The sequence below is a fragment of the Lysinibacillus sp. K60 genome, from assembly GCF_019731275.1.
Lineage (GTDB): Bacteria > Bacillota > Bacilli > Bacillales_A > Planococcaceae > Lysinibacillus > Lysinibacillus capsici.
In genome coordinates this window covers 600906-658576 of sequence record NZ_JAASJR010000001.1, presented here as the reverse complement: position 1 = coordinate 658576, position 57671 = coordinate 600906, and the positions used below count along the sequence as shown (strand labels likewise).

Genomic DNA, 57671 nt, shown 5'->3' with positions numbered 1-57671 from the left:
AAGGAGGAGTACGTCTAACAAGCTCCCCTTGATAGCTCATTTCATATGGCTGATGAAGGACAAGTGTTTCACTGTCTGTATATCGAATCCCTTGCAACTCACTTGTCTCCCTATCTATGTAAAGCTGTGCGTAAAGACCATCAAATTTGATAAGCAGCCTTGTTTGCATATCTTCTTCACTCATCGAAAAAATGAAAATATTTTCGCCTACAGTGGCGGCTACCTCATAATCAATGATCGTCATTCTGTATATTTCATCACGTTTTTGGCCTACTTTAAAAGGAAATGCATCAATTTCTTGTCCTGCTATGTAAATTTGTGTCACAATATTATTATCAATGCCAATCATAAAAAAAGTTGAAACATCTTCATTGTAGACCCACCATTGATAACCAAATGAAGACGGCTCTTTTCTTGCAGGCTCCCCATATTGTTCTAAAACAGTTTGTGTGCCTTTTCCTATCAATGTGGATATACCTGTTTGTGGACGTGTCATTGCGCCTATTGCAGGTTCCTGCTTTAGCTGTGTTTGAGGTATGATATTCGAATTGGTATTTGGGCCTTCTAGTGGCTCATTTTCCTTAGGGGTATTAAAAAACATAAAGCCAATTAATGCAACTGCACCACAAACCATTAAAATGCGGAATAAAGCTTTCATACAGGACTCCTTTTCATCACCATTATTGTAAGTTATTATATCAATTGTAATTGGGTTGACACAATGTTGTCATTGCAACAATGTCGAATATGCTCTATTATAAAAATGAGCGTATACTTTGTACGAGAACCTAAAGGAGGACTATACATGTATTTTGAAAATACTAACCTTGAAAATTTAACAGCTGATCAAGAGCTACTTGTCAGCATTATGAAAAAACATGGTTTAGAATGTGATGGCGGCTGGGATTACGAGCGTATGACATTCGATAAACGATTCGATACTCGTGAAGGTCGTTATTACCTACGCGTATTCGCATATGCTATTTCTGGTGACGTAGGTGCACACGATGCCATCCTTACATTAATGAAACCAGTCCTTGGTAAATATTATTATCCACATGGTGTTGAATATGGCGATGACGAGGTTTATCCAGCACACCTTGTAAAAAAATGTGAAGAAATCTTAAAAAAGGTTAAATTAGAGTTAGATCAATTCTCAATCGAGCCTACAAATAAAAATAACTTTGAACCTGTTAACGCACGCTAATCTTTCGTACATTGAAGTGACGGTAAGTAAGCATAAATAGCTTCATGGTTGTAAAAAGACTGGTGGTCCAGTCTTTTTTTATTTTGAGTAAAAAAAAATTTTTTTCTCATACTACCTATATCTATTACAAGATGTAGGTGAGAAAAATGTTATCATTTTTTAATCGTCCTTTTTTTCGTCATCCCATTATTGTTATCGCAATGGGTATACTGATCCTTTGGTCCATCTCCATATCATTACCAATTTTACTTGCCTACTTAACCGCGTTATTGTTAGAACCAATCATCGTTCGAATGAGTAAACGGTTTAGAAAAAAACGAAAAATCGTTGTCTTCTTCTTTTTTTTGTTTTTTCTAAGTATATCTTTATTATTATGTGCACTTATCCTCTATATAAGCTGGAAACAATTTTCTTCCTTTATTATTGATATACCTGATTATCTTAATCAATTGTCCGCCCTATGGATTCAAATGCAATCTAAGCTCAGCAATTACACCTATCATTTACCTGTAGAGTTAGTTTCACAAATTCAATTTATGATTGCAAAAGCTTTAGCATCCATCGAAAAATTTTCTTTATCCTTAACGAACGTCAATGTTTGGTCAACGTTACTAACATATATTCCCACACGTCTTTTTGATATATTTGTTTATTGGATTGTGTTGTATATGTTGCTTTTAGAATTACCAACAATTAATCGTAAATTATTAACGCCCGTTCCTTTTCATTACCATCAAAAAATAATCTTTATTGGCCAACGTGTTAAGCTAGCATTATTTGGATTTCTGAAAGCTCAATTACTTGTAGGGATAGGGATCTTTGCTATATCATTCGCTGCATTTTATTTTTTAAAAACACCCTTTCCTATACTGTTAGCACTTCTACTTGTTGTTTTAGACTTTATCCCTTTTCTTGATTCATTTATTTTATTAGTCCCATGGGCAATCTATCAGGTCTTTGCTGGCGATTATTTATATGCAGCTGTCTTAATTTTACTAACCATTGGACAATTTCTAGTCCGACGAATGATTGAGCCAAAAATTATTGGTGATAAAATTGGACTTTCTTCCTTGAATACCTTTATTGCCATGTTTATCGGTTTTAAAATCTTTGGATTTATTGGAATATTAATTGGTCCATTACTGGTTGTCGTAGTCCTTTCACTATTCCAACCAACTATAAAAAATCTCCCTCCTGCACAGAAATAAGGAGGGAGATTTTTTTAAAATCCTAAAATGGCTTTAATTACTGATGTTGTTTCACCAGGCTCAAATAAAATATACAATAATAAATAAACTAATACACCAGTTATAGCAACAAAGAACCAAATAATACTTGTAATTGGCCCAATTCGTCTGTGTAATTTAATGTTCATTTTCAAACCTGAAATAATACTAACGATACCGAACACAGCTCCAGATGTCGCTAAAATAATATGGAAAATCAAGAAGAACGTATAATATGGTTTTAAATCTTCTCCACCGCCAAAAGCTGTATTTCCAATAAAGATTGTACGGGACGCATAGATGATAAAGAAAATAAGTGCCGCAACACCTGCAGCAAGCATCACTTTCTTATGTCCCTCTACATTTCGCTTTATAATTAAGCCCCACCCTATCGCTACTAGTACCGCACTAATAACGATAAACGATGTACTAATAGTAGGCAAAATTTGCAATTCCATTGTCAAAACCCCTTACACAAAGTAAATTTCTATTCTTCAATTAATGTTGCTGTTGACTTTCCCACTTCTTTTGGTGGGCAGCTAAAGCGTCAGCAGTGATTTTATCCGGATCTTTTTGCTCAGATCGATACCATCTTGTGAAGATTGTACCAATTAGTACACCAAAAATAAGCTCTTGTAGGATTTTCATTAACACGCCACCTAATTGCTGATCTGCAACTGGTTTCATGTCTGTAAATAGCTCAGGTCCAGATAAAGATAATCCTGACAATGTAGAGGCTGGTACACAAAGCTCCATCGCCTTTAACCATGCATCACCATTTGTGTATGTCTCATACATTGCATTTGGGGCAAAGATGATTAATCCACAAGCAGGTGTAATTAAAACAGCATTAGCAATAATATACGCCAATTTATGCAAAGGCTTCATTTGATTACTATTTGGCATATTTTGAATTAAAGGCCAGTACATAAACACCGCAGATAGAAATAATACAAATGTATAGGTACCATGTAATGTTTCATTTAATTTAATGTAATCCAATATGGACGGTAAATGATAGAAAGAAAATAGACCAATAAATACAAAGACAGCAACAACTGGTAATGTTAGCACTTTAAACAATGTTCTAACTACTGGTGCCTCAATAGCCACCTTCCAAACCCACCAAGGAATCCCTTTAATTAAGAAAATAGGGACCAGCAATAACAGAATAGCCATTTGCACCATATGCATGGTAAACATAATATGAGCCATTAAATCGATAGGAGATCCTTTGATAATATAGATGGTAATCATAGCTAAAACAAAGTAAATAGCTTCACTTTTTTTCAAAGGTTCGCTTACTTTAAAATCCTTACGCCACTTTGTTGTGACTAAAAAATAGATGATTGTTATAAAAACAAGAACCCCTATTAAATACGGGCTCCACAATGCTTGGAAACCAAATATACTAAGTGGCATATAGAACGCACTCCTTTAAACTTCAGTACTCCTATTATAAAACGCTTACAGCTATACTGCAATGAACGAAAGGTGAACAAATGTTAAGTTTAACAGTGTTTGCCTCTTTTGATACCTAAATAACCTCAAAACATAAGAAAAGCACGTTCGTACAAAATAACGAACGTGCTTTTTTGGTGATTACCACCAAATGATTGTTAAAAATGCTAAGAAGAATGTAAATGCGATTAAAATTCCCATCCACATGAAGAAACCAATAACGCCACCAAAGTGAGTTTTTTTATCTTCTAAGTGCATGAAAGAATACAGTTGAAGTACAACTTGAACGCCAGCCAATAATAATACGAATGGCATAATTAAGTATTTAGAAAAATCAGCTGCAACTACTGCGAATGCGATAAAAGTGAAGAAAATCATAATCGCAAAGTTGATTACTTGTTTACGCATATGAACGGCATTATGATGACGATCATACTCATACTGTGCTTGTGACTTAGCAACTATAGGTGTATCGTGTGAAGACATTATCCGATCACTCCCATCAAGTATACTACTGTGAAGATAAATACCCAAACCACGTCGATAAAGTGCCAATATAAAGCAGCAACGAAGAATTTAGGTGCATTGTACAGGTTTAATCCACGTTTAGCATTACGGATCATTAAAGTACCAATCCATACAAGACCTAAAGTTACGTGGAAACCGTGTGTACCAACTAAAGAATAAAACGCTGTTGCAAATGCAGATTGATTAAATGTAAAACCAAGGTGCACATAGTGGTTGAACTCATAGATTTCAAGTGCTAAGAATCCAAGACCTAAAGCTAATGTAATCGCTAACCAAGTTTGCATACCTTTAAAGTTAAAGTTACGCATATGGTAAATTGCATAAACAGATGTTAGTGATGATGTTAATAATAACATTGTCATAGCAAATGCTAATGGTAATTCAAATAAACCTTGAGTTGTGAACTCCATGCCAGCTGGCCCTTTGTTCTTAAGCGCTAAATAAGTAGCGAATAAACTTGCGAAAAGTACAACTTCACAGGCAAGGAAAATCCAGAAACCAACGACTTTATTTTTACCTTCCATCGTAGCTTGTTCAGGATGATCTGGCCAAGTATGAGGAGTAAATTTAGTATTGAAATCCATTATTTATTTCCTCCTTTGCCGTAAAGTTGTTCTTCAATTTCAAGAATTTCTTCTTTGTGTAAATGGAAACCATGATCGTCTTTAACAGAACGAGCAATCATTGCACCAAATGTAATAGCTAAACCAATGATTAATACATAGATAGACCACGGCTTATCTGCGTCTGGATTGTAAAGTGCACCAAATGCTGCAATAAACATACCTAATGAAATAACGAATGGAATCGCTGAGTTATTTGGCATATGGATATCACCTAGCGGCTCAGCAAATGTTACCTCTTTATTACCTTCTTGTTTTTCAATCCACCATGGATCTAAACCACGAACAAGTGGAGTTTGACGGAAATTATAGAATGGAATTGGTTGTGGAATTGACCATTCTAAAGTACGTCCATCGCCCCATGGGTCGCGTCCTGCTGGTTTGCCCTTAATAGACATTAAGCAGTTGATTACCATTAAGATAACCCCTACACCCATCATTAATGCACCGATTGTAGAGATATAGTTGAATTGATCCCAACCTTGCCCTTCCATGTAAGTGAATACGCGACGTGGCATACCCATCAAACCTAAGAAATGTTGAAGGAAGAATGTTAAATGGAATCCGATAAAGAATACCCAGAAAGTAATTTTACCAAGCGTTTCGTTTAACATACGGTTGAAGAAAATTGGCCAGTAGAAGTGCGCTGAACCAAATAATGCTGTAACGATACCACCAACGATTACGTAGTGGAAGTGAGCAACGATAAAGTAAGAATCATGTAATTGATAGTCAAGAGGTGCAGATGCTTGCATGACCCCTGTAACACCACCCGCAACGAATGACGGGATGAATCCAAGTGCATAAAGCATTGGTGTTGTAACTTTAATAGATCCGCCCCAAATAGTTAGGATCCAGTTGAATACTTTCATACCTGTTGGAACCGCAATTGCCATTGTTGCAACAGCGAAGATTGCGTTTGCTGTTGGCCCAAGACCAACTGTAAACATATGGTGAGCCCAAACCATGAACCCTAAGAAACCAATTAAAATTGTAGCGAATACCATTGAAGAGTATCCGAATAGACGTTTACGAGAGAACGCTGGAATAATCTCAGAGAATAAACCGAATGCTGGTAATACTAAGATATAAACCTCTGGGTGTCCGAAGATCCAGAATAAGTGTTCCCAAATTACTGTGTTACCACCCATTGTATGGTCAAAGAAGTTACCACCGAACATACGGTCAAATAACATCATTAATAAACCAATTGTTAATGGGGGGAATGCGAATAAAATTAAGGCACTTGATACAAGAGCAGTCCAAGTGAATAATGGCATACGCATAAATGTCATACCTGGAGCACGCATTGTAATAATCGTAACGATAAAGTTAAGACCTGAAATTAATGTACCTGCCCCTGAAATTTGTAAACCAAGAACATAGAAATCAATACCATGTCCTGGAGAATATAAAGATAATGATGCATAAGAAGTCCAGCCCGCATCAGGAGCGCCACCCATAAAGAATGACAGGTGAAGGAATACTGCACCTAGGAAGAATAACCAGAACCCTAATGAGTTAAGGAACGGGAATGCAACGTCACGCGCACCAATTTGTAATGGTACAAGCATGTTCATAAATGCGAATAGTAGTGGCGTAGCAGCTAGGAATAACATTGTTGTTCCGTGCATTGTTAATAATTCATTGAAAAAACCAGCTGATACGAAATCATTATTTGGTTTCATTAATTGAATACGCATTAATAATGCTTCAAAACCAGCGATAGCGAAGAACAATGTACCGGCTAATAAATACATCACTGCTAACTTTTTATGGTCAACAGTAGTGATGTAATCCCAGACAGCTGCTCCAAAGCCCTTTTTCTGTGTGTATGAGCTCACAACTTTTACCTCCCTCAAAATTTGTTACATAGAACGAAAATTATTTTTCTACTGATAAGCCCATGATGTAAGTTGCAAGAGCTTCAATTTCTTCATCAGATAAATCACCGTAGATAGGCGCAGTGCCTTCAGCATTCATCATTAAGTTACCTGGTTTAAATTCCTCAGGGTTTTTAATCCAAGCTTTTAAGCTTTCTTCATTATGCTCTAAGAAACCAGCAACACGGTTACGGTCACCAAACGTAGTTAAGTTTGGACCTGGTGTACCGCCTGCTCCTGAACCAGAGATAGCATGACAGCCTAAGCAGCTATTAGCAAAAGTTGCTTCACCAAGATCAGTGGAAGCTTTGTCAGCAGTTTGTCCTTCAGTTGCTTTCATTGCATCAACCCATGCATCAAATGCATCAGGGCTTAATGTTTTTACTTTAAAGTCCATTAATGCATGTGAAGGTCCACATAATTCAGCACATTTTCCATAAAATACGCCATCTTTAAGATCTTTTGATTCTTTATCGAATACTAAGTAGAATTTGTTTAAGTTTTCCACGTTTGTATCCATTTTACCGCCTACAGCAGGAATCCAGAATGAGTGCTTAACATCGGCAGCTTTTAAATTAAAGTAAACTTTTTCACCTGTTGGTACCACTAGCTCTTGAGCCGTTACGATACCTTGGTTAGGATATTCGAATTCCCACCAGTATAATTTTGCCGTTACATTGATCGTTAGGGCTGTTTTGTTCCCTTCTTCATCTACCTCATCCATTGCAGCAACATCTGCAAATTTATAAGTAGTTGTAACAACTGGTACAGCGATAATTAATAATAAAATAATCGGAATAACTGTCCAAATCACTTCTAAAGTATGACTACCTTCTACTTGCTTAGGTATAACATTTTCACCTACGCGTGCACGACGGTATTTTAGGAATGCAAGTAAATAGATAACGGATACTATTACTACTACTAGCGTCATAATTACAGTAGTTAACAGTAATAAATTTAATTGTTGTTTACCTACTTCTCCAGATGGTTTTAGTGTAGAAAGATAATCTTCACCACAACCTGAAAGGAAAACCATCATCACTGCTAGAAGTGAAAAAAGACGCCATTTTTTAAGCCCTTTCATCATAGCTTAATTAAACCCCTCTTTCTTTGTTGTATTTTCATGTGTACCTAGGACATCAGTTCTGTCTATATGAATTCTTATAAAAAGAAAGAATCCCTAACTTTAGCTAAACACCGCAAATATTATGATGGCTACAAATAGTATGGTCATATGATTCAACGAATAAATAAACATTTTATTTGCCCATTTCATATCATCTTTTGTTGTAAAGCCTTTCAGAGCTAGTATTAACCAACCCAAGTTCAATGCAGTAGCAAGAGTTAAAAAGCCAATTCCAAGCTCTGTTAAAAGGAAAGGTAACGGTAATAATAAAAGAATCCAGAATAACATTGAGTACTTTGTACGTTTAAATCCCTTTATAACAGGTAGCATTGGTATTTTAGCTGCACGATATTCCTCAGTCCGTTTCATAGCAAGCGCATAGAAATGTGGTGGTTGCCATGCAAACATGATAAGGAATAAAGCTAGTGCTCCTGGACCTAAGGCAGGCTCAATCGCCGCGAATCCAATAACAGGAGGAATAGCCCCCGAAATACTACCTACAACCGTGTTACTAACATGCTTCCTCTTTGACCACATTGAATACAGAACGACATAAGCAAATATTCCTACTAGTCCCCACATGCCGGCTGCAAACGATGCCGCAAATAACAAAATTTCACCTACAATTAAAAATGAGAGGGCAATGGTCAACACAAAGTTTGGCTTAAATCTGCCTGTCACTGTCGGTCTTGCCTTTGTTCTTTTCATGATAGGATCTATATCCTGATCAATGAAGTTATTCATTGCACCTGAGCCACCAATGATTAATGCCGCACCCAGCATGGTGTAAAATATGACATCAAGCTCTTGCAAGAAATGTCTACTAGTAAACTGAAAAGCCAGCCACATCCCTGTAAACGTTGTGACAAGATTCGAGTTAACGATTCCAATTTTTATTAGTGCTAAGAAATCTTTTACAACAGATGTTGTTTCAGGACCAGTATTTCTAGTAGCCGCCAGTGTACGACCGTTTGACATAATACCTCTCCTTTCATTTTTGTAAGCATATTCCGCTAACAATAACTATAGCGAAATTTGCGATTGATTTCTAGACATTAAGTGAAATTTAGATGAAGTTGTAAAAATTAGTTTTGTCTAGAAATATAATTAAAAACAACATATCTATAGTAAAACATTTTCTAAAATGAATTGTGAAGGTTAAAGCACGAAATTATGAACAATTTGTGAAATGGAATCGACATCTAGTAGTCCCTTCTCTTTACAAGTTGTTTTTTATACGTATTTTCGATATTATCTAGTAGCAGAAACATTACGTGCTTGTAATGTTGATAGATAAAGTAGGTGACTCATTTTATGCAACACAACAGGTATTTGAAGTGGTTTGCTGTTGCCGCTACAGTAGGGATGCTCCTTATATTACTAGGTGGGGCTCTCGTTACCAAAACAGATAGTGGCCTAGGCTGTGGTCGAAACTGGCCTGATTGTAATGGATCTCTTATTCCAAAAGAGATTACACCAGAAGTCCTTATTGAATTCTCACATCGTCTCGTAACAGGAGTTGTATCTATTTCAATTCTTGTGTTAACCGTTTGGACATGGCGTAAGCTCGGACATATTCGCGAAGTAAAACTATTAGGTTTCCTAGCAATGTTTTTCTTAATCGCGCAAGCTCTTATTGGAGCAGCTCAAGTATTATGGGGGCAAGGTGATTTCATCTTAGCACTTCATTTTGGGATATCTCTGATTTCCTTTGCCGCGGTTCTTCTTCTCTCTATGATTGTATTTGAAGTCGATCGGAAATTTGATGCCGATAACGTATTTATTGGTAAAAAGTTACGTTGGCATACAATTGCTGTCACAATTTATTCTTATTTAGTCGTTTATACAGGGGCGCTAGTTCGTCATACAGATTCGAGCTTAATTTGTCCTGATTGGCCATTTTGCTATAATGAAACACCTTTCGCACCCCCGAATAATATGTATGAATGGGTGCAAATGGGACATCGATTAGCTGTTCTTATTATTTTCATTTGGATTGCATACATAACTTGGCACGCTGTAAAGGAATATAAACATCAACGTGTTATATACTATGGATGGATAATTGCTTTTTCTATAGTAGTTTTACAAGTTATTGCAGGTATGTTAGTAGTCCTTACTAAACTGAATTTAACGGTAGCTTTACTGCATTCATTATTTATTTCCCTTTTATTCGGTTTATTATGCTATATGATCATGCTAGTTGCTAGAAGTAATTATAATGAGAAAAAGAAATAGCCTATTAAAAAGATTCGCCACCAAAGATGTGTCGAATCTTTTTTCTATGACTATTTTTGTTTCTTCATAGCTTCAGTTCCTATAATTCCAACAATTAAGATAATCATGGATACTAGTGCATAATCTTTAAAAAATGTTGTAAAGGGAATGTCGAAATATCGACAAATTAGTGTTACGAGACGGCCTCCTAATAAAATTAAACCAATGACTAACATCCAGTTGAATAGCGCTCTAAGCATTTTTTTGCCCCTCTACTTTCATTGCTGTCCATATAATATTTGTTACTTCGAGACTGTAATCCTCTGCCGCAATAACAAGCGGTCCCCCTATAAGCATGTATTCACCAATCGCTCCTTGAATTACTTTTGCCATTACATTGACAGAGCGAACACTAAATGTCCCCTGTTTTTTCCATCTCCTAAAATATTTCATAATGCCGTCAAAAGTGGGTCTTCCTCTTCATCCGGCAGTTTATAGTAAGGGATGTCTTGTACAGTCCGAGCGTTGAAGTCAATTTCTAATAATGCTGCATTTTCTTTTGGGTGTGTCGTTTGATAAGCAATGCTTGCCTCTATGAAGTTTGCTAATTGTGTGACAGGGTCACTGGCAGAATATGTTTTTGTCAAAATAAAAGTTGTGGATTGCTCAATTAGTGTCTGCGTACTTTGGTTGATTAAATCTTGTCGATCTACAAAGTGATAAGAAATTATTGCCTGTGCTGATAGAAGCAGGTTTAGCGATTTGTGCTAAACTCGCCTTTACATAGCCTATATCATCAAGTGGCGTTATCGTAGCTTCAATAATTTGCTGCTTTCTTGCTTCCTGAATAAAGGTATTTTTATTGCTATCCATAGAACCCTCCTGATTGATTAGCCTAACATTTTTTTGATTAAGTAATCAAATTGTATATGATTTATCGCTTAACACAATAAAAAAGGTTATATAGATGCAATAAAAAGCATCTAATAACCTTTTTTCACGACTATCTATTCAATTTCAATTAATAGATCCCCTGTAGAAATCGCATCTCCTGCACTCGCATATACTTCTTTTACAATGCCGTCTTTAGGTGCTTGGACAGTTGTTTCCATTTTCATGGCTTCTGTAATTAACAGATGATCCCCACGTTTAACAGGACTACCTTTAGAAACAACAACTTTTAACACAGTACCTGGCATTGTAGCACCAATTTGGTTTGGATTGCTTGGATCGGCTTTTAACGCTAAATTGCCATCAACCTCAACAGTCATATCTTGAATCACCAATTCACGCGATTGTCCATTGAGCTCAAAGTAAAGGACACGTGTTCCATTGTGTTGTGGTTCCCCGATTGAAACGAGTTTAATAATCAATGTTTTACCTTTTTCAATTTCGACCTCAATAATTTCTCCAAGCTTTAAGCCATATAAGAATGTCGGTGTGTCAAGAACTGAAATATTGCCAAAGGATTCTGCTGTTTTCGCATATTCCTCAAAGACTTTTGGATAAAGTGCATAAGCCAGTACATCTTTTTTCGTAACTGGACGATTTAACTTTTCCTCTAGTACAGCCTCTAATTGATCAAACTGAATAGGCTCTAATAATTCTCCTGGACGAACTGTAATTGCTTCACGATCTTTTAATACTACTTGTTGTAATGTCTCTGGGAACCCGCCATGCGGCTGCCCAAGATAACCTTGGAAGAATTCAATCACAGAATCTGGGAAGTCAATCGTTTTTCCTCTTGTTAAGACCGTATTTTCGTCTAGATCATTTTGCACCATAAATAAAGCCATATCACCTACCACCTTGGAGGATGGTGTCACTTTAACAATATCACCAAATAGTAGATTTACACGGGAATACATGCGTTTCACTTCTTCCCATCGATCACCAAGCCCTACAGCTTTTGCTTGTTGCTGTAAGTTACTATACTGACCACCAGGCATCTCATGTACGTAAATCTCAGAATGTGGGCTGATCATGCCACTTTCAAAATCTTTATAGTATTTACGAACATCTTCCCAGTAGTACGATAATTTTTCTAATGCATCGATATCTGCTCGTACCTCACGTTTGCCGCCCTTCATTGCATAGTACAAGGAGTTTGCACTCGGTTGAGATGTTAGGCCTGCCATAGATCCAAGCGCTGTATCTATGATATCAACACCTGCTTCTATCGCTTTAGCATATAAATAAATTCCATTGCCACTAGTATCATGTGTATGCAAGTGGATTGGCAGACTTGTCGTCTCTTTTAACTCGGAAATTAAACGGTACGCCGCTTCTGGTTTCAATAAACCAGCCATATCTTTAATTGCTAAAATATGGGCTCCAGCTGCTTCAAGCTCTTTGGCCATATCCTTATAGTATTGCACTGAATATTTCGCACGGCTGTCATCGAGGATATCCCCTGTATAACAGATTGCCGCTTCAGCAATTTTTCCAGATTGACGCACAGCATCTATTGCTACTTCCATGCCTTTAATCCAATTCAAGCTATCGAAAATACGGAATACATCAATTCCTGATGAAGCTGATTCAGCGATAAATTCTCGGATTAGATTGTCAGGATAGTTTGTATAACCAACAGCATTAGCTCCACGCAGTAACATCTGGAATAGCACGTTCGGCACTTGCTCACGGAGTTTCGCTAGTCGCTCCCATGGATCTTCTTTTAAGAAGCGATACGCTACATCGAATGTTGCCCCGCCCCACATTTCCAGTGAGAATAACTGATGCATCATGCGAGCTGTTGCATCCGCAATTTGATACATATCCTGTGAACGAACACGTGTTGCAAGTAGAGATTGGTGTGCATCACGGAATGTAGTGTCTGTTAGTAGTACGTCTTCCTGTGCTAAAATCCACTGGACTAAGCCATCTGCTCCCTGTGTATCTAAAATCTGCTTCGTACCTGCTGGTGGTAAAATTAAAGGATCAATTTTAGGTTGGTTTGGCTGAACAAAGATAGGTTTTGATTTCTTCTCTACACCAGGGAAGCCATTTAAGGTCACATTCCCTATATAGCTTAACAGCTTTGTTCCACGGTCTTTACGGACAGGGAACTCAAAAAGCTCTGGTGTTGTATCAATAAAGCTAGTATCAAAGGCTCCTGATAAAAACTTCTCATGTGTCACCACATTATTTAAAAACGGAATATTTGTTTTAACGCCACGAATACGGAATTCTTTTAAATTACGATCCATTTTCGCAGCAGCTTCTTTAAAGTTCATACCCGAAGTGGAAATTTTAACTAATAAAGAGTCATAGTATGGTGTTACGACAGCACCTTGGAATCCATTCCCGGCATCTAATCGCACGCCAAAACCACCACTTGAGCGGTAAACCATTAACTTTCCTGTATCTGGCATAAAGTCATTTGCAGGGTCTTCTGTTGTCACACGGGCTTGAATGGCATAGCCAATCATTGGCATGTCTTCTTGCTTTGGCATATGAATTTCTTCACTGTGAAGTCCATAGCCTGCCGCTACCTTGATTTGGGCATGGACGATATCAACACCTGTAATCATTTCTGTAATTGTATGTTCTACTTGAATGCGAGGGTTTACCTCGATGAAATAAAAATCGTCTCCTGCGACTAAAAATTCCACTGTCCCTGCATTTATGTACGAGACATTCTTCATTAATTTCACAGCTGCATCGCAAATACGATTTCTTAACTCTTGTGAAATCGAATGAGATGGCGCAATTTCTACCACTTTTTGATGTCGACGCTGAATTGAGCAATCACGCTCATATAAATGCACAATATTGCCGTGTTTATCGCCAATAATTTGTACTTCAATGTGTTTTGGTTTTATGATTGCTTTTTCTACATATACTTCATCGGAACCAAAAGCAGCCTTTGCCTCAGATTTTGCTCTTTCATAGGAGGAAGCAAGATCCTCTGGCCTATGGACTAGACGCATCCCACGACCACCACCGCCAAGTGCTGCCTTAATCATAACTGGATAACCATAATTGCTAGCAAACGTCTCTACCTCTGCTAGATCGGCTACTGGGCCATCTGTACCAGGAATAACAGGAATCTCAGCCGCAATGGCTTGAGAACGTGCTTTGACCTTATCTCCAAACATATCTAAATGCTGAGAAGTTGGTCCGATAAAGACAATGCCCTCTTCCTCACAGCGACGTGCAAATTCCACGTTTTCTGATAAAAAACCATACCCTGGATGAATCGCATCAACATCTGCATCTTTTGCGATGGCAATAATACCTTCAATATCTAAATAAGCATCGATTGGTTTCTTGCCAGCTCCCACTAAATAAGCTTCATCTGCTTTAAAGCGATGAAAAGCACCACTATCTTCTCTTGAATAGATGGCAACAGTTTGGATATTCAGCTCCGTACAAGCACGGAAAATACGAATTGCAATTTCTCCTCGATTGGCTACGAGAATTTTGTTGATTGATTCCATAGGTATCCCCCTTTATGATTGTGTTTTTTTCCTCTCTACCTTTTCAAACATAGAAACATTGATTAATATTCCCATCGCTAAAGATAGAATGATTATAGATGTACCGCCATAGCTTATAAAAGGTAACGTTACACCGGTTAACGGGATTAACCCGGTTACACCCCCAAGATTAATAAATGATTGCCAGCCTATCCAGCTCGCAATACCAGCCGCAATCATGCGTGCTAATGGATCTTTAGTTCGCAATGCAATAGAAAAACCTTTATATACAATAAATCCTAAACCACCTAGGACAATTAAAACTCCCCATATTCCTAATTCCTCCATAATAATTGCCATAATAAAATCTGTTTGTGGTTCAGGTAAGTAACCTAATTTTTGAATGGATTGACCTAGACCACGTCCCTCTAAGCCGCCTCCGCCAATGGCATAATAACTATTCACCACTTGGTGACCACTACCATCCTCATATTCAAACGGATTTAAGTAAGACAATATCCGTCCTTTTCGATTTCCTGTTAGTAGCTCTCCCTTAAATAGCCATAGAATACCAAGAATAGCTGTACCAAATGCACCTAATACACCAAAAAATTTCCAAAATGTTTTAAATGGAATACCACTTGAAGCTACAACTGAAACAGCAATACCACATAGAATAATCACTGCTCCTAAGTCTGTTTCAAAGGCTACCCCAGCAACCACTAAAATCCATAGAAAAATTGGATAAAAAATTTCAGTAGGTTGTAGCTTTTCAAACGTATATTTTTGTGCTTTTCGATAAAAAGCAGCTGCAAAATATAAAATTATAAATAGTTTCGCATACTCCGAAGGCTGAAAATTCCCTAATCCTGGAATAGCAATCCAACTTTGAGAGCCTACTTCATCTGCCCCATGACCAAATAATTTTAACCATGTGAATAACACCGCCAATACGACCGTTAGTAACAACATAATATTCTTATTCGCATAATGTTTATATGGAAAAAATGCTGTAATGATAAAGCCAAGAAATGCCACCATTAAATTGGTCACTTGCTTTTGATAAAAATAATCAGGTGCCTGTTTTTTCTGTGCAATAGCAACCATCATACTTGAACTGTAAATCATTATTAACCCAAATAAACTTAATAATAGGACCGTAAAAAATAAGGGGTAATCAAAATTTTGTGCATAGCGTTTTAAGTATTGTCTCATCGGAAAACCTCGTTCTAGTAAAAAAACTCAAAGCGCAAAGAAGCGTTTGAGTTTTTCTTTTTATTTGTCTGTATACGCGTCGTGTAGTACAGAAAGTTCCTTCTCGAGTGAATCGAGAATTTCTTTGCCTTTTTCACGTTCAATCAATCCAAGCTTCACAGCAAAGTCAATTTCACGTGATAGACCGAACATTTGTGTATCTAATACTTCCTCATATAAAGGGCATTGTGGCATTGTTAAATGATCCATTTGTACTCGAATAAGGCGAGCAATCTTATCTGCATCAGCAACTAATAGCTCCAAAGCCTTCTCTTGAAAAGAAGTTTGTGATTTCGTATCCATGAGGACGCCCCCATTATCTGATATTTCTTCGATTCTATCTTAATAAAGTTTATCTTTTAGTCGATAAAAATGCAAGTGTCTTCATTGGAAAATAGAGAATTCGAATTATATTTCTTTATTATCTCTAGGCATTAGCGTTATACTATGTCATGGATATACAAGATTTGAGGAGGATTTCTATTATGGAAACAATAATTCCTATCACAGGTGCAGTCACATACCAACTAACATTAGATCCTACTGTGTGGATTTTCGATGATCGTAAATTAGATTTAAACTCTTACTTCACTACTCAAAATGTTGAGGAAGATGCTGACGTCAAATATATGCGTGAAGTAGGAGCACACTGGTCACGTGAAATTATGGAAGGAGCAACATTCCCGCCTACATTAAAATCAGAAAGGAAATTTGACCGTAAAGGAATGGAGACAGGTACATTTGGTATCGAATTAAGTCATTTCTTGAAGAATGCTGAAATTAAACCAGAAGCGACAAAAATCGTCTTAACTTGCAAAGATGGTCAAGAATATCCTTTTACAATTGAAGAAGCTTATACACTTATTTTAAAATATAGCCAAGACGGTAAGCCTCTTTTAGAAGACGGTCCAATCCATGTATTACTAAGAGACGGTTCAAATATTGACAATCCTATTAAAAACGTATCAGCCATTCGCGCTGAATAGGAGGGAATGCAATGCGCGTTAAATGCGTTATTTGCGATACGATTCATAATTTAGATGATAATCTACCTTTAGCAAAAAAATTGCGTAATCGACCAATTCATACTTATATGTGCGATATTTGTCATGATCGCATTTCAGAAAATACTGTAGCACGAATGGAAACGGGCAATTTCCGTTTTTATCGTACTTCACCCCAGATGGATAAAGAATTTTAACTAAAGAACAGATTAAAAAGAGGTGCCTCTATTTTGAGACACCTCTTTTTTCTACTATCCATTATTTTTAATAATCGCTTTTTCAACTAATTCTACAACTTGATACATTATCGTAGCAAAAAAGGCAATGATCAGAAGTGACATAAGGACCAGGTTAAAATTAAATACTTGGAAGCCATAGATAATTAAATAACCAAGTCCTTTTGAAGCTACTAAAAATTCCCCTACAATAACCCCTACCCATGATAAACCAACATTCACTTTCAAGGTCGAAATGATCGTAGGAAATGAGGCTGGCAAAATGACCTCACGAAAGATTTGCCATCTTGTCGCTCCAAAGGTTTGTAAAACCTTACTATAATTTGGATCGACACCTTTAAATGCAGTATATACAACAATCGTTGTTATAATGATGGATATTAATGCACCCATAGCTATGATAGAAAAGTAACCTGGGCCGAGTGCAACAATCAAAATCGGACCAAGTGCAACTTTTGGCATCGCGTTTAAAATTACTAGATAGGGATCGAGTACTTTTGATAGTAACGGGGACCACCACAAGACAACAGCTATCAATGTTCCTAATAGAGTCCCTGCTAAAAAGCCAATTACGGTCTCCATTAATGTAACACTCACATGCAATGTTAAAGAACCGTCAATGACTTTCTCAATAAATGTATGCCATACATGAGTTGGCGAGCTAAAAATTAACCGATCAATCCATTCTAATCTTGAAAGCAGCTCCCATCCACCAAAGAATAGCAGTAAAATAATAAGCTGATATACTCGAACATAGCGTTTTTCTTTTTTTAACAATTGCTGATATTGCTTAAATAATGTATTATCCAAGGCTCTCCAGCTCCTTCCAAATAGTTTGGAAAATATCTGCATAGGCTGGATGCTGTCTTACATCAAAAGGTGATAGTTCATTAAGGGCTTTAGGTATTTCAAACACCTTGTGAACTGTCCCTGGGTTTGCAGAAAATAGAACTACACGCTCACTCATCGCGATTGCTTCACCAATATCATGTGTCACAAGAATAGCAGTCTTTTTATAAGTTTTTAATGTTTCCACCACTAAATCCTCAAGCTTTAATTTCGACTGATAATCTAATGCAGAAAATGGTTCATCTAATAATAAAATTTTAGGATTCACAGCTAAGGTACGAGCAAGGGCGACACGTTGCCTCATACCTCCTGATAACTCTCGAGGGTAATTGTTCCCCACTTGTGGTAATCCTACTTCCTGTAATAACGCATTGGCCGTTACTTTATGTGTTTTATGACTTTTCTCCATTATTTTCAAGCCAATTGTGACGTTTTCTTCAATGGTCTTCCAAGGAAATAAATAATCCTGCTGAAGCATATAGCCAATGCTTGATTGATTACTTGCTGATAGCTTTTCACCATCTATATAAACATTGCCTTCAGTGGCAGGGAATAATCCTGCAATAATTGATAATAATGTGGTTTTACCGCAGCCACTCGGCCCAATAAACGAAACAAACTCTCCTTCATGAATGGCTAAACTGATATCACGTAATACTTCCTTTGCCTGTGTACTTGAAAAATAACTATGGTGAATATTCTCCAGCTGTAAAAATTCCATATTACTCAGCAGCCTTTTTGGCAAAAGTAGTGTTCACAAGTTTTTCATACTCCACACGTTGAGGAAGTTCACCTGCTTCCTCCATAATTGTTTGCAAGTTATCCCACTCTCCTTCATCAAGGATTGGGTCAGTAGCATAAGAGCCCTGTGCTTTATATCGCTCAATTACCGTTTCAATTATCTCTATATCCACATTTTCAAAATACGGTTGAATAATCTTTGCTACTTCAGCAGCACTCTCATTTTGCACAAAATCCTGTGCTCGTTTCAAAGCATTTGTAAAAGCTTGAACAGTTGAAGCTTCATCCTTTAAATAACTACTTTTGGCCATAAAGGACGTGTAAGGAAGATTACCAGATTCCGTTCCAAACGAAGCTACAATATAACCTTTTCCTTCTTTCTCGAAGACACTCGCAGTAGGTTCAAATAATTGAACATAGTCACCAGTACCTGATGCAAAAGCAGTAGCAATGTTGGCGAAATCAATATTTTGAATGAGCGTTAAATCATTTACAGGGTCGATGCCATGTTTTTTCAGCACGAATTCACCTGCCATTTGTGGCATTCCACCTTTACGTTGCCCCAAAAACGTTGAGCCCTTCAATTGATCCCACGAAAAATTATCTATCTTATCTCTTGCCACTAAAAAGGTACCATCCGTTTGTGTTAACTGTGCAAAATTTTGAATAGGATCATTTGCACCTTGTAATGTGACATAAATAGACGTCTCCGACCCAACTAAAGCTATATCAATTCCATCTGACAGTAACGCCGTCATCGTTTTATCGCCACCTGCAATCGTTTGTAGCTCAACAGAAAGACCTTCCTCCTCGAAGAAACCTTTCTCAAGTGCTACATATTGAGGCGCATAGAAAATTGAACGAGTTACTTCTCCTACTTTGACTTTTTCTAGCTCTGCTTTATTACATGCCGTCAAAGAAAGGAGTAACAAAGCAATGACACCTAATAATAAACCTTTTGTAAGCCAACGCATTCCCTTTCCTCCTTGATGTGTTGAAAATAAGCCTATCGACATTAACTTATTCACATAAGAAGATTTCGGTGCCTATCATTTTTTAATTTGTGTAGAGTGTGGGTGTTTTCTTCAGCTTGACTACAGGTGAAACATACAAAAAAACAGCCTTAGCTTTAAAACCGCTAAGACTGTTACTAACAGATAAAAAGTTCTTATTATAAAGTACGTAATTGTTATTGATTGGTAGCTTGTTGCTCTTCTCTTTTTTCACGCCATAGTCTTGTTTTATAGACAATTAGAATTAAGGCCGCTACAATCAGACCTTCAATCATTGGTAAGAATAGGGCGAAGAATGTAAGCATGATACAACCTAAAAATAGGAACGCATAAATAATAATATTTTGAGATAACTTTAATTTCTTGGCAAAGCCTAGCTTATAGACAATGGCAGAAAGTACAAATACAAGAAGAAATACAACATAACCTGCTATTTCATAGCTTGGTAAATTTTCATATAAAAATCTAGTGATACCAGCCATTCTCCCATAAACTCGTGTTGTTTCATCTGTACCTGTCTGTGCAGCAACTTGAATAACATTTAGTTCACCCAATAAAGCGGACTTCAGATCCAAGACTCCTCTTCCTTTCGTGGAAGCAAAAAATTATTGTTCAGCGTTTTTTAGTTTTTTCGCTATTCTTTCACGTTCATTTTTATCTAGAATTTGTTTACGAAGGCGAATAGATTCTGGTGTGATTTCTAAATACTCATCATCATTTAAGAACTCTAATGCTTCTTCTAGTGTTAATAGACGTGGCTTTTTAATAACGTTTGTTGCATCTTTTGTCGCAGAACGAACATTCGTTTTTTGCTTCATTTTTGTTATGTTTACAGTGATATCATTATCACGTGTATTTTCACCAACGATCATACCTTCATAAATTTCAGTACCTGGCTCAACAAATAGTGTACCACGGTCCTCTACTTGCATCATACCATAAGTTGTCGATTTACCAGTTTCCATTGATACAAGAACACCTTGGTGACGTCCACCAATACGGCCTGGAATATATGGTTGGTAACAATCGAATGTATGGTTAATGATACCAAAACCTTTCGTCATAGACATGAATTCTGTTGTATATCCAATTAAACCACGTGCAGGAACAAGGAATGTTAAACGTACTTGGCCATTGCCATTGTTCACCATATCCAACATTTCACCTTTACGCGTACCAATCGATTCAATAACCGAACCTACATTTTCTTCTGGAACATCAATTTGTACACGTTCAAATGGTTCACATTTTACACCATCAATTTCACGAATGATAACTTGAGGTTTTGATACTTGTAGTTCAAAGCCTTCACGGCGCATATTTTCAATAAGAATTGATAAATGTAGCTCACCACGACCAGAAACTGTCCATGCATCTGGTGAATCTGTATCTTCTACACGAAGAGATACGTCCGTTTGAAGTTGTGAACGTAAACGCTCTTCTACTTTACGAGCAGTTACCCATTTCCCTTCACGACCTGCAAACGGTGAATTATTCACTAAGAAAGTCATTTGTAATGTTGGTTCGTCAATACGTAATGGTGTTAAAGCTTCTTGATGTTCCACCGGACATACTGTTTCCCCAACATTGATGTCTTCCATCCCTGAAACAGCAATTAAGTCACCAGCTTTTGCTGATTGGATTTCTTCACGTTTTAAACCAAAGAAACCAAATAGTTTCGTAACACGGAATTGTTTCACAGTCCCATCTAACTTCATTAAAGCAACTTGTTGTCCTACTTCAATTGTTCCGCGGAATACGCGTCCAATCCCGATACGACCAACATAATCATTGTAGTCAAGTAATGCCACTTGGAATTGTAATGGATCTACTGAGTTGTCTACTGGTGCAGGAATTGCTTCAATTACCTTTTCAAATAGACATTGCATATTTTCTTCTTGTTTTGTTGGATCAGCATCAAGAGAAGCTGTACCGTTTACACCTGATGCATACACAACAGGGAAATCTAATTGATCATCATCAGCGCCTAGCTCGATGAATAATTCTAATACTTCATCTACTACTTCTAATGGACGAGCTGAGTCTTTATCAACTTTGTTTACAACTACAATCGGTGTTAACTTTTGTTCCAACGCTTTTTTCAGTACAAAGCGTGTTTGCGGCATACAACCCTCATACGCATCGACAACTAGTAAAACGCCATCTACCATTTTTAAAATACGTTCTACCTCACCACCGAAGTCGGCGTGTCCAGGCGTATCAAGGATGTTAATACGTGTTCCGTTATAGTTTACTGCAGTATTTTTTGCTAAAATTGTAATACCACGTTCGCGTTCAATATCATTAGAGTCCATTGCACGTTCTTCAACATGTTCGTTTGAACGGAATGTACCTGATTGTTTTAATAGTTGGTCGACTAAAGTAGTTTTACCATGGTCAACGTGGGCGATAATTGCGATATTGCGAAGATCTTGACGTAAGTTTGTCATTATTCCACTCCATATTCTTTTTTCGAATGTTTAACTGTGATATTATAGCACAAGAAGGATAGAAATGTCCTTATTAGAATTTCCATCATTCTAAAAAATATATTTGATTGACAAATTTTTTATATAGGAGGCTAGGCTATGAATCGTGCAAAAATCGTAATGGCCATCTATGCATTGGCAGCTGTATTAGCAATGTGCTCTATTGGCTACTCTGTTGCAGCTAGTAATGTATTTGGTGTAATAGCTGGTATTGTGGCTACTTGTGTCATTTTCATGACAGCCTTTAAAATGAAGCGTAAACTACGTGCGCAAGGATTACTTTAAAGAACATAAAAAGGAGCTGTCTAATAAATAGACGGCTCTTTTTTATTCATATGGCACTATATATTTTTTTAATAATTCTTTATGAATAGCGGGATTAGCAATAATAAATGTATCCTGATGAAGGAAATCAAAGCCTTCACCATGTAGATTTGTAGCAACTGCTCCAACTTCCTGAGCAATGATGGTCCCTCCTGCAATATCCCATGGTGCTAAACGCATAGAGACATAGGCATCTAATTTGCCACTTACAACAAATGCAATTTCCATTGCTGCGGAGCCATAGGAGCGTGTACCGCGAACTTTACGAACCATATCAATCACTTTTTCATGGTGAATATGTCGGTTAGGTGCGACCCAATGTGCATTTATGCCAATGACTGACTCCTCCATTGTAACAGACTGTAGTTTACGCAATGGTGAATCATTATACCATGCCCCTTGCCCCTCGATGGCACTAAATAAATCCTCCCGCATAACATCAAATATGTAACCTAGCTTTCCTACGCCATTGACAAAAATACCGATAGAAATCATAAAATGACGATGCTGTTTAACAAAATTCATCGTTCCATCAATTGGATCAATAATCCAAACTACACCGTCTAGTGATTTAACCTGTTCGCCCATTCCTTCTTCCCCTAGAATTTTGTGGGTTGGATCAAAAGCTTTAATTTGCTCAATAAAGAATAACTCCGTCTCTCGATCAATATTGGTAACGAGGTCATTTGCACCTGATTTTGTCTCAATTACTAGATTATACGAAAAAGCCTCCCGAATACGTCGCCCAGCTTCAAAAATAATATCTTTTGCAAATTTATCAATTTGTTGTAAATCCACTCATAACCCACCCTTCGAATATAAGAAAAGGCCTTCTATATTAATCGCTCCCGTATGTTTATGATACCTTTTCCCACTACTTCACAACTTTTGCTATATAAAACCTAGTACTACCTTATGATATAATTTCTATTTTACCCTTTGTCACAATAAAAATCACCTGCTGTCGGAATATTCAGCAAGTGATTTTTTAAATGGGTATTAGATTTTGATTACGCATAGGCGTGCAAACTTTCAAGTTCCATCTGAATTTCTGCCAGACGTTTTTTACTTTTTTCAATTTCGATATCATTTTTTTCATTCATTGCTGCAAAAAGTGAAGCTAATTCATAATCTAATTCTAATTGTAAAATATGCTCATATTGCTTTTCAATGTCAACTTTACGTATAATTTTTACGAACGGTTTCATAAAAAACACTTCCTTTTTTTAATTTTTTTACAAAAACTTTGCTCATTTGATAAAGTTCTTGTTATAAGATTTTTTCCCAAATTCAGCGTAAAATAAACCTTATAAAACGAAAGGAGTAAAATAAAATTGCCAAAAATAAAGTGGACAAACAAAGACTTTAAGGTTTTTACAATAGACGGTTTAGAACAGAGAATGGATGCTTTAAATTTACATGTACGTCCAAAATTCAATCAGCTAGGTGAAGATTTTTCTGCATATTTCTCTAGTCAATTAGGTGAAGAATTCTTCCCGCATGTGGCTAAACATGCTCGAAGAACTGTTAACCCTCCAAAAGATAGCTGGGTTGCCTTCGCACCTTATAAAAGAGGTTATAAATCATTGCCTCACTTTCAGATTGGTCTATGGCACACACATTTATTCATCGTCTTAGCTATTATTTATGAAGCGCCTCAAAAAAATGTTATGGCTGAGCGTTTACTAGCTCATAAATCTTTAATTGAACAGCTTCCAGATGATTTTATCGTGTCAGGAGATCATATGTCCCCTGAGGCAGTTTCTCTCGAAGTGGCAAAAGAAGACAAGCTTGAAGAACTTCTTATTCGCCTACGAGATGTCAAAAAGGGTGAATTCTTAATTGGCCGTCATATTGCAAAAGAACAAGCAACCAAATTAACAGCAAGCGAATTACATCAATTAACAGAGGACACATTTAACAGCTTACTTCCTCTTTACAACATTATTGTTGGAAAATAGGCTAACCTTATAAAGTTTTTTATTGATGTAGTTTATGCATTATGTCGTTTTTTAACACAAAAAATAAAGAGTGGATGTGAGTTGATCTCACATCCACTTTTTTTAACGGCCATTTCTTGGGGAAACTTTTATAATCATTCCATCTTCGGCTTCCTTTGTTTGTTTTACAACTGGATAGCTAATGTAGCCACTCGCCTCTTCAAATTCACGAAAAATTGATTTTTCCTCTGCTTGGGAAGGAACAATCTCTTTAAAGCGTCGATATTTAGCTAGCATAACTTCACGCTTGATGCCCTTTTCATAAGCTTTCTCAATTCCCTCAAAGAATTGAATAACATCCACAATCTCCTCTGTGGACCAATCAGTTGAAAACGGATAAGAGTATTCCATTCGACAAAACCACCTTTACGTTATTGCCCCCATTTTAACCGTATACTTTCAGCTTCTGCAACCATTCGCTTAATAAGGTCATCAACGGTTGGAATATCGTGAATCATTCCAGTCACTTGTCCAGCCCAGCCAAAGCCCTGATTCTTATCACCATCGTAAATAAAGCGTTTATTTGCTGAACCACTTATATATTCTTTCAACGCTTCATATGTTGGTGTTTTTTCCTCAATTTCCAAAATCTTTGCAGTAAAGTCATTGCGTAATGCACGAGCTGGTGCACCAATTGAGCGCTTAATAATGGTTGTATCTGCCTCAGTACTTGCAACTAGGGCCTCTTTATAAGCCTGTGAAGCATCAACACACTCTCGTGTTGCTATAAAACGAGTGCCCATTTCAATGCCTTCAGCTCCCAATGCTTGAGCAGCCATCCAGCCGCGCCCATCGCCAATTCCGCCAGAAGCAATGACAGGAATACTTACACTATCAACCACTTGGGGAACAAGAACCATTGTACCGACATCATCACGCCCCAGATGACCGCCACCCTCTTGACCCACAACCATTACAGCATCTGCTCCAAGCTGTTCAGCCTTTTGTGCTTGTCTACGAGCAGCTACAAGTACTAATTTTTTTATAGCTGTGCCTGCCAGCAAATTAAATATAGGCGCTGGATTTCCCCCCGTCATTGTAACAACTGGAACTTCTTCTTCGATTGCAACGCGCACCATATCCTCATAGCCTGTACCATGCATGCCAATCGCAAAATTTACGCCAAATGGTTTATCTGTTAATGTTCGTACCTTATGGATCTCTGCTCGTAATAATTCAGGATCTCGTAAACTCATAGCCGTTATTTGCCCTAAACCACCAGCATTCGACACAGCTGCGGCTAAATCAGCATATGCTAAATAGGCTAATCCCCCTTGAATAATTGGGTATTTAACCTGTAAAAGATCCGTCACACGTGTATTCCAATTCATAGTACCTCCCCTTTCGTTCAATACTATTTTCTCGGTACCCTGAAAAAAATCCTTTTATTTTTTAGGAAAAGCCTATTTTTTCGTGTCGTTAGGTGCTATAATTCATTTGTTTTCTTAGATATTATAAAGTGAGGTGGTACCTGCGTTGTCACAATTAGAGACTCCATTGTTCGACGTATTACTAAAACATCGGAACAGACATCCCATTCAGTTCCATATTCCAGGCCATAAGAAAGGGCAAGGGATGGATCCTGCGTTCCGTGAATTCGTCGGCGACAACGTTTTATCAATTGATTTAATTAATATTGCTCCACTAGACGATTTACATTCACCAAAGGGTGCTATAAAAGAAGCGCAAAACTTAGCAGCTGAAGCCTTTGGTGCTGATCATACATTCTTTTCCGTTCAAGGTACTAGTGGCGCCATCATGACGATGATTCTGACCGTCGTCGGTCCAGGTGATAAAATTCTAGTGCCACGGAATGTTCATAAATCTATTATGTCGGCGATTGTATTCGCTGGTGCCATTCCAATTTTTATTCATCCTGAAGTTGACAGCGAATATGGGATTTCTCATGGCATATCCCCTGAAGCTGTTGAAAAAGCATTAAATGCTTACCCAGATACAAAGGCAGTACTTGTTATTAATCCAACATATTTTGGCTTTACAGCTGATTTAAAGCGTATTGTGGAGATTGCTCATGACCGTAATATTCCTGTAGTAGTAGATGAAGCGCATGGTGTACACATAAAATTCCATGATGACCTTCCATATTCAGCTATGGAAGCAGGTGCTGATATGGCAGCAACAAGCGTTCATAAGCTTGGTGGCTCCATGACACAAACATCTATTTTAAATGTACGTGAGGGTCTTGTTTCTGCAAAACGTGTACAAGCTGTATTTTCTATGTTAACAACTACATCGACATCCTATCCATTACTTGCTTCACTTGACACAGCTCGACGTCAGCTAGCCATTCATGGATACGATTTAATTGACGATGCATTACGTTTAGCAAAGGACGCTCGTAAACGCATCAATCAAATACCACATTTAAAGTGTGCTGGCAAGGAAAAGTTACATTCTTCTGCAACTTATGATATGGATCCATTAAAACTTCTGATTAGTGTGAAAGATTTAGGTATTTCTGGTCATCGAGCTGAGGAATGGTTGCGTTATAATGCCAATATTGAAGTAGAATTGTCTGACCTTTATAATATCTTATGTTTAGTGACTTTAGGAGATACAAAAAAGGAAATCAATCTTTTAATAAATGCTTTAACTCGTATGTCAAAAGCATTTGATTCTGAAGCGGCTATAACAGAGGCTTTAGTAAATGTGCCGGAAATTCCAGCTCTTGCCATGTCTCCGCGTGATGCTTTTTATGCAGATACAGAAGTCGTTCCCCTTGCAGAAGCAGATAACTGTATTTGTGCAGAATTTATTATGGTGTATCCTCCTGGGATTCCTATTTTTATTCCCGGGGAAATAATTACTCAAGAAAATATTCATTATATTCAAATGAATATTGAAGCAGGTTTACCCGTTCAAGGACCAGAGGATACAACATTAAAAACAATTCGTGTTATCAAAGAACGTAAGCCAATTTTCTAAAAAATATAAGCTAGCTCTTCAATAAGAAGGGCTAGCTTTTATATTTAAAATGTGAGTATATTCTTTTTGTTGAACACAACCAGAAAACATTCTCTTCATTTACAAAATAGCTATAATAGAATACTATCTGAAGTGTTTTTAAATTCATTTCATAATGAATAATTGCTTCTAGAAATAACTATTTTTTTCACAACAAAGAATTTGTTTCCATTCGTTTTGAGACAGCTCCTTTTTCCACGATTCTATTATAAAAATAAATACACAAATAAAGGGCAGAAGAAGGCTCCGATAACAGCCGTTAAGCCCATTGATAATGAACCAACTGATAATTCCTGTTCCCCATATTCTCTTAATTTCACAAGACCTACCCCATGTGAGGCACTTCCTACTGCCACTCCCCTACTCACAGCAGAGTCGATTTTGCCATACTTAATGACTAACGGTCCGATAATGGCCCCTACAAACCCTGCAATCATAACGAAAACAGCAGTTAAAGGAGGAATGCCTCCAATCGTTTCGCTCACCTGCATCCCAACAGGCGTTGTTAACGATTTAGGTAAGGCTGTCAGCATCCAGCTAGGTTCTACACCGATCCATTTTAGTAACACAAAAATTGTCACTAAGCCTGTTATCATGCCGATTAGAAGCCCTGATAAAATTGAATACTTATATTTCATAATAATTGCTCGTTGATTATAGAGAGGATATGCAAGTGCCACAACAGCTGGCCCAAGCATTTTCTGAAGCCACTCCCCACCTTGCATATAAGTTGAATATGGAATATCAAACACAAGTAAAACCACTGCACTGACAATCGTAGTCGTGACCAAGGGAATCATGATAGGATGGGGAAATCGTTGATAGAGCTTTGTAAATAAAATAAACATAATGATGGTGCTAAGGACAACTGTTAATTCAATCAACAGTTAATTCCCCCTTTCCTTCTTCCACAGGAGTCTTCGAGCTTTCTTTTTTGGCCAATTCTCTTTTCTCGATGAGCTGTGTCAGCAGTCCTGTTACATAAATAGAGATTAATGTACTAGCAATAATTGCTAAAATAATGAGCAGACCAGTGATTGACATGAGCTCTGGATAATCAATAACACCTACCGTTGCTGGAATGAAAAACAACGTTAAGATGCCAATTAAAAAACCTGCTCCATCTTGTATATATTCGACCTTAATAATTTTAAAATTGAGTGAAAGTGCTAATAAAAGTAAGCCTATGACGCTTCCTGGAAGAGGTATGTGCAAATAAGAAACAATGCCAACCCCCATGTAATAGAAAATAGTAAGTATACCAATTTGCACAATAATCCGAACAACTCGTAACAATAACGCAGCTAAATTTTCGTTCAACATTTCGCCACTTTTCACCCCCTATATCGTTCATTCTACATCTGTAGGAATTTTCTGTCTATTGTAATTTTAGAAAAATAATAATCAAATACAGAAATATCCAAACAATTCTATGAAACAGTATTAAAAGTCCTATTCTACAAGAACTTCATGATTTTACTTTTTATGATTATGACTTTTCAACATTTTTATATTGTGTCTATCCACTTCAAATCACTTTTTTAATGATCATCTAGCAAATTTCGAAATTTTTTTATATAATCGAAAATTACAAAAGATTACTAGTATTATCAATGACCAAAATTTCCAAAATAAACACAAAGGTGGGATTCACTATTTTCTTTAAAACATTAACACTCCAAGCCCGCTTTGCCTATTACAGTAGTTTTTTAATTTTTATTATTGTTATTTTAGCAGGCATCCTCTTTTATATGACCATATCTGATGCATTGCAAACACAAATTGGGAACCGGGCACTATATTTGGCGGAAACAACGGCTAGCAGGGGGGATGTAATTGAAGCGTTTCATACAAATAATCCTTCCGAAAGTCTGCAAAAAATTAGCAAAGAGATTTTGCTTGCTGCAAAAGCTACTTATGTTGTAATAGGAGATAAAAATGGCATACGCTACACCCATCCTATCGCTGACCGTATTGGTAAATCAATGGTCGGAGATGATAATGACCGAGCATTAATCAACGGTGAGTCTTATATTTCCATTGCAAATGGTTCAATGGGACAATCCATTCGTGGGAAGGCACCTATCTTAGACTCAAATGGATCGATTATTGGTGTTGTTTCAATTGGTTACTTAACAAGTGAATTAGATCGCTTATATTTTTTATACCTTGATAATATTTTTTATACGATGGTTATTGCACTAGGCATTGGTATTATCGGCTCTATTTTTTTATCCCGAAACATTAAAAAGCAAATTTTTAATCTAGAGCCAAGTGAAATTGCCAGTCTATTAACAGAAAAAAATACTTTAATTGAATCAGTTCGTGAAGCTATTATTACGGTAAATCAGAAAGGTGAAATTACGACCCTAAACAATGCTGCCGCAAAAATCTTACATTTAACGGATTCAGCTTCTATTATTGGCGATAATATCGAGCAGCATATACCAAACACACATCTGCTTAACGTATTAATGAAGGGTGAAAAACAACTTGATAAATTGATGATTGTTAACGGTCATGAAATTATTGTTAACCGTGTACCTATGAAGGTGAATGGTCAAGTTGTCGGCGCAGTTGCAAGTTTCCGATTACAATCAGAAATAGAGCAAATGGCTATCGAATTATCACAAGTAAAACAATATACAGAGGCTTTACGTGCCCAAACACATGAGTTTAATAATGTCCTTTACACAATATCCGGCCTTATTCAATTAAATGCATCTGATGAAGCACTGTCTATTATTCATAAAGAGGCACAAGGACATTCTTCTCTAACCCAATTTATAACAAAGCGTGTAAAAGACCCTTTTTTGAATGGTTTAATTATCGGATTTTTTAATCGTGCACGTGAATTAAAGATCAAGTTGGTTTTTGATGAGGATAGTTATTTAGAAACATTTCCTGAAAGCATCGAAAAAAGCTTAATTATTTCTATAATGGGAAATTTATTAACCAATGCTTTTGAAGAGGTCGAAAAAAACAAAGAGCGACAACCAATTATTAGGCTTTTTATATTTGATAATGGAGAGGAAATTATCTTTGAGGTCGAGGACTCTGGACAAGGTTTAGCACAAGAAAAACTAGACGTGCTATTTTCAGAAAATATTTCTACGAAAGATAGTAAACATCGAGGCTATGGATTAAGGAAAGTCATTTCCAGTATCCATGATTTAAACGGTACTCTTGCTCTTGAAGAAGGAGATTTAGGAGGTGCCCTATTTATCGTATCTATTAGCAAAAGGGGGACTATGATCCATGAACAATATTGAAGTGCTGGTAATTGAAGATGATGTACGTGTAGCAGATGTACATTGTCGTTTTTTAGAAAAAATTGAAGGCTTTACAGTAATTGCACGGGCAAGCACGGGAGAAGAAGCTTTAGATTGGCTTCAATCATTTTCACCACACCTTATATTACTCGATGTCTTTTTGCCAGATATACTGGGAGTAGATTTAATTGATAAAATCCAAGAAGTGAGCCCAACAAGTAGTATTATTTTGATTACCGCAGCTACAGAGGCACATATAGTACAGAAAGCTTATCGGAAAAATGTTACTGATTACATTTTAAAGCCATTTACATTCGAACAGCTAAAAGAGAGTATAGAAAAATTCCGTTACAAGTATCTATTGCTGAAAAATAATGAAAAATTTACACAAGAAAAAATTCAATATCTTTGGCCAAAAGCAGGTTCATCCACCCCTCTAGAAACACCGTTATTATTACCAAAAGGGATAGATCCAACAACTATGAATCATGTTATCAACCATTTAAGTATAATGGAGAATGGTAGTACAGCTGAGCTATTGGGAAAGAATATCGGTGTCAGCCGTTCCACTGCTCGTCGTTATTTAGAATTTTTAGTTACACAAAAGCAGGTCTATACCGAACTGACTTATGGCACAGTTGGGCGTCCTGAGCGACGATACTTTATTTCCACATAAACTTTATGAACAAAATGCTGTTAATTCACATTATTATCACAATATTCCTAAAATTAAGAAGTAAGTTATAGTATGGGTAGCGCTAAATTGATAGCGCTACCATTTTATTTTTAAGGGGGATTTTTATGTGGAGGAACATTTCTAAAATAATGGCAGCAGGCTTATTATTTACTAGTTTAGTTGGCTGTTCAGCATCAACTGGAGAAAAAACAGAGGGAAAGAAGGCCAATGATTATCCGAAAAGTAATATTACCATTGTTGCTCCATCAGGTGCTGGTGGTGGCTGGGATTTAACAGCTCGTGCAGTGGCAAAAACAATGAGTGATACTGGGTTGATTGATAAGGCGATTCAAGTTGAGAATAAGCCAGGTGGTGGTGGTGCTGCCTTCATGGCAACATTTGCTACAAAGGAAGCCAATAATGATTATATGTTAATGGTTAAATCACCACCAATCCTTATAAATCATGAAAAGGCTGAAGGAAATAGTAAATTTGGCTATAAGGATACTACACTTTTAGCTCAATTAACACGGGACTATGGCGCAATCGTTGTTAAAAAGGATTCTCCTTTCCAAACGCTTGAAGATGTTTTAAATGCTATGAAAACTTCACCAAAAGATGTCACATTAGCAGGTGGTTCTGCACCGGGCTCGATGGATCACCTAGTAGGAATTATTCCGGCTTATAAAGTGGGGATTGACTTAAAAACAATTAAATATGTTTCTTATGATGGTGGTGGTGAGGCGGTTACAGCATTATTAGGTGGCAATGCTGATGTTATTGCAACAGATGCCTCCACAATTGCTACTTATGTTAAATCAGGAGATGTTCGTGTATTAGCTGTCAGTTCCTCTGAACGCTTAGAAGGTGAGCTAGCAGAAGTTCCTACATTTAAAGAGGCTGGTATTGATGAGGAATTTACAATTTGGCGTGGTATCTTTGGTCCAAAAAATATGAGTAAAGATGCGATTGCCTATTGGTCTGAAAAATTACATGCAATGTCTGAATCAAAAGAATGGCAAGCTGAGGTGACCCGTAATGGTTGGCAAGCAGAATATCGTAATGCACAAGATTTTACAGCTTATCTAGACAATCAAAATAAAATAATCATTGAACTACTAACAGCTCTTGGTATGCAAAAATAAAGAATCGTTTTAAAAAAAGACACAAGTATTTCCCTTAAATATAGAACTACTTGTGTAACTTTATTCTATTTTCAATGGAGGTGTAAAACGGTTGAGCTATACATTTGATAAAACATTTAGCATTATCCTCTTAACACTTAGCATTCTGTTTATTTTTCAAGCAACTCAGATTTCTGATAGTGCATATGGATCTACAGTTGGGCCCAAAATTTTCCCATTAGGTTTAGGTATTATTTTAGGTTTATTAAGTCTTCAATTATTTTATGAATCATGGAAAAAAGCTGTGAGAGAGCGAGTCACAGGAGGACCAACTACTTCTTCTAAATTAGCTTCAACAGAGCTCAAAAAGTTCTTAATTATTTTAGGTAGCGCTCTTGCGTATGTATTTTTCCTTGAAAAAATTGGCTATATGATAACAACATTTTTATTTTTGTGTATTAGTTTCCAAACAATGGAACGTACTAAACTTATTTATTCAATTATTATTGCAGCTGGATTTTCACTAGGTGTCTATTATTTATTTACAAGTTTACTAGGAGGATCATTGCCTAGTTTCCCAATTTTTTAGTACAGGAGTGAACATATGTCGACATTGCAATTTTTAGCTGATGGATTTGCAGTTGCCCTTCAATGGCAAAACCTTTTATTCGCTCTTGTGGGCGTCATAATTGGTACAGCAGTTGGTGTACTTCCAGGTATAGGTCCAATGAGTGGAGTTGCTTTATTAATCCCCGTTACAGCAACTATTACAGCTGGACTACCTACTGAGGCTGCCGCTACCAGCTCAATTATTTTACTTGCAGGTGTATACTATGGGGCTATGTATGGTGGATCAACAACATCCATTCTATTAAACACGCCTGGTGAATCATCATCAGTTGTGACAACATTGGATGGCTATCAAATGGCTAAACAAGGTCGTGCTGGAAGTGCTCTTTCTATCGCGGCCATAGGCTCATTTTGTGCGGGCGTTGTAGCGCTATTAGGTCTGATATTATTAGCCAATCCATTGTCAAAAGTAGCACTTAAATTTGGACCCGCAGAATACTTTTCTTTGATGTTATTAGGACTTGCAGCAGTTAGTGGCCTAGCAGGACGTTCTATTACCAAAGCTTTAATTATGACTGTTTTAGGGCTTATGCTCGGGACAGTTGGTATTGATGCCGTATCAGGTATCGAACGTTTTACATTTGGTCAGCCAATGCTGTTCTCTGGCATTGAATTTTTAACCATCGCTGTTGGTTTATTTGCATTAGGCGAAGTATTTAAAACCATTCTTGAAAAAGAAGAAGAGGATGGTCAATTAGCAAAAATTAATCGCGTATTACCAACAAAGGAAGATTTAAAGGATAGTGCTGTTCCTATTGCTCGCGGCTCATTATTAGGCTTTTTTATTGGCGTATTACCCGGTGCTGGTGCAACACTTGCCTCATTCTTTTCTTATATTACTGAGAAAAAATTTAGTAAAACACCCGAGCAATTCGGAAAAGGTCATATTGCGGGTGTAGCTGGGCCAGAATCGGCTAACAATGCTGCATCAGGCGGTGCAATGATCCCATTACTAACTTTAGGAATTCCTGGCTCAGGTACTACTGCAATTTTAATGGGCGCACTTATTATGTATAATATTCAGCCAGGTCCATTATTATTTGATGAGCACCCTCAAGTTGCTTGGGGATTAATTGCCAGTATGTTTATTGGAAATTTAATGTTATTAGCATTAAATATGCCTTTGGTCCGTATTTTTGCCAAAATCATCGAAACGCCTAAAAAATATTTATTGCCTATTATTATTGCCATTTCAATTTTTGGCGTTTATGCTGTACAATTTGCCACGTTTGATTTATTTTTATTAGTAGCTTGTGGGGTACTTGGTTATCTATTTGCTAAATATGATTATCCAGTAGCTCCATTAGTACTTGCCTTAGTACTAGGGCCGATGATTGAAAATAATATGCGCCGTGCATTAACCATTTCGAATGGAGACTTTTCTATTTTTATAACAAAGCCTTTATCATTACTATTTTTAGTGATTGCCATTTCCTGGTTACTTATACCACTGATTATGAAGATACGTGGTAAAAATGTGGTTATTAATGAAGAAGGATAAATATTCTTAAAAATCCACTATACTTCTATTAGTATAGTGGATTTATACTAGTCTATAATGCGTGACCAGAGCCACCATCAATATTAACAGCTGTTCCTGTAACATAGCTCGCCGCATCAGATACTAGGAAAGTGATAACGTTTGCTGCTTCTTGCGTATCACCTACACGACCAAGCGGAATTACTTGCCCCACTTTACGAGAATATTCTTCCCACGATAAATTAGGTTCTTCCTTTTTCCATTTCTTTTCGATTTGATCACTACGAATAAGTCCTATACAGACAGAATTTACTCGAATATTATCCTTCCCTAAATCCTTGCTCATCGCTTTTGTCAAGGCAAGCCCCGCAGCACGGCTTACAGTAGTTGGAAGTGAGCTTGCAGGTGGCGTTTTAGCCATCACGGCAGTCACATTAACGATTGCACCGCCCCCAGCCTTTCGCATATATGGAGCAGCATATTTAGAACAATGAATAGCTCCAAATACCTTTAAATCTAAATCTGCCTGCCACAGCTCACTACTCACCGATTCAAAGGGATTCGCTGAAGCTGTACCTGCATTATTAATAAGAATATCAACACGTCCATAATGTTCGACAGTACGCTCGATTAGATACTTACAATCTTTTTCTTTTGTAATATCAGTTGGAACAATTAAAACATCTACGCCTGTTTCATTTTTTATGCATCCAGCAGCCACTTGCAGTTGTTTTTCACCACGAGCGCAAAGTACAACCTCTGCACCCTCTTTAACAAGCTGCATGGCTGTATAATAGCCAATTCCTTTACTTGACCCTGTTATAATTGCTACTTTCCCCGTTAAATTAAGCTCCATTAATAAATCCTCCCTTACTTTCTACAATGCTATCATTATAGCATTTATCGACTATTCAGAATAATCAAAGGAGCTTGTAAATGATAGAAATACGATTTGAAAGCTATAATGACGGAATATTTTCTATGAGAAGCTACTTATCATTGTCATTAAAGCCTGTTAGGGGAAAAGATTATATAAAAATTTAATTGTTCATATAAAATAAAACATTGGCTAAAAAAAGAGTGTAGATAAGCGAATGATCCCGCTTTATCTACACTCTTTTATTCAAATTATTTTTTCGCTACAATGTGGATTGGGTTGCCAAGTAATACTTCAGCAGTTTCCATTGTAATTTCACCTAACGTTGGGTGAGCGTGAATTGTTAATGCGATATCCTCAGCAGTCATGCCGCCTTCAATCGCTAAGCCCATTTCAGCGATCATATCAGATGCACCAGCACCTACGATTTGAGCACCAATTAATAAGCCATCCTCTTTACGAGCAACAAGTTTCACGAAACCTTCTGATTGGTTTAATGCAAGTGCACGACCATTTGCTGCGAATGGGAATTTCGCTGCAGTATATTCGATGCCTTCAGCTTTTGCTTGTTCTTCGTTGTAACCAACTGTCGCCATTTCTGGATCTGTGAAACATACAGCTGGAACAGCAAGATAATCAACTACTGATTTTTCACCCGCAATTGCTTCAGCAGCAACTTTACCTTCGTAAGATGCTTTATGTGCAAGTTGTGGACCTGCTACGATATCACCGATTGCATAGATGTTTGGAATATTTGTGCGACATTGTTTGTCAACATTGATTAGACCACGTTCACCGAATTCAACTCCGATTTCAGCAAGTCCCATTTCATCTGTATTTGGACGACGTCCTACAGTAACTAACACGTAATCAGCTTCAACTTTTTTCTCTTCTCCGCCAACTTCATAAGTTACTACTACGCCGTTTTCAGTTTCTTCTACGCCTTTTGCAGATGCGTTAACTTCAATTTCAACGCCTTTCTTTTTAAGGCCTTTTTTCACGATTTGCGTCATTTGTTTTTCGAAGCCAGCTAAAATATCTTTTCCGCCTTCGATAATTGTTACTTGAGAGCCAAGGTTTGCATAAGCGGATCCTAGCTCAGTACCAATATAACCGCCACCGATAACAACTAATTTACTAGGTACTTCTTGTAAAGAAAGTGCACCAGTAGAATTTAATACGCGATCAGTGAATTTGAATGTTGGAATTTCAACTGGACGAGAACCTGTTGCAATAATGACATTGTTAAATGTGTAAGTTTGAGCAGATTCACCATTGATGATACGCACTGAATGAGCGTCAACGAAATAAGCTTCACCTTGTACAATTTCAACTTTGTTACCTTTAAGTAAGCCTTCAACACCGCCAGTTAATTTCTTAACAACGCTGTCTTTAAATGCTTGTGCTTTTGAGAAGTCTAATTTCACATCAGAAGCGATGATTCCCATGTCATCTGAATGTTTAGCTTGCTCAAAACGGTGACCTACTGAAATTAATGCTTTTGATGGGATACAACCTACGTTTAAGCACACTCCACCAAGTACATTTTTTTCAACGATTGTTACTTTTTGGCCAGTTTGAGCTGCACGAATTGCTGCTACATATCCTCCAGGACCTGAACCAATGACAAGAGTATCTGTTTCGATTGGGAAATCTCCTACTACCATTTTTGTTACGCCTCCATTAATAATAATTCTGGCTCACTTAACAAACGCTTTAAGTGATTTAAAGCATTTTGCGCAGTGGCTCCATCGATCATACGATGATCAAAGCTCAATGATAATGCTAACACAGGTGCGGCTACAATTTCACCATTTTTTATTACAGGTTTTTCTGAAATTCGACCAATACCTAGAATTGCTACTTCAGGATGGTTAATAACTGGTGTAAACCATTGTCCTCCTGCAGAACCAATATTCGTAATGGACATGGAAGCACCTTTCATTTCATGTGGTGCTAGCTTTCCTTCACGGGCTTTTGTCGCTAATTCATTAATTTCATTAGAGACTGCAAATACAGATTTACGATCTGCATGCTTAATAACTGGTACTAGTAAGCCTCTTTCAGTATCTGCTGCAATACCAATGTTATAGTAATGCTTTTGGATAATTTCTTGTGTTGCATCATCTAAAGAGCGATTAAATTCTGGGAACTCGCGTAAAGTTGAAATAAGTGCTTTCACTACATATGGTAAGTATGTTAATTTAACACCTTTTTCGGCAGCGATATCTTTGAATTTTTTACGATGTGCTACAAGAGCTGTTACATCGACTTCATCCATTAGTGTAACATGAGGAGCCGTTTGTTTCGAGTGTACCATTGCTTTAGCAATCGCTTTTCGAATACCTGACATTTTTTCACGAGTCTCTGGGAAATCCCCCTCAAGAACTACTGGTGCTACTGGTGTAGACGTTTCTTGTTGAACTGTTTCTTCTGATGTTTCGATATTTGCAGTTTCAGCCTCTACAGTACCGCCACCTTTTAAGAAGTTTTCAATATCTTCTTTAAGGATTCGACCGTTTTTGCCTGTACCCTTCACTTCACGAATATTTACATCGTTATCACGAGCAAATTTACGTACAGAAGGCATCGCGATTACACGTTTTGTTTCATCAACTACTGTCTCCTCTTTTTCTGGAGCTTTTTCAGGGGCTTTTTCTGGTGCCTTTTCCTCTTTAGCAGGAGCTTTTTCTACGTTCTGACCAGATTCAGCAGTTGCTTGAACTTGTGCCTCTGTTTTTGCTTCGGCATGATCGTCACCTTTTAGCTTTAAGTCTTCATAGCCAGGTGCGTCTAATCGGATTAAAACATCGCCAACTACGGCAACTGTCCCTTCTCCTACTAAAACTTCCTCTACTGTTCCTTCAACTGGTGAAGGGATTTCTACTACTGCTTTATCATTTTGTACTTCACAAAGAATATCGTCTTCTTTTACTGTATCTCCAGCTTTAACGAACCATTTCACAATCTCGCCTTCGTGAATACCCTCGCCAATATCCGGTAATCTGAATTCAAATGCCATGTGTACCCATCCTTTCTATTTACTGTTGTTCAAGTTTAGAAGCTTTATTAGAATGTTAAAACTTTTTTCGCTGTTTCCATTACATCTTTGTAATTTGGTAACCAAACACCTTCAGCTTGTGGGAATGGGTACACAGTATCTGGTGCAGCCACACGAAGAACAGGAGCCTCTAAGCTTAAAATTGCTCGCTCTGTAATTTCTGCTACTACGTTCGCAGCGATACCTGCTTGTTTTTGAGCTTCTTGGACAACGATTGCACGACCTGTTTTTTCAACTGATGCGATAATTGTTTCCACATCGATTGGTTGAATTGTACGTAAGTCAATTACTTCTACAGAATGTCCTTCTTTTTCAAGTTCTTCTGCAGCCTTTAAGCTTTCATGAACCATTAAACCGTAAGCAACAATTGTTAAATCAGTACCTTCACGTTTTACATCTGCTTTTCCTAGTGGGATTTCGTATGCTTCCTCAGGTACTTCTTCACGGAATGAACGGTATAGTTTTAAATGCTCTAAGAAAATAACTGGGTTGTCATTACGAATAGAAGAAATAAGTAAACCTTTTGCATCATATGGTGTTGATGGTACAACAACTGTTAATCCTGGTTGTGCTGTCATTAAGCTTTCTAAGCTATCTGAGTGCATTTCAGGTGTGTGCACACCACCACCAAATGGTGAACGGATTGTTACTGGAGCATTGTATACGCCACCACTACGGTAGCTCATACGTGCTAGCTGGCCACTGATTGAATCCATAACTTCATAAACGAAACCGAAGAATTGAATTTCAGGAACTGGACGGAATCCTTGAAGAGAAAGGCCAACTGCTAAGCCACCAATACCTGATTCTGCTAATGGTGTATCAAATACGCGGTCAACCCCAAATTCTTTTTGTAGGCCTTCTGTCGCGCGGAATACCCCACCGTTGACACCTACATCTTCCCCGAATACAAGAACGTTTTCATCATTCTTTAATTCTGTGCGAAGTGCATCTGTAATTGCTTGAATCATCGTCATTTGTGCCATAGGTTATTTCGACTCCTTCTCTTTATAGATTTCATACTGTTCTTTTAGATTAGAAGGCATTTCGCCTTTATACATATTTTCCATTAACTCTGTTACTTTTTGTTTTGGAGCAGCATCTGCTTTTTTGATTGCTTCTTTAATTTCTTCTTTTGCTCGCTCAATTACTGCTTCTTCTTTTTTCTCATCCCATATACCTTTTGCTTCTAGGTATTTACGGAAGCGAACGAGAGGATCTTTTTGAGCCCATTCATTATCTGTATCAGAAGTACGGTAACGAGTTGGGTCATCCCCAGCCATTGTATGAGGACCATAACGGTAACACATTGTTTCAATTAATGTTGGACCTTCACCATTAACCGCGCGCTCACGAGCATCACGAGTTGCTACATAAACTGCAAGCGCATCCATTCCATCTACTAAAATACTTGGTAAGCCTGCTGCTACACCTTTTTGTGCAATTGTTTTAGCAGCTGTTTGCAATTCACGAGGTGTTGAGATTGCATATTGGTTATTTTGTACAATGAAGATTGCTGGAGATTTAAATGCACCTGCAAAGTTAATGCCTTCATAGAAGTCTCCCTGAGAAGAACCACCGTCACCTGTATACGTTACTGCAACAGCTTTTTTCCCGCGTTTTTTAATACCAAGTGCTACCCCAGCAGCTTGAATATATTGTGCACCGATAATAATTTGTGGAGCTAAAACGTTTACACCTTCAGGAACCTGATTCCCCATGAAGTGCCCACGTGAGAATAAAAATGCTTTTTCAAGAGGTAAGCCATGCCATACAATTTGTGGCACATCACGATAACCTGGTAAAATCCAATCTTCTTGTTCTAATGCAAAGTGAGAAGCAAGTTGTGAAGCTTCTTGACCCGCAGTTGGTGCATAGAAGCCTAAACGTCCTTGACGATTTAATGAGATTGATCGTTGATCTAAAATACGTGTGTAAACCATACGTGTCATTAACTCAACTAGTTCCTCATCTGATAATTTAGGATCTGCCTCTTTATTTATAATTTCGCCTTCTTCATTCAAAATTTGAAACATTTCAAACTTATCTTCGATTTCAGTTAGCGTTTGTTTAGCATCAAAAATATTATTGTTTTTCTTGCTCATTTGTCACATCTCCCTTTCAGCTGTATTAAAATAAATCACCTTTTTAACTAGTACAACTTATTCTTGACACTCAGTATACTGAATAAAATACTGTCGGTCAATCATCTATTACTGCTATATACAAAGATTTTTTCTAGAATAACAATCAAATACCTCTGTCCTATACTGTATTACTATTATTCAATTCCTGTATTACAACACCTTATTTACACCATACAACTCTTGCGTTTTCCAACAGGTTTTCCCCTAGTAGAATACCCCATTCTCGAAAATCTAATAGCATTATAAAAATTTTTTGAGTATATTCAAATAAGGACTTTTTTCATGGGATTGTACGAAAACGTGATGTATACTTATTAGTAAGCACTACAAAGTTGAAAGGAAGATTACTATTATGATTTTAATGGATGATATTATCCGCGAAGGTCATCCGACTTTACGCACAAAAGCAGAGGAAGTTAAATTCCCTTTAACTGATGAAACAAGAAAACTTGCTGAGGATATGCTTCAATATTTAATCAACAGCCAAGATCCTGAAATGGCAGAAAAATATAATTTGCGTAGTGGCATTGGTTTGGCTGCCAATCAGGTAAATAGCTTACAGCGCATGTTTGCCCTTCATTTAAAAGATGAGGCTGGTGAACAATTAAGCTTTGTAGCCATAAATCCAAAGATCGTTAGCCATTCTGTTGAAAACACATACCTATCATCAGGAGAAGGATGTCTTTCTGTTGACCGTAATATTCCTGGGTATGTACCTCGTCATGCACGAATCACAGTAAAATTTAAAACAATTGATGGTGAAGAGAAAAAAATGCGCCTTAAGGGCTTGCCAGCTATTGCCTTTCAACATGAATTAGATCATCTAAATGGCGTTATGTTTTATGACCGTATTAATGAAAAGAATCCATTTGCGGAAATACCAGATTCAATCCCATATGAGCGCGACTAAAAACAACCTCGGCAGTTTATTACTTCTGCCGAGGTTAATTTTTATTTATATTCTAATTGTCTATCCACATTTAACCGAGCATTGATCGTTTCTATTAATGCTGGCAACTCCGCCATTGTTTCAATTGTATAATGAGCACCAGATTCTTCAAAAACACATTTTGTTTTCGCTATGATTTGTTGCTGTTCTTCTAAAGATAGGGCATTGAATTCTTCTTCGGATAGTCCCATTTCTGAGCTTCCAATAATAACGCCAACAGCCCAAACACCTGCATTCAAGGCTTCCTTTATATCTGATGTTGTATCGCCAACCTTCACAACTTGCTTCGTCGCTTGCGAACCTAATGCCTCCATATTTTTAAAAATCATATATGGATATGGTCGCCCTTTATCACCTACCTGTGTAGGTGTTACAAGAAAATCAGGTTGATAGCCCTTGTCAGCTGCATGCTTTGTCACTACTTCCATCATTGCATCTGTATAGCCAGTTGTAGAGCCTATTCGAATACCTGCACCTCTTAATTGCTGTACTGTTGTTTTCACGTGCTGGATAGGATCTGTATAGGTCGCCAAAGACTCCATTAATTTTGTTTCAAAATGATTATATAATACATGTACATCCTTTTCAGTAAAGGATTGTCCATGTACACGATGCCATTCTGCTTTAATTCTTGGCATTTCTAGCATGGTGCGGATATGATCAATTTTCAGCATCCCCATTGGTTTACGAGCCTCTTCCAGTGTAACTATCACACCAGCATCTTCAAAAATTGTTAAAAAAGCATTAACAGGGGCAAAACAACCAAAGTCAACTGCTGTGCCTGCCCAGTCCAAAATAACCGTCTCAATTTTCATTGTTTTTCACCACCATATAATTTTCAATGATTTCACATAATGCAAGCATATCTTCCTCATGAATATCACCAATATTGCCAATACGGAATGTATCGACATCCGTCAGCTTACCTGGATAGATAACGAAACCTGCCTTTTTTATTTCTTGATAAAAATGCTCAAAAGAAAACTCTTTATACGGGAATAAAAATGTTGTGATAATTGGTGATTGAAGCTCCTCCGAAATATACGCTTTAAATCCCAGCACTGACAAGCGAGAGCGAAGTAGTTGATTATTATACGCATAGCGTTTGTAGCGGGCATGAATTCCGCCTTCTTCATTCAACTCTTCAAGCGCCTTCGCAAAGGCTGCCACTACATGAGTAGGCGATGTGAAACGCCATTTCCCATCTTGCTTCATTACTTCCCACTGACTATGCAAATCTAATGCTACACTTCGAGCTTGTCCCTTACATTTTTCCAATGCTCTTGTATTCGCGATAACAAAACCAAAGCCTGGGACACCCTGAATACATTTATTGGCACTACTAATACAAAAATCAATATGCAAGCTTGATAAATCCATTGGCACGCCTCCAAAGCTACTCATGGCATCCACAATAAACGTTTTGTTGAACGAATGAACAACTTCCCCGATTTCTTTAATAGGATTTAAAATACCAGTAGTCGTCTCACAATGTACGATAGCTACATGAGTAATACTTCTATCTCTTTCAAGGAAGGATTGTACTTCTAACAAGGATGGCTGTTCATCATAAGGAGCACTATAAACAACATGCTGTAACTTTAAGGCTTTGGCCATTTCAACAATTCTTTCACCATAAGCACCATTTGTTAGTATCAGCACCTTATCATTTTCACCAATTGCAGTTGTTAGTACAGACTCCACTACAAAGCTTCCACTTCCTTGCATTAGTACCGTAGTGTAATCAGCTTCATCAACTTTTGCTAATTTTAAGAGTTGCTTTCGAATCACTTGTGTCACATTTTTATAATCGTCATCCCATGTACAACGATCTTTTAACATTTCTCGTTTCACCGCTTCAGTTGTTGTCAATGGACCTGGCGTCAATAATTTATAGTTACTCATCTGCTATAACTCCTTATCTCTGTGCTTCTTTAAAGAAGGCTTGGTGTTTTTCTAATAAATCTACGGTTAAGGTTGTATCCCATTTTTTCAAATAGGCAGGAACGTGCTCGTCCTTTACTTGTTCTCCTTCATATAGGGCTACAGGGTATTGCTCTAGAAGACCATCACGAGCCTCTGTGGCAATTACCTTTGCAATTTCTTTCGCTAATGCTTCCTCACCTTCTTTATCTACAACAGCTACAGATTCTGTTAAAGTGAAGTTTCCTTCTGTCGGGTCAATATAATCAATCGGCAACCCTTCGTTTTTGGCATCAATAGCTTGGATACGTAAACCAAAGCCAGCAGCAACTTCTCCTGTTTTCACCTTTTTAATAGGGCCAGAGCCTGAACTCTCAATATGTGGTCCTGCATTTTTAATTAGCTCTGCTAAAATTTTTTTCCCTTCTTTTTCACCATATTCCTTTATAATAGCTTGTACGAGAAGCCACCCTGTTGAGGAGTCCATAATGTTTGGGAATGACACTAAATCCTTATAAGCAGGGTCTGTCAAATCTTTAATTGATTTCGGGATAGGTAGCTCCTTTTGTTGTAATACCTCTGTATTAATAAAGATAGAGCCTACATTGCCTAAAATCGGTAATGCATACGTAACACCCCCATCAAGAGGCTTTGAGTCTGAAGAAATATCCACAAACATGGATTTTGAGGTTTGTGCACTTTCTATAAAATAAGAAGCCATTGTCACAACATCTGCTTCAATATCTGTCCCTTCCGCCATCATTTTGCCACCTAACTCAGAAGTACCATACGACTGGATTAAATACTTACCTTTATAGCCCTTGTCATCCAATGTAGTTTCCATCACTTCAATAGCTTCATCATCAGCATTTGAATAAATGATGACTTGCTCTTTGGAATCTGCTGCTACCCCTCCACATGCAGCTAAAACGACTGCTGCTGCACTTACTGTCCCTAACATCATGCCTGTTGACTTCTTCATTTTGTAATCTCCTCCGTTTTTTCTTTATGTGCTGCTATATAATCACAACCTAATTTCACAATGAGGTTTGTACATAAAATGAATATCGATAAAACAAAAATATCGGTGTACTTTGCGAAATGCTGTAGCTCTTTTATCCTTGTCGATACAAGCATTGTCTTTGTGCTGACAAGAAAAATAACACCGCTGACCGTAACCATCGCATTTAAAAAATAGTAGCTAAACATTTGATAAATCGTTGGCCTAATATTCGGTAAAATAATTCGTATCACGGTTTTTAACCACGAATCCTTTAACAACTCAGCTGTCACTTCCCACGTAGGATCCATTTTTTGCAACGAATTTTTCGCCATTAAATAAGGTGTCGTAAAAAAATGGACTATATTACATGCGATAATGATAAGAAAAGTACCCTTTAAAGAACTTCCATTAAAGAAAAATAAGTAGGATAATCCAAGCACCATTCCTGGAACTGTATTTGTCATCATAGAAGTTACATCTAAGCTTTTTCTTCCCTTTAATGGTGTCCTTGTATTAAGAAGCGCTGACATAAATGTTATGCCCACACCGAATATGGCTGTTAGAACCGCTACGATGAGAGAATTGATGTAAACCTTCGTTAAATCTTTCTCTGCAAGTACATTTTGAACGTGCTCTAATGTAAAGCTGAAATCGTACGGATAGCCTTTGGTAAAAGGCACAATAAACATGGTTGAAAAAATAATACATACAGCTGTTACACAGAGAATTGAATAAATTGTAAATAGCGCATCTCGTAAACGATGCTTTACAAGTTCACTTTGCCCAACCTGTTTATATTGAAAATTGAAGCGCTCTAAAACCGTTAGCATGACAACACCTAATACAGCAGGTACTAGCATTAACACCGAAATGACTGCTCCACGTTCAAAATGTACAATGGAACCTAACATAGCTTGGTAGAGCTCAGTAGCTATCACCCTGTAATTTCCACCAACCGATGCAGGGATTCCAAAGTCTGTGAAGCTTAAAACAAATGTTAAAATAAATGCCCCGCCAATTGTTCCAAGCATAGGACGGTATACGGTATGATAAAAACGACGCATGGGCTGATCATGCATTAATATTGAAACAAGTAAAAACCGTTTATCGATATATTGCATGGAATTTTGCATTAATATAAAAGCAACTGGTAATGTGTATAAGACGTAACCGATCACCAAGCCGTTATACCCATAGATTGTAAAAAGAGGCTGCCCTACTAATTTTGTTAGAATTCCTTGATTACCAAATGTATATATCAATACAAAGCCATAGGTGATGGTTGGCAGTAGCATCGGCAACGTAATTCCAATTTGAACTAATTTTTTTGTATGGCGATGCATCGTAGTAAAATGAACAGCATAGGCCAACCAAAAGGCTAAAATGGTTGTAATCACTGATGCAACAAAAGAAACTTTAAAACTATTCGTAAAAGCTTCACGAATTTCGATATTCCGTAAAGCTTCTATATAATTTTGAGTGGTCACGACATTGCCTATTTTGAATGACTGCCAAAGCATATAAAGCAATGGCACAATTAAAAAGAATAGAAAAAATAGTAGAATCGGTAGAAAAATTAATTTCATTACTTTATTCGTTTTAAGCATAGGTTTCTCCAAACAATTGATAGATGTTATGTCGCTTAATATGAAGCTGCCTTAAGATAAAGTCCTCTACAAATTGATTTTTTGGCGCTGTTACAATTTCATGAGGTGTGCCAAATTGAGCAACTGTACCTTCATTAATAATGATGACTTTATCTGACAAGGTAAGGGCTTCTTCTGGATCATGTGTCACGATAATCGTCGTCAAATTAAATTCACTGGCGATGGATTTAATACGTTCCTTTATAGATTCCTTTATAACGCCATCTAGTGCACTTAGTGGTTCGTCTAATAATAGAATTTTTGGTTGCATCACGAGTGTTCTTGCTATGGAAACGCGTTGTTTTTGCCCACCAGACAATTCATGAATATTCTTATGCAAATGAGGAGCTAGCTCTAAAAAATCAATGTATTCTTGTATCTCCTCTTTGGACATTTTCACGTTTTTATTTTTTAATCCATAAATAATATTGTCGTATGCATTTAAATGAGGAAATAATGCAAAATCCTGAAACACTATATTAAATCCTCTTTCTTGCATTGATTGCTTGGAAATATCTTGTCCATTGTAGACAAGCTGACCAGCAGTTGGATCTACAAGTCCTAAAATGATATTAAGCAAAGTAGTTTTACCGCAGCCACTCGGCCCTAGCAACGAAATAATCTCCCCTGATTCAATGGTTACGTTGATATCTACTAAAACTTTTTTATTTTTATAGCTTTTTGAGATATTTTTTAGCTCTAACAAATTGGTCACCTCACTCAGTTCTTAGCTTCAGTATAGAGACCATTTGTAAAGGAAAATGCTTATTTGTGTAAATGTTGAGTAAATTCTGACCAACTGTTGACAAAGTTATGATTATTTTGAGTAAATATCTAGTAGAGGTGATGAAATGTACATGATAGAAAGGCAACAACTAATTTTGCAGTTTATACGTCAACATAAGGTAGTAAAATTAGTAACACTTACAAAAGAGTTTAACGTTTCGATGGAAACGATCCGTCGCGATGTACAACAGTTGATGCAAGACAAAAAAATTGAAAAATTTTATGGGGGCGTTAAATATATTGAGCCAGTAGAAGGACTAATTGATCAGCGACTTCACGAACAGTTAACAGAGAAAATTGCCATTGCCAAAGCATGTGCTTCGCTCGTTCAAGATGGGGAATGTATTTTCATTGATAGCGGAACAACTACCTATCAAATGACACCCTTTTTATTGGACAAGGAAAAACTAACAGTGGTGACAAATTCACTACCTGTAGCATTTGATCTAATCGGCTCTAACATTGAGGTTATACTGCTTGGGGGTAAAGTACGCCATTCTGAAAAATCAGTGACATCAAATGAATTTTTATTTCGCTTCGAGCATCTTAATATCAATAAAGCTTTTATTTGCGCTAGTGGGGTTTCAATTGAAAAAGGCATATCCGATTTTAGCTTGGATGAAGCGATTACTAGAAAGCAAATTATTTCCATCGCTCAAAAAGTCTACGTAGCTACAGATTCCTCAAAATTTAATAAAGATGTAGCGATTCAAGTTTGTCCAGTGAATGACGTAGATGTCATTATCACAGATGACGCACTATCCAAAAAGACGATTCAACATTTTTCAGAAAAAGGTGTTCAAATAAAAACCGTCAATATGGCATAGACCATTAATCAAAAAACAACTAGTTGGAAATTTCCAACTAGTTGTTTTTCATTTTTATATAATAGATAGCTTACGCATTATTTTTGAGAGACCATCCTCGTCTACATGGTCTGCAATATGATGAGCGACTGCCTTCACTCGCTCATGGCCATTCCCCATAGCAACACTTGTCCCAACTGCCTGTAGCATTTCGATATCATTTATGCCATCGCCAAAAGCAAAGGCATCTTGTAAAGTGATGCCCATTTTTTCAAGCACCTTTTCAATACCAGCAGCCTTCGAACCTCCCTTTGGCAAAATATCGCAAGAATAACGATGCCAACGTATAAATTGAACATTTGGGAAGGTTTCATTATATAAAGGCTCATCTTTTTCTTCCATAAAAATAAGTGTTTGATATACATTGTTCTGCATATAATAAGATGAGTCTAATTCTGGATACGGATATTTAAGAGTATCTAAGCTTTCAGCTACCATACGATGATCGCCAACTGAGGCAATCATCCGTTTATCATCTAAAAACACTACAGGTTCGTTACGCGCCTCACCAAAGGCAATAATTTTAGTAAGTTCATCTTTCGCAATCCCATTTGTATAGATAACCTCACCTTTATAGACGACATATTGACCATTGAAGGTAACATAGGTATCAATCTCTAATTCTTCTAGTAATGACTCAATCATAAATGGTGCTCGACCAGTAGCAATTGCCAATTCATAACCATTACGTCGTGCTGCCAAAAGTGCCCCTTTGGCAGATGAAGGTAACTTTTTTTCACTGTTATAGAGAGTACCATCAACATCAAAAAATAAAATTTTGTTCATTCTATTAACCCTTTCCATAAATATTATCCTTTCAAGCTAAATGACTTTACATAGACAATAATTTTAATTATAATGATCCTAAGGAGTGATGTGCCATGCTTAAGAAACTCAAACGGAAATTGTTGAAGCAACTTCGTGGCGTACTCGGAAAAAAATCAATTGCCTAACATTTGCCCTTCATTATTTGAAGGGCTTTTCTTTATTTTAGAGGAAGTGCGTGATAATATAAAGGAAATGCATTTATTTGGCTATACGCAACCACTGTCTCACTACTTCCTATACAATTTTATAACATAGTGCACATCTGAAGCATTGAGATACAAGTATTACAAACGTACATTTCTTCAATAAAAGAAATTCGTTGTTTTCTTGTAGCACGTGTGTGGTAGTAGTCAAAGGTGCAAGAAAATTGTACGCAATTAAAGGAGAGCAAACTATGATTTACAAAGTTTATTATCAAGAAAATGCAAATGAGATTCCAGTTCGCGAAAATACTAAAAGTCTATACCTAGAAGCTACTTCAGAACGTGAAGTACGTGAAAAGCTAAAAGACCGAAACTACAACATCGAGTTCATTCAACTGCTTGAGGGTAACTACTTAGAGTACGAACAAGCAAGCCCGAACTTCGTCTTGGAGGAAATTTAACAAACATGAAGTTTGTTAAAAATGACCAAGCAGCTGTTTTCGCGCTCGGCGGACTGGGCGAAATCGGCAAAAACACTTATGGCGTTCAATTTCAAGATGAAATTATCTTAATTGACGCCGGTATTAAATTTCCAGAAGACGACTTACTCGGCATTGACTATGTTATTCCTGATTACACGTACTTAGTACGTAATGTCGATAAAATTAAGGGACTGTTTATTACCCATGGACATGAGGATCATATTGGGGGTATTCCATACCTTTTACGTCAAGTAAATATCCCTGTCTATGGCGGTAAGCTCGCACTTGGCTTATTACGTAATAAATTAGAAGAACATGGCTTGCTACGTACAACAAAACTCATTGAAATTAAGGAAGAGGATGTTATTAAATTCAGAAAAACATCTGTTAGCTTCTTTAGAACAACACATAGTATTCCTGATGCTTATGGAATTGTTGTTAAAACACCACCTGGTAATATTGTTCACACAGGTGACTTTAAATTTGACTTTACACCAGTGGGTGAACCAGCCAACCTAACAAAGATGGCTGAAATTGGACGTGATGGCGTGCTTTGCTTACTATCTGATAGTACTAACGCTGAAAAGCCTAATTTCACAATGTCGGAGCGCACAGTTGGAAAAAGTATCGATGAGATTTTCCGTAAGGTGGATAGCCGTATTATTTTTGCTACCTTTGCATCAAATATTCACCGTTTACAGCAAGCCACAGACGCAGCCGTGAAATACGGAAGAAAGATTGCTGTCTTTGGTCGCTCAATGGACAATGCTATTACGATTGGTCGTGAGCTAGGTTACATTACGGCTCCAAAGGATACATTTATTGATGCTCAAAGCATCAATCGACTTCCTGCAAACGAAGTTATGATTTTATGTACAGGCTCTCAAGGTGAACCAATGGCTGCCTTATCACGTATTGCCAATGGGACACACCGTCAGATTCAAATTCAGCCTGGCGATACAGTTATCTTCTCTTCTTCACCAGTACCAGGTAATACTGTAAGTGTTAATAAAATCATTAACTTATTGTTCCGTGCAGGTGCAGAAGTCATTCATGGCGCATTAAACAATATTCATACATCTGGTCACGGATCTCAAGAAGAACAAAAACTGATGCTTCGTTTAATGAAACCCAAATTCTTTATGCCTATCCATGGTGAATTCCGTATGTTAAAAATGCATACACATCTAGCAGAAGATTGTGATGTTCCATTAGACAATACATTTGTTATGGAAAATGGTGATGTTCTAGCACTAAGTGCCAATGAAGCACATGTAGCTGGCCGTATTCCTTCAGGAGATGTTTACATTGATGGCAATGGTATTGGCGATATCGGTAATATCGTGTTACGCGATCGTCGTATTCTTTCTGAAGAAGGTCTTGTAATTGTAGTAGTAAGTGTTGATATGGAAAACCAAAAAATTGTTTCTGGTCCTGACATCATCTCACGTGGATTTGTCTATATGCGTGAATCAGGTACGATGATCAATGAGGCACAAAAAATGCTAAACCGTCATCTAAATGAAACAATTCAAAGCAAAACTCCTCAATGGACAGAATTGAAAAATGAAATTACAGACGTTTTGGGACCTTATCTATTCGAAAAAACAAAACGTCGTCCAATGATCTTACCGATTATTATGGAGGTTTAACCTCGTAAAAAGAAACTATGTAAAATTTACATAGTTTCTTTTTTATTTTTGAAACCTCCTTTTTATTTTTGCGTATATAGTAATAACAACATCAAAAAGGAGCGTTTTTATGCTAGATAAAATTCTTCATTCCTTATTCAATAGTAAATCCAAACGCCATTATTCTTCCTCAAGTAGCCGTAGTAGATATTCAAAACGACATAATTATTATGGTCATAAGCATTATAAGCGTAGCTCTCGTAAAAGCTCACGCAGTTTTTTCAGCTCTATGAGTTTTTTTAGTAGCTAATGTGGTGGAAACGACTTTCCGAAAAAAGTTTTGACCAGGCTGTTGAACTTTACATAGCCAAACATCCCGATTTTTCTTTTAAAAAATTTCTTGGCTATGGCTCATATGGTCGTACGTATTTAATTGAAGATTGCTCTTCAGCAAGTCTATTTGTTTTAAAATGCTTGCGACCCAAACATCGTCATCACCAGAAAACTATTCACAAATTTCAACAAGAAATTCACATACTCCAGCAACTTTCACTACCCTATGTTCCTACCATCCATTCAGTAGGAACAATTTCAAACAGCCCATTTTTTATCATGGACTATGTCAATGGGCAAACTTTTGAGCAGCTTATTTTTCAGAATGGTGCCAAATTTACAATCGCTCAATCCCTTGCTATTACAAAGCAATTATTAGAACAAATAGTACAGTTACACAATCATGGTTTTATACATCGCGATTTACGTATTCCGAATATATTGTTAGTGGGTCAACAATTGCATATTATTGACTTTGGTCTAGCTACCACTTATCAAAAGCAAATCGATATCTCTACGATCGAAAATCCAAAACGTGCTGAAAATCATATTAGTGATCTTTATTTTGTCGGCCATTTTTTATTATTTTTACTATACTCAGACTACAAGCCAAGCAAGAAAAAAGAGAAAGCTTGGCAGCAGGAATTAAAATTACCAATCGAAGTCCAAGATTTTCTTGAGCACTTATTATGGATTCAAGAACCCTTCGCAAGTGCTTTAGAGGCCTTGCAATCTATGCCCCCATTCATAGATAAAACTATTAAAAAATAGAATTGTTCACCGCCAAGTGTGAACAATTCTATCCTAGGGTTCAAATATTAAAGTATTTTGCAGTTACATATGCAATCCAATGATACGCTGGGTCTAAACGTAAATTTTCAATTAGCCCTTTAATAATTGCTTTACCATAAGTAGGATTTTCTATTTCTTGCTTTAACAACTCAATGGATTCTTTTTCTATAGAATCCTCAGTATTATTTATATTTTGCTCCAATAATTGTAGTAAAGCATCTTTTGGCACGTCTTGCTCACACGGCTTTGCAATAAACGGCACAAGATCTGCTGTAATAAATGGAATGGTTGTATGTTGGGCAATAATATCTGTTTTTTCTGCTAAAGATTTAGCTAATTGCTCTAAATCAAGTGGCATATCTGAAAAAATAAAAAGCTCAGCATAGCTCTTCATAAATCCTTTTATGCAATACATTACATCATATTTCGTTTCTTGTAATTGATCCTGATAAAGCTGCTCCAGCATATAGAGAATTGATTTCGACATTTCTGCTTCATACGCTGTTATTTTATGAAAGAGCTCTTTTTTTGTTAAAAAGACCTTTTCATTAAAGAATACACGTGCGGATGCAGAATGGTCTTTGAATGCTTGAAAAATGCTTTTATAAAATTCAACCAAAACAGTTTCTTTGTTATACGCTCCTCTGACTACTTGGTCAATATCTGTAATAAACTGCTGTAAATAGTAATCAACCATAGATATAACAAGCTCATCTTTGGTTTTGAAGGATAAATAAAATGCACCTTTAGAAATCCCACAGCGTTCTGTAATTTGTTGTACTGACGTAGCTTCAAAACCCTGTTCAGAAAACAGTTCTAACGCTTTCTCCATAATTAATTTCTTTTTTAACATATTTTTAACTCTCTCCTAATGCATTTCGTTGACAAATGACCGATTAGTCATTAGTATAAATAATTGAATTTAGATAGTCAATAAAGGGTAGGTGTGAAGGTGAAAGGTTTAGTTAATTTCGTATTAAAGAACAAATTGGCAGTGTGGTTATTAACAATTATCATCACTGTCTCTGGTATTTATTCGGGTACAAGGATGAAAATGGAATCGATACCAGATATTTCGATCCCGTATTTAATTGTCATGGGTGTATATCCTGGCGCAACGCCTGAACAAGTCATGAATGATCTGTCCATTCCGTTCGAAAAATCCATAGAAAGTTTAGAAGATGTGAAGGCTGTTTACTCAACATCCTCTTCCAACGTAGCACAAGTTCAAGTGGAATACGACTATGGAATTGATATGGATGAGAAAAAACGACAATTAGAAGCAGCTTTAGATAATCTTAAACTACCTGAAGGTGCTCAAGAGCCTACTATTATGGCAATCAGCATGAACATGATGCCTGTAGTCGCTTTATCTGTAAGTAGCTCTAAGGAAGATATTGTTGATTTAACTTCAACAGTTGAAGATGTTTTACTGCCTAAAATCGAAAAAATTGATGGTGTGGCATCCGCTACCATCACAGGTCAGCATATTGAACAAGTATCGTTTAAATATGATGAAGAAAAAATGGCAGCACTTGGTTTAACAGAGGATACTGTTAAACAAATGATTCAGGCAAGTGATATGTCACTGTCACTTGGTTTATATCAATTTACTGTCGGGGAACAAGCAGTTTCAGTAGACGGTAAGGTAAAATCAGTGGATGAACTAAAAGACTTATTAATTCCAGTTACACCTTCAGCTACAAATCCTTCACCTTTCGTTCGTCTAGGTGATATTGCAAAAATTGAAGTAGAAGGTAAAGTGCAATCTGTTTCACGTACAAATGGTCAAGATGCCATTGCTATTCAAATCGTAAAAGGCCAAGATGCTAATACGGTGACAGTTGTTAATGCCGTAAAAGACCTTATGAAGGATGAGGAAAAACGATTAGACGGCTTAAACGTAGAGATCTCTCTTGATCAAGGTGCCCCAATTGAAGATTCTGTATTTACAATGATCGAAAAAGCAGTCTTTGGTGGCGCAATTGCCGTATTAATCATTTTACTATTCTTACGTGATTTCAAATCAACGATTATCTCAATTATTTCTATCCCAGTTTCTATCTTCATGGCATTACTCCTACTAAACTGGATGGATATCACATTAAACATCATGACCCTCGGCGCGATTACCGTCGCAATCGGTCGTGTTATCGATGACTCAATCGTAGTTGTAGAAAATATTTACCGACGAATTCACTTAAAACAAGAAAAACTTACAGGTCGTGCCCTAATTCGTGAAGCAACAATTGAAATGTTCAAACCAATTCTTTCTTCAACATTGGTAACGGTCGCTGTATTCGCTCCTCTTATTTTCGTAGGTGGTATGGTAGGCGAATTATTCATGCCATTTGCCCTTACAATGACATTTGCATTAGGTGCATCATTATTAGTTGCGATCACAATCGTACCTGCTTTATCTCATTTCTTATTCCGTAAAAAGTTATACGGTGAGAAAACTGAAAGCCAACATAAAGAAGTTGGTAAACTTGCTATCTGGTACAAAGGTGTCTTAGAAAAAGTATTAAATCACAAAATTATTACATCTGTCCTTGCGATTCTTTTACTTGTTGGTTCTCTTGCATTAACACCACTTATTGGTTTTAGTTTTATGGGCTCACAAGAAGAAAAAGTTATGTACTTAACGTATACGCCTGCAACGGGAGAACTGGCTGACGAAACGGCAGCTAATGTTGAAAAAGTAGAAAAAGAATTAATGAAACGTAAAGATGTTGATATTTTACAAGTTTCCATTACAGATGCGAAGAATGTCGATCCATCAGCAATGATGATGGGTGGAGGTGCTGGCGGTGCCTTGATGTATCTTATCTTTGATCCGGATATGGAAGACTTCCCTAAAGCTCGTGAAGAGGTAGAAGACTATGTATTTAACATCGGGCAATCAGGAGAATGGAAGTCTCAAAACTTCACTTCTATGTCGATGTCATCAAACGAAGTCAGCTATACACTGTATAGTGATGATTTAGATAAACTTCGAGATGCTGTGAAACAAGTAGAGGGTGCTCTAAAAGAAGTGGATGGCTTAGAAGATATTAAATCTGATAATGAAGATCCATATGTAGAGAATGTGCTAAAAGTTGAACAAAAAAATGTCCTTCAATACGGGTTAACAACAGCTCAAATTGTGATGGCATTAAATTCAAATACATCACAAGAAGTATTAACTACCGTGAAAAACGATGGTAAAGATATCGATGTTATCGTTCAACGCGATGCTAAAGCAGCTGCGACTACACTTGATGATGTCTTAGCCACTGAAATTAAAACAGCATTGGGTACAACAATGACAATCGGAGAATTAGTAGATGTTGAGGAAGGTACAACACTTAACTCATTATCTCGTTCAAAAGGTGAATATTTCGCAACAGTATCTGGTACGATTATTGGTGACGATATTTCAAAAGCCACTACTGCTGCTGATAAAAAAATTGATAAATTAGATTTACAAAAAGGTGTAACACTTGGTGTTGCTGGTGTTGCTGCAGATATGCAAGAAACATTCACTAAGCTTGGTATTGCGATGTTAGCAGCCATTGCCATTGTTTACTTCATTCTAGTGGTAACATTCGGAGAAGGTTTAGCTCCATTCGCTATTCTTTTCTCACTACCATTCGCAGTAATTGGTGCATTCATTGGATTATTCGTTACAGGGCAAACTATTTCTGTATCTGTCATGATGGGTCTATTGATGTTGATTGGTATCGTCGTAACAAATGCCATCGTATTAGTTGACCGTATCATTCATATGGAACATGATGGTCTTGCCATGCGTGAGGCGATCCTTGAAGCAGGAGCAACACGTTTACGTCCTATCCTGATGACAGCCATCGCTACAATTGGTGCTATGATACCAATGGCGCTTGGTACTGGCGGTAGTGGATTAATTTCCAAAGACTTAGCTATTACTGTAATTGGCGGTTTATTATCTTCTACCCTATTAACACTCGTTGTTGTACCAATTGTTTATGAAATGCTATCTAAAATGTTAAAGAAAAACCGTAAAGATATTGAAGAAAATTAATAAAAAAACAACCACTCATGCAATCTTTGCATGAGTGGTTGTTTTGTTTTCTAAGCTTTTTATTGATTTTCTATTACTACAAAAACTTCCTTGCTTTCCACACCTGTATTTGATACGGCCTTAATGCCATATGTATAGCTATGCTTAGCAAGAGCTGACTTGTCCACAAATTTAGTGAGGCCATCCATATTATAAACAACATCCACTATATTTCGAGGGTCATCATAAGAGCCTTCTTTGTTTCCTGAAAAACGATAAATGACATACTTGCGTGGTTGTCTTTCATTTTCGTCTATAATCTCTATCTTGCGACCTGCCGCTTCCTTTGTCACTTGCACAAAAGTCGGCACGTTCGGCACTGTGTCATCATCCCAAGTTGTTTCTGGTGTCAGTGCTGTGTAATTATATAATTGTTGACTAACAATCGTTGCATAGCCTAGTTTATTGTTTTGAAAGCTTCTTAAGGAGAAATGCATTTGCCCCTCAGCCGCTACCTTTTCCGAACGATTCGCTAGTATTTGACTTGGTAGCTCCATTTTATTTTTCCATGCTGCATCACTATCATTGCCAACTTTGTAATCAGCAAGCCCAATGTAAAGATGCACAGGGTGTGTTGTTGCGTAGGTTTGCACTTCATGGCTCCACCAATCTAGCAGCGTTCCATATTTCGCAACAGTTAATGTTCTTGACCAATAAATTTGTGGTGTAATGTAATCAATTGTGCCATTTTGAATCCATGTTCTGACGTCTGCATATAAATCATCGTAATTATTAACACCAGCCCTTGTATCGCTGCCTGTTTTATCTAGCGATTTATTGCGCCATACACCAAATGGTGAAATACCAAATTGAACATATGGCTTTGTGTCTTTAATGGCCATGTAAAGATTTTCTACAAGACGGTTGACATTATCTCGTCGCCAATCCTCCACCTTTTTAAAGGAAGCACCATAATTTTTAAAAGTTGCTTGATCTGGAAAAACTTCATTAGCAATTTTATATGGATAAAAATAATCATCCATATGCACTGCGTCAATATCATAATTGGCTACCAGCTCTCTTACTACTTCAACTAAATAGTCTTGTACTTCTGGTAAACCAGGATTTAAATAATATTGCTTACCGTATTTGATAACCCAGTTTGGATGTGTTCTAGCCACATTATCAGCAGCAAGGTCTGTCATTTTTTGTCCAGACATTGTTACACGATACGGATTCATCCATGCATGCAGCTCCATACCCCGTTTATGACTTTCCTCTATCATGATCGCAAGAGGATCGTAGCCTGGATTTGTGCCTTGCTTTTTGCCTGTTATGTAAGATGACCATGGCACTAGATCAGAGACATACATTGCATCATTTGTTGGTCTTACTTGATAAATAACAGTAT

General features: G+C 37.1%; 55 protein-coding genes and 1 pseudogene (2 of these 56 cut by a window edge). 19 read left to right on the top strand and 37 right to left on the bottom strand.

The window, feature by feature from the left end:
* Window positions 1–658 carry the 5' portion of a CAP domain-containing protein gene (locus HCH28_RS03195; RefSeq protein WP_221679694.1) on the bottom strand. The gene continues 497 nt to the left of window position 1, outside the view, so the window shows 658 of its 1155 coding nt (coding positions 1–658); it begins with the start codon at window positions 656–658; the stop codon falls past the left edge of the window.
* A 147-nt stretch (window positions 659–805) separates the two neighbouring features.
* Between HCH28_RS03195 and HCH28_RS03190 the strand changes: the two genes are divergently transcribed.
* Both HCH28_RS03190 and ytvI read left to right on the top strand, forming a co-directional pair.
* Window positions 806–1207, top strand: coding sequence for a YugN family protein (locus HCH28_RS03190; protein ID WP_004224795.1), 402 nt, complete (start codon window positions 806–808; stop codon window positions 1205–1207).
* 146 nt (window positions 1208–1353) lie between these two features.
* Complete coding sequence (gene ytvI, locus HCH28_RS03185) at window positions 1354–2415, top strand: sporulation integral membrane protein YtvI (RefSeq protein ID WP_009373494.1); 1062 nt, start codon at window positions 1354–1356, stop codon at window positions 2413–2415.
* Window positions 2416–2429: 14 nt separating this feature from the next.
* Here the strand turns inward: ytvI and HCH28_RS03180 are convergent, their stop codons facing one another.
* The 7 genes from HCH28_RS03180 to cyoE form a co-directional block, all read right to left on the bottom strand.
* Window positions 2430–2891, bottom strand: coding sequence for a DUF420 domain-containing protein (locus tag HCH28_RS03180; protein WP_016992774.1), 462 nt, complete (start codon window positions 2889–2891; stop codon window positions 2430–2432).
* A 40-nt stretch (window positions 2892–2931) separates the two neighbouring features.
* Window positions 2932–3855 carry a cytochrome c oxidase assembly factor CtaG gene (ctaG, locus tag HCH28_RS03175; protein WP_004224790.1) on the bottom strand — a complete coding sequence of 308 codons (924 nt, stop codon included), beginning with the start codon at window positions 3853–3855 and terminating at the stop codon, window positions 2932–2934.
* A gap of 180 nt (window positions 3856–4035) precedes the next feature.
* Window positions 4036–4380, bottom strand: coding sequence for a cytochrome C oxidase subunit IV family protein (locus HCH28_RS03170; protein ID WP_004224789.1), 345 nt, complete (start codon window positions 4378–4380; stop codon window positions 4036–4038).
* The gene (locus HCH28_RS03165; RefSeq protein ID WP_004224788.1) at window positions 4380–5006 is read right to left on the bottom strand and encodes a cytochrome c oxidase subunit 3; all 627 of its coding nucleotides are present in this window, start codon (window positions 5004–5006) and stop codon (window positions 4380–4382) included. The genes HCH28_RS03170 and HCH28_RS03165 overlap by 1 nt, the downstream gene beginning before the upstream one ends.
* The gene (gene ctaD / locus HCH28_RS03160; protein ID WP_221679691.1) at window positions 5006–6889 is read right to left on the bottom strand and encodes a cytochrome c oxidase subunit I; all 1884 of its coding nucleotides are present in this window, start codon (window positions 6887–6889) and stop codon (window positions 5006–5008) included. Before ctaD ends, HCH28_RS03165 begins: the two co-directional genes overlap by 1 nt.
* A gap of 40 nt (window positions 6890–6929) precedes the next feature.
* Window positions 6930–8018: a cytochrome c oxidase subunit II gene (coxB, locus tag HCH28_RS03155; protein WP_004224786.1), complete on the bottom strand. Its 1089-nt coding sequence runs from the start codon at window positions 8016–8018 to the stop codon at window positions 6930–6932.
* A gap of 99 nt (window positions 8019–8117) precedes the next feature.
* Window positions 8118–9035, bottom strand: coding sequence for a heme o synthase (gene cyoE / locus HCH28_RS03150; protein WP_004224785.1), 918 nt, complete (start codon window positions 9033–9035; stop codon window positions 8118–8120).
* A gap of 336 nt (window positions 9036–9371) precedes the next feature.
* Between cyoE and HCH28_RS03145 the strand changes: the two genes are divergently transcribed.
* Window positions 9372–10295 (top strand): COX15/CtaA family protein, encoded by a 924-nt coding sequence (locus HCH28_RS03145; RefSeq protein ID WP_004224784.1) that lies wholly within the window; start codon window positions 9372–9374, stop codon window positions 10293–10295.
* 50 nt (window positions 10296–10345) lie between these two features.
* Here the strand turns inward: HCH28_RS03145 and HCH28_RS03140 are convergent, their stop codons facing one another.
* The 5 genes and pseudogenes from HCH28_RS03140 to HCH28_RS03120 all read right to left on the bottom strand — a co-directional run bounded on the left by HCH28_RS03140 (window position 10346) and on the right by HCH28_RS03120 (window position 16252).
* Window positions 10346–10534: a hypothetical protein gene (locus tag HCH28_RS03140; RefSeq protein ID WP_004224783.1), complete on the bottom strand. Its 189-nt coding sequence runs from the start codon at window positions 10532–10534 to the stop codon at window positions 10346–10348.
* Window positions 10527–11147, bottom strand: a pseudogene (locus HCH28_RS25540) (TetR/AcrR family transcriptional regulator). The gene HCH28_RS03140 and the pseudogene HCH28_RS25540 overlap by 8 nt, the downstream one beginning before the upstream one ends.
* A gap of 134 nt (window positions 11148–11281) precedes the next feature.
* Complete coding sequence (gene pyc / locus HCH28_RS03130) at window positions 11282–14716, bottom strand: pyruvate carboxylase (protein WP_221679689.1); 3435 nt, start codon at window positions 14714–14716, stop codon at window positions 11282–11284.
* Between the two features lie 12 nt (window positions 14717–14728).
* Entirely contained in the window at window positions 14729–15910 is a 1182-nt protein-coding gene (locus HCH28_RS03125) for an FtsW/RodA/SpoVE family cell cycle protein (RefSeq protein ID WP_004224780.1), read from the bottom strand.
* 60 nt (window positions 15911–15970) lie between these two features.
* Window positions 15971–16252, bottom strand: a complete 282-nt coding sequence (locus HCH28_RS03120) for an Fpa/YlaN family protein (RefSeq protein WP_004224778.1) — start codon at window positions 16250–16252, stop codon at window positions 15971–15973.
* 182 nt (window positions 16253–16434) lie between these two features.
* Here HCH28_RS03120 and HCH28_RS03115 point away from each other — a divergent pair, with 182 nt between their 5' ends.
* Both HCH28_RS03115 and HCH28_RS03110 read left to right on the top strand, forming a co-directional pair.
* Window positions 16435–16935 (top strand): molybdopterin-binding protein, encoded by a 501-nt coding sequence (locus tag HCH28_RS03115; protein WP_221679687.1) that lies wholly within the window; start codon window positions 16435–16437, stop codon window positions 16933–16935.
* An 11-nt stretch (window positions 16936–16946) separates the two neighbouring features.
* A complete protein-coding gene (locus HCH28_RS03110; protein ID WP_048394712.1) occupies window positions 16947–17150 on the top strand; it encodes a YlaI family protein in 204 nt (67 codons plus the stop codon).
* Window positions 17151–17204: 54 nt separating this feature from the next.
* On the opposite strand, the gene HCH28_RS03105 is transcribed toward HCH28_RS03110, so the two are convergent.
* From HCH28_RS03105 to typA, 5 genes are all read right to left on the bottom strand, one after another.
* The gene (locus HCH28_RS03105; RefSeq protein WP_221679684.1) at window positions 17205–17999 is read right to left on the bottom strand and encodes an ABC transporter permease; all 795 of its coding nucleotides are present in this window, start codon (window positions 17997–17999) and stop codon (window positions 17205–17207) included.
* Window positions 17992–18759: an ABC transporter ATP-binding protein gene (locus HCH28_RS03100; RefSeq protein WP_221679682.1), complete on the bottom strand. Its 768-nt coding sequence runs from the start codon at window positions 18757–18759 to the stop codon at window positions 17992–17994. Before HCH28_RS03100 ends, HCH28_RS03105 begins: the two co-directional genes overlap by 8 nt.
* 1 nt (window position 18760) lies before the next feature.
* Window positions 18761–19753 (bottom strand): ABC transporter substrate-binding protein, encoded by a 993-nt coding sequence (locus HCH28_RS03095; RefSeq protein WP_004224773.1) that lies wholly within the window; start codon window positions 19751–19753, stop codon window positions 18761–18763.
* A gap of 215 nt (window positions 19754–19968) precedes the next feature.
* Window positions 19969–20367 carry a YlaH-like family protein gene (locus tag HCH28_RS03090; RefSeq protein ID WP_004224772.1) on the bottom strand — a complete coding sequence of 133 codons (399 nt, stop codon included), beginning with the start codon at window positions 20365–20367 and terminating at the stop codon, window positions 19969–19971.
* Between the two features lie 30 nt (window positions 20368–20397).
* Window positions 20398–22242, bottom strand: coding sequence for a translational GTPase TypA (gene typA / locus HCH28_RS03085; protein WP_221679680.1), 1845 nt, complete (start codon window positions 22240–22242; stop codon window positions 20398–20400).
* Between the two features lie 138 nt (window positions 22243–22380).
* Between typA and HCH28_RS03080 the strand changes: the two genes are divergently transcribed.
* Window positions 22381–22566: a DUF5325 family protein gene (locus HCH28_RS03080; protein WP_004224770.1), complete on the top strand. Its 186-nt coding sequence runs from the start codon at window positions 22381–22383 to the stop codon at window positions 22564–22566.
* A gap of 42 nt (window positions 22567–22608) precedes the next feature.
* Here HCH28_RS03080 and HCH28_RS03075 read toward each other — a convergent pair whose 3' ends face one another.
* Window positions 22609–23403, bottom strand: a complete 795-nt coding sequence (locus tag HCH28_RS03075) for an inositol monophosphatase family protein (RefSeq protein WP_221679679.1) — start codon at window positions 23401–23403, stop codon at window positions 22609–22611.
* A 212-nt stretch (window positions 23404–23615) separates the two neighbouring features.
* Window positions 23616–23813 (bottom strand): hypothetical protein, encoded by a 198-nt coding sequence (locus HCH28_RS03070; RefSeq protein ID WP_026023402.1) that lies wholly within the window; start codon window positions 23811–23813, stop codon window positions 23616–23618.
* Between the two features lie 126 nt (window positions 23814–23939).
* On the opposite strand from HCH28_RS03070, the gene HCH28_RS03065 reads away from it, so the two are divergent.
* Window positions 23940–24566: a YktB family protein gene (locus HCH28_RS03065; protein ID WP_221679677.1), complete on the top strand. Its 627-nt coding sequence runs from the start codon at window positions 23940–23942 to the stop codon at window positions 24564–24566.
* Window positions 24567–24668: 102 nt separating this feature from the next.
* Here HCH28_RS03065 and HCH28_RS03060 read toward each other — a convergent pair whose 3' ends face one another.
* The gene (locus tag HCH28_RS03060; protein WP_221679675.1) at window positions 24669–24956 is read right to left on the bottom strand and encodes a UPF0223 family protein; all 288 of its coding nucleotides are present in this window, start codon (window positions 24954–24956) and stop codon (window positions 24669–24671) included.
* Window positions 24957–24976: 20 nt separating this feature from the next.
* Window positions 24977–25936: an NAD(P)H-dependent flavin oxidoreductase gene (locus tag HCH28_RS03055; protein ID WP_221679673.1), complete on the bottom strand. Its 960-nt coding sequence runs from the start codon at window positions 25934–25936 to the stop codon at window positions 24977–24979.
* A gap of 145 nt (window positions 25937–26081) precedes the next feature.
* Between HCH28_RS03055 and HCH28_RS03050 the strand changes: the two genes are divergently transcribed.
* Window positions 26082–27551, top strand: a complete 1470-nt coding sequence (locus tag HCH28_RS03050) for an aminotransferase class I/II-fold pyridoxal phosphate-dependent enzyme (RefSeq protein WP_004224764.1) — start codon at window positions 26082–26084, stop codon at window positions 27549–27551.
* Between the two features lie 245 nt (window positions 27552–27796).
* Here HCH28_RS03050 and HCH28_RS03045 read toward each other — a convergent pair whose 3' ends face one another.
* Window positions 27797–28474 carry an LrgB family protein gene (locus HCH28_RS03045; RefSeq protein ID WP_221679672.1) on the bottom strand — a complete coding sequence of 226 codons (678 nt, stop codon included), beginning with the start codon at window positions 28472–28474 and terminating at the stop codon, window positions 27797–27799.
* Window positions 28467–28913: a CidA/LrgA family protein gene (locus HCH28_RS03040; RefSeq protein ID WP_255600439.1), complete on the bottom strand. Its 447-nt coding sequence runs from the start codon at window positions 28911–28913 to the stop codon at window positions 28467–28469. Before HCH28_RS03040 ends, HCH28_RS03045 begins: the two co-directional genes overlap by 8 nt.
* 290 nt (window positions 28914–29203) lie before the next feature.
* On the opposite strand from HCH28_RS03040, the gene HCH28_RS03035 reads away from it, so the two are divergent.
* The 5 genes from HCH28_RS03035 to HCH28_RS03015 all read left to right on the top strand — a co-directional run bounded on the left by HCH28_RS03035 (window position 29204) and on the right by HCH28_RS03015 (window position 34793).
* A complete protein-coding gene (locus HCH28_RS03035; RefSeq protein ID WP_255600437.1) occupies window positions 29204–30862 on the top strand; it encodes an ATP-binding protein in 1659 nt (552 codons plus the stop codon).
* Window positions 30849–31538 (top strand): response regulator, encoded by a 690-nt coding sequence (locus HCH28_RS03030; RefSeq protein ID WP_221679669.1) that lies wholly within the window; start codon window positions 30849–30851, stop codon window positions 31536–31538. Before HCH28_RS03035 ends, HCH28_RS03030 begins: the two co-directional genes overlap by 14 nt.
* 125 nt (window positions 31539–31663) lie before the next feature.
* Window positions 31664–32683, top strand: coding sequence for a tripartite tricarboxylate transporter substrate binding protein (locus tag HCH28_RS03025; protein ID WP_221679668.1), 1020 nt, complete (start codon window positions 31664–31666; stop codon window positions 32681–32683).
* Window positions 32684–32774: 91 nt separating this feature from the next.
* Window positions 32775–33251 (top strand): tripartite tricarboxylate transporter TctB family protein, encoded by a 477-nt coding sequence (locus HCH28_RS03020; protein ID WP_221679666.1) that lies wholly within the window; start codon window positions 32775–32777, stop codon window positions 33249–33251.
* Window positions 33252–33266: 15 nt separating this feature from the next.
* Window positions 33267–34793 (top strand): tripartite tricarboxylate transporter permease, encoded by a 1527-nt coding sequence (locus HCH28_RS03015; RefSeq protein WP_221679665.1) that lies wholly within the window; start codon window positions 33267–33269, stop codon window positions 34791–34793.
* 52 nt (window positions 34794–34845) lie between these two features.
* On the opposite strand, the gene HCH28_RS03010 is transcribed toward HCH28_RS03015, so the two are convergent.
* The 5 genes from HCH28_RS03010 to pdhA form a co-directional block, all read right to left on the bottom strand.
* Window positions 34846–35628: an SDR family NAD(P)-dependent oxidoreductase gene (locus HCH28_RS03010; protein WP_221679664.1), complete on the bottom strand. Its 783-nt coding sequence runs from the start codon at window positions 35626–35628 to the stop codon at window positions 34846–34848.
* A 272-nt stretch (window positions 35629–35900) separates the two neighbouring features.
* The gene (gene lpdA / locus HCH28_RS03005; protein WP_221679661.1) at window positions 35901–37316 is read right to left on the bottom strand and encodes a dihydrolipoyl dehydrogenase; all 1416 of its coding nucleotides are present in this window, start codon (window positions 37314–37316) and stop codon (window positions 35901–35903) included.
* 5 nt (window positions 37317–37321) lie between these two features.
* Window positions 37322–38671 carry a dihydrolipoamide acetyltransferase family protein gene (locus HCH28_RS03000; RefSeq protein ID WP_221679659.1) on the bottom strand — a complete coding sequence of 450 codons (1350 nt, stop codon included), beginning with the start codon at window positions 38669–38671 and terminating at the stop codon, window positions 37322–37324.
* Window positions 38672–38718: 47 nt separating this feature from the next.
* A complete protein-coding gene (locus HCH28_RS02995; protein ID WP_004224734.1) occupies window positions 38719–39696 on the bottom strand; it encodes an alpha-ketoacid dehydrogenase subunit beta in 978 nt (325 codons plus the stop codon).
* A gap of 3 nt (window positions 39697–39699) precedes the next feature.
* Window positions 39700–40815, bottom strand: coding sequence for a pyruvate dehydrogenase (acetyl-transferring) E1 component subunit alpha (gene pdhA, locus HCH28_RS02990; protein WP_004224731.1), 1116 nt, complete (start codon window positions 40813–40815; stop codon window positions 39700–39702).
* Between the two features lie 394 nt (window positions 40816–41209).
* Here pdhA and def point away from each other — a divergent pair, with 394 nt between their 5' ends.
* Entirely contained in the window at window positions 41210–41767 is a 558-nt protein-coding gene (gene def, locus HCH28_RS02985; protein WP_221679657.1) for a peptide deformylase, read from the top strand.
* Between the two features lie 41 nt (window positions 41768–41808).
* Here def and phnX read toward each other — a convergent pair whose 3' ends face one another.
* Genes phnX through HCH28_RS02960 form a run of 5 tightly spaced genes read right to left on the bottom strand, consistent with a single transcriptional unit; the run spans window position 41809 to window position 47084 of the window.
* Window positions 41809–42621, bottom strand: a complete 813-nt coding sequence (gene phnX, locus HCH28_RS02980) for a phosphonoacetaldehyde hydrolase (RefSeq protein ID WP_221679655.1) — start codon at window positions 42619–42621, stop codon at window positions 41809–41811.
* On the bottom strand, window positions 42611–43711 hold the full coding sequence (phnW, locus tag HCH28_RS02975; RefSeq protein ID WP_221679654.1) for a 2-aminoethylphosphonate--pyruvate transaminase: 1101 nt from the start codon (window positions 43709–43711) through the stop codon (window positions 42611–42613). Before phnW ends, phnX begins: the two co-directional genes overlap by 11 nt.
* Window positions 43712–43724: 13 nt before the next feature.
* Window positions 43725–44711 (bottom strand): extracellular solute-binding protein, encoded by a 987-nt coding sequence (locus HCH28_RS02970; RefSeq protein ID WP_221679652.1) that lies wholly within the window; start codon window positions 44709–44711, stop codon window positions 43725–43727.
* Complete coding sequence (locus tag HCH28_RS02965; RefSeq protein WP_221679649.1) at window positions 44708–46339, bottom strand: ABC transporter permease subunit; 1632 nt, start codon at window positions 46337–46339, stop codon at window positions 44708–44710. Before HCH28_RS02965 ends, HCH28_RS02970 begins: the two co-directional genes overlap by 4 nt.
* Window positions 46332–47084: an ABC transporter ATP-binding protein gene (locus HCH28_RS02960; RefSeq protein ID WP_221679646.1), complete on the bottom strand. Its 753-nt coding sequence runs from the start codon at window positions 47082–47084 to the stop codon at window positions 46332–46334. The genes HCH28_RS02965 and HCH28_RS02960 overlap by 8 nt, the downstream gene beginning before the upstream one ends.
* A gap of 151 nt (window positions 47085–47235) precedes the next feature.
* Here HCH28_RS02960 and HCH28_RS02955 point away from each other — a divergent pair, with 151 nt between their 5' ends.
* Window positions 47236–47991, top strand: a complete 756-nt coding sequence (locus HCH28_RS02955) for a DeoR/GlpR family DNA-binding transcription regulator (RefSeq protein ID WP_221679644.1) — start codon at window positions 47236–47238, stop codon at window positions 47989–47991.
* A gap of 54 nt (window positions 47992–48045) precedes the next feature.
* Here HCH28_RS02955 and HCH28_RS02950 read toward each other — a convergent pair whose 3' ends face one another.
* Entirely contained in the window at window positions 48046–48816 is a 771-nt protein-coding gene (locus HCH28_RS02950) for a Cof-type HAD-IIB family hydrolase (protein WP_221679642.1), read from the bottom strand.
* A gap of 436 nt (window positions 48817–49252) precedes the next feature.
* On the opposite strand from HCH28_RS02950, the gene HCH28_RS02945 reads away from it, so the two are divergent.
* The 3 genes from HCH28_RS02945 (at window position 49253) to HCH28_RS02935 (ending at window position 52218) form a co-directional block, all read left to right on the top strand.
* Complete coding sequence (locus HCH28_RS02945) at window positions 49253–49462, top strand: DNA-dependent RNA polymerase subunit epsilon (protein ID WP_004224712.1); 210 nt, start codon at window positions 49253–49255, stop codon at window positions 49460–49462.
* Window positions 49463–49467: 5 nt separating this feature from the next.
* A complete protein-coding gene (gene rnjA, locus HCH28_RS02940; RefSeq protein WP_004224711.1) occupies window positions 49468–51135 on the top strand; it encodes a ribonuclease J1 in 1668 nt (555 codons plus the stop codon).
* A gap of 288 nt (window positions 51136–51423) precedes the next feature.
* Complete coding sequence (locus HCH28_RS02935; protein WP_221679640.1) at window positions 51424–52218, top strand: protein kinase domain-containing protein; 795 nt, start codon at window positions 51424–51426, stop codon at window positions 52216–52218.
* A gap of 40 nt (window positions 52219–52258) precedes the next feature.
* On the opposite strand, the gene HCH28_RS02930 is transcribed toward HCH28_RS02935, so the two are convergent.
* Window positions 52259–53092 carry a TetR/AcrR family transcriptional regulator gene (locus HCH28_RS02930; RefSeq protein ID WP_221679637.1) on the bottom strand — a complete coding sequence of 278 codons (834 nt, stop codon included), beginning with the start codon at window positions 53090–53092 and terminating at the stop codon, window positions 52259–52261.
* A 99-nt stretch (window positions 53093–53191) separates the two neighbouring features.
* Between HCH28_RS02930 and HCH28_RS02925 the strand changes: the two genes are divergently transcribed.
* A complete protein-coding gene (locus tag HCH28_RS02925) occupies window positions 53192–56281 on the top strand; it encodes an efflux RND transporter permease subunit (protein WP_221679636.1) in 3090 nt (1029 codons plus the stop codon).
* A gap of 59 nt (window positions 56282–56340) precedes the next feature.
* On the opposite strand, the gene HCH28_RS02920 is transcribed toward HCH28_RS02925, so the two are convergent.
* Window positions 56341–57671 carry the 3' portion of a glycoside hydrolase family 10-like protein gene (locus tag HCH28_RS02920; protein ID WP_221679634.1) on the bottom strand. 238 nt of this gene lie beyond the right edge of the window, so only the last 1331 of its 1569 coding nucleotides appear in the window; the start codon falls outside the window, past its right edge; its stop codon occupies window positions 56341–56343.

Bases quoted from the DNA above. Each gene is read 5' to 3' on its own strand.
- HCH28_RS03190 (WP_004224795.1), top strand. From the start codon at position 806: ATGTATTTTGAAAATACTAACCTTGAAAATTTAACAGCTGATCAAGAG.
- ytvI (WP_009373494.1), top strand. From the start codon at position 1,354: ATGTTATCATTTTTTAATCGTCCTTTTTTTCGTCATCCCATTATTGTT.
- HCH28_RS03180 (WP_016992774.1), bottom strand. From the start codon at position 2,891: ATGGAATTGCAAATTTTGCCTACTATTAGTACATCGTTTATCGTTATT.
- ctaG (WP_004224790.1), bottom strand. From the start codon at position 3,855: ATGCCACTTAGTATATTTGGTTTCCAAGCATTGTGGAGCCCGTATTTA.
- HCH28_RS03170 (WP_004224789.1), bottom strand. From the start codon at position 4,380: ATGTCTTCACACGATACACCTATAGTTGCTAAGTCACAAGCACAGTAT.
- HCH28_RS03165 (WP_004224788.1), bottom strand. From the start codon at position 5,006: ATGGATTTCAATACTAAATTTACTCCTCATACTTGGCCAGATCATCCT.
- coxB (WP_004224786.1), bottom strand. From the start codon at position 8,018: ATGATGAAAGGGCTTAAAAAATGGCGTCTTTTTTCACTTCTAGCAGTG.
- cyoE (WP_004224785.1), bottom strand. From the start codon at position 9,035: ATGTCAAACGGTCGTACACTGGCGGCTACTAGAAATACTGGTCCTGAA.
- HCH28_RS03145 (WP_004224784.1), top strand. From the start codon at position 9,372: ATGCAACACAACAGGTATTTGAAGTGGTTTGCTGTTGCCGCTACAGTA.
- HCH28_RS03140 (WP_004224783.1), bottom strand. From the start codon at position 10,534: ATGCTTAGAGCGCTATTCAACTGGATGTTAGTCATTGGTTTAATTTTA.
- pyc (WP_221679689.1), bottom strand. From the start codon at position 14,716: ATGGAATCAATCAACAAAATTCTCGTAGCCAATCGAGGAGAAATTGCA.
- HCH28_RS03125 (WP_004224780.1), bottom strand. From the start codon at position 15,910: ATGAGACAATACTTAAAACGCTATGCACAAAATTTTGATTACCCCTTA.
- HCH28_RS03120 (WP_004224778.1), bottom strand. From the start codon at position 16,252: ATGGATACGAAATCACAAACTTCTTTTCAAGAGAAGGCTTTGGAGCTA.
- HCH28_RS03115 (WP_221679687.1), top strand. From the start codon at position 16,435: ATGGAAACAATAATTCCTATCACAGGTGCAGTCACATACCAACTAACA.
- HCH28_RS03110 (WP_048394712.1), top strand. From the start codon at position 16,947: ATGCGCGTTAAATGCGTTATTTGCGATACGATTCATAATTTAGATGAT.
- HCH28_RS03100 (WP_221679682.1), bottom strand. From the start codon at position 18,759: ATGGAATTTTTACAGCTGGAGAATATTCACCATAGTTATTTTTCAAGT.
- HCH28_RS03095 (WP_004224773.1), bottom strand. From the start codon at position 19,753: ATGCGTTGGCTTACAAAAGGTTTATTATTAGGTGTCATTGCTTTGTTA.
- typA (WP_221679680.1), bottom strand. From the start codon at position 22,242: ATGACAAACTTACGTCAAGATCTTCGCAATATCGCAATTATCGCCCAC.
- HCH28_RS03080 (WP_004224770.1), top strand. From the start codon at position 22,381: ATGAATCGTGCAAAAATCGTAATGGCCATCTATGCATTGGCAGCTGTA.
- HCH28_RS03070 (WP_026023402.1), bottom strand. From the start codon at position 23,813: ATGAAACCGTTCGTAAAAATTATACGTAAAGTTGACATTGAAAAGCAA.
- HCH28_RS03060 (WP_221679675.1), bottom strand. From the start codon at position 24,956: ATGGAATACTCTTATCCGTTTTCAACTGATTGGTCCACAGAGGAGATT.
- HCH28_RS03055 (WP_221679673.1), bottom strand. From the start codon at position 25,936: ATGAATTGGAATACACGTGTGACGGATCTTTTACAGGTTAAATACCCA.
- HCH28_RS03040 (WP_255600439.1), bottom strand. From the start codon at position 28,913: ATGTTGAACGAAAATTTAGCTGCGTTATTGTTACGAGTTGTTCGGATT.
- HCH28_RS03035 (WP_255600437.1), top strand. From the start codon at position 29,204: ATGACCAAAATTTCCAAAATAAACACAAAGGTGGGATTCACTATTTTC.
- HCH28_RS03030 (WP_221679669.1), top strand. From the start codon at position 30,849: ATGAACAATATTGAAGTGCTGGTAATTGAAGATGATGTACGTGTAGCA.
- HCH28_RS03025 (WP_221679668.1), top strand. From the start codon at position 31,664: ATGTGGAGGAACATTTCTAAAATAATGGCAGCAGGCTTATTATTTACT.
- HCH28_RS03015 (WP_221679665.1), top strand. From the start codon at position 33,267: ATGTCGACATTGCAATTTTTAGCTGATGGATTTGCAGTTGCCCTTCAA.
- HCH28_RS03010 (WP_221679664.1), bottom strand. From the start codon at position 35,628: ATGGAGCTTAATTTAACGGGGAAAGTAGCAATTATAACAGGGTCAAGT.
- lpdA (WP_221679661.1), bottom strand. From the start codon at position 37,316: ATGGTAGTAGGAGATTTCCCAATCGAAACAGATACTCTTGTCATTGGT.
- HCH28_RS03000 (WP_221679659.1), bottom strand. From the start codon at position 38,671: ATGGCATTTGAATTCAGATTACCGGATATTGGCGAGGGTATTCACGAA.
- HCH28_RS02995 (WP_004224734.1), bottom strand. From the start codon at position 39,696: ATGGCACAAATGACGATGATTCAAGCAATTACAGATGCACTTCGCACA.
- pdhA (WP_004224731.1), bottom strand. From the start codon at position 40,815: ATGAGCAAGAAAAACAATAATATTTTTGATGCTAAACAAACGCTAACT.
- def (WP_221679657.1), top strand. From the start codon at position 41,210: ATGATTTTAATGGATGATATTATCCGCGAAGGTCATCCGACTTTACGC.
- phnX (WP_221679655.1), bottom strand. From the start codon at position 42,621: ATGAAAATTGAGACGGTTATTTTGGACTGGGCAGGCACAGCAGTTGAC.
- phnW (WP_221679654.1), bottom strand. From the start codon at position 43,711: ATGAGTAACTATAAATTATTGACGCCAGGTCCATTGACAACAACTGAA.
- HCH28_RS02970 (WP_221679652.1), bottom strand. From the start codon at position 44,711: ATGAAGAAGTCAACAGGCATGATGTTAGGGACAGTAAGTGCAGCAGCA.
- HCH28_RS02965 (WP_221679649.1), bottom strand. From the start codon at position 46,339: ATGCTTAAAACGAATAAAGTAATGAAATTAATTTTTCTACCGATTCTA.
- HCH28_RS02955 (WP_221679644.1), top strand. From the start codon at position 47,236: ATGATAGAAAGGCAACAACTAATTTTGCAGTTTATACGTCAACATAAG.
- HCH28_RS02950 (WP_221679642.1), bottom strand. From the start codon at position 48,816: ATGAACAAAATTTTATTTTTTGATGTTGATGGTACTCTCTATAACAGT.
- HCH28_RS02945 (WP_004224712.1), top strand. From the start codon at position 49,253: ATGATTTACAAAGTTTATTATCAAGAAAATGCAAATGAGATTCCAGTT.
- rnjA (WP_004224711.1), top strand. From the start codon at position 49,468: ATGAAGTTTGTTAAAAATGACCAAGCAGCTGTTTTCGCGCTCGGCGGA.
- HCH28_RS02935 (WP_221679640.1), top strand. From the start codon at position 51,424: ATGTGGTGGAAACGACTTTCCGAAAAAAGTTTTGACCAGGCTGTTGAA.
- HCH28_RS02930 (WP_221679637.1), bottom strand. From the start codon at position 53,092: ATGTTAAAAAAGAAATTAATTATGGAGAAAGCGTTAGAACTGTTTTCT.